Here is a 56,803-nt window from a genome sequence, read left to right on the forward strand (position 1 = left end):
ACGGCTTTGTTCCAGCCATTCAGGATGGTCTGAAAACCACTCTAATAATTGTGCTTGTGTCGGCACGAATGCCGCTGAATGTTCAGGCTTCGGGCGTTCAGGATCGCTTAACTTGAAGCCGTCCCCGATTGATCTCGCCACTTCATACGCAAAGGCATCTTCTTGCTTCACATATCGGCATTCATGGCTTGCCATCAATTTGAGGCCGAACGTCAAGCAGAATTCAGTAAATGCTTCTTCAGTCCCCTGCACACTTCCTCCAGGCCGTTCGATGCTGGCGAATAAGCGCTCGCCGAATAACCCTGACAGCATGCCGAGCGCTGCGCTGCGGTCTGTCAGCACCCACGCAGTATTATCGGGAATTACGCATAATAAACCTTCCTGATAAGCTGCCAGCCATTTTTGCGGGATGGCTTCCACGTCCCGAGTCGATAATGCACTCGTCAGTTTCAGTAACATATGGTAGCCGGTGTTGTTCTGCGCATATAGCACCACAGGAAGTGCGGCACCGTCGAAGTCGACGGGCACGGAAAGGCCGAGCACCCCGTGGATGCCGGCCTTTTTGCAAGCGTCCCAAAATGGCAGGACGCCGTATAATTTGGAATTGACTAAGGCTGCCGCGCTGGCGCCTTGTTCGGTGAGAACTGCAAACAGTTCCTCGAGGCGAATCGTGCTTTTAAGCGGATCAGCCGCCGTCACGATATGCGGGTAGGCCATTTCAACACCTTCTTTCCTCATGCCTTCGCGCAAATTTCCTCCAGGCGCCGAATGACCCGGTCAGCTTCGTCCCAGGAATAAGCGACTGCACCGGACGCCATCGGGTGCCCTCCGCCCCCGAATTCTTTTGCTAACGTATTGATGACTGGCCCTTTTGAACGCAGCCGGACACGAATTTCATTATCTTCTTCTATTAAAATAACCCAGGCTTTGATGCCTTTGACGTTGCCAAGCGAACCGACCAGCAATGAGGTGTCCGTTGCAGTCACATCGAATTTCGCCAAAATGTCCTGCGTGATTTTGACAAAGGCAGCACCATTTTCATCTATTTGGAAATTTTGGTACATATATCCTTGTAAATGAAGCAATTTACGATCCATCTCGTACATTCCGTTATGGAGTTCGTTGCGGTCAAAATCATATTTGATCAATTCGCCCGCCACGTCGAAGGTTTTTTGCGTCGTGCTTGGAAACAGGAAGCGCCCTGTATCGCCGATGATGCCTGCATAGAGCAGCCTTGCCCCTTTATCGGGCATGATCCAGTTTTCATCCGCTTGCCCACATGCAAACAATTCGTAAATCATTTCAGAAGAAGAGCTGGCTTTAGTATCGACATAACAAATATCCCCGTAATTATCATCATTCGGGTGATGGTCGATTTTCACCAACTTCGCTCCTTTTAGATAGCGCTGATCATCGATGCGGTCTGTATTGGCCGTGTCTGTAACGATGACCAAAGCCCCTTCAAAATCTGCGTCTTCAACCGTATCGGGAAAATCAAGGAAATCCATTGTGTAATCGTGTTCTCCTGCCGCAAGAACGCGCTTGTTTGGGTAGTTGTGGCTTAATATGTATTTCAAGCCGATTTGGGAACCGTATGCATCGGGGTCAGGTCGTACATGGCGGTGAATGATGATGGTATCGAATTGTTTAATTGTGTCGATGATTTGACTATACATTGCTTCAATCCTCCAGTGGACAGGGAAATCCATTCGCATTTTCTGATCATCCCCATTACAATGGAGATAGATTTGCATAACAGGAGGTTCCCCATGCTCATATTCATATTTTTGATTATTGTTTCTGCTGTATTCTATCTTTACTATAAAACGAAACAGATTCGAACGCGTCTGCCGGTACGAAAAAATTGGTATGCAAGCCGCGCCCAAATTGCGCTCGGCAGTTTTATCGCCTTTTTCGGCATCAACCAGCTGTTCATCTTCCAAACCGTTGTCACCTATATCATCGCCGGTATCTTTATTGTTCTTGGCTTGGCGCTGATCGTCCACAATTTCAAGGCCAACCGCCATTACCAAGCGTTTCTTGACGAAGAAACCCGCCTAAATCCATAAAACAGCCCCTCCCTTGCGGAGAGGTTGTTTTTTTGATTGGCACAAGCCAGGGACTGCTATCTTATTAAAACAGCGCTCTTCAGCGGTCGAGTAATTGGAAAGTCAGCATCGCTTTGCCAATCACTTGCTGTTCGTTCAGCACTTCGACATCAACTTTTGCTGATTTGCGGCTGATGTCCAGAATTGTCGGCCGGATGATCAATGCCGCGTCCAGCTGCACAGGTTTCAGGAAATAAACGGTCATGTTTTCCAGCACGCTGTCTTTGCGGTTTTTTGTCTTGAGTGCCGTTGCCGCCGCTTCCGTCAGCACCATTGTATAAGCTCCGTACGACAGCGAGCCGTACGCGTTGGTCATTTGGGGCGTGACGCGAAATTCCAGGCTGAGCTTGTCTTCTTGCACTTGGTTCAATTGGCTCTTGATAATGTCGTCGATCGTCTCGCCTTGTTGGGGCTGGCGCTGGGCCGTTTGGATTGCTTTCAGTACATCCTGCCGGCTGATGATGCCCATCAAATGATGGTGGTCGTCAGTGATCGGCAGTAAATCGATTCCTTCCCAGATCATCCGGTGCCCTGCTGCCGCAACGCTCGTCTGCAACGACACAGTAATCGGGTCCTTGGTCATCACTTTATCAATCAATTCTGTATCTGACGCGCCGATGACGTCTCGTGAAGTAACGATCCCGACCAGCCTGCCGCTGCTGTCGACGACTGGAAAACCGCCATGAGTAGTTTCATTGTTCAGTTCATTGTAGCGGCTGATCGGATCTTTAACGTGAAGAAAATGAGTGTTTTCCAGCGGGATCAAGATGTCTTCAATGAGCAGAATCTCTTTTTTGATCAATTGGTCATAAATCGCCCGGTTGATCATCGTCGCTACCGTAAAGGTATCGTAGCTAGTAGAGATGACCGGCAATTCCAGTTCATCAGCCAGCTTTTTCACTTGGTCAGAAGCGTCAAAGCCCCCTGTCACAAGAACCGCTGCCCCTGCCTGCAAAGCATATTCATGGGCTTTGTAACGGTTCCCGACAATGAGCAGATTGCCTGCCTCCGTATAGCGCATCATGTCTTCGAGCTGCATCGCCCCGATGACGAATTTGTTCAATGATTTATGAAGCCCGGCACGCCCGCCGAGCACTTGGCCGTCTACGACTTTGACGATTTCCGCGTACGTCAGCCGTTCGATATTCTCTTTCTTCTTGCGCTCGATGCGGATGGTGCCAACCCGTTCGATCGTCGAAACCAGCCGCTTGTTTTCCGCTTCTTTAATAGCCCGGTAAGCGGTGCCTTCTGATACTTGAAGCTCTTTGGCAATCCGGCGAACGGAGATTTTCTCCCCCACAGCCAAAGTCTCGATATAGTCCAAAATCTGTTCGTGTTTCGTCGCCATTGTTTCACCAATCTTTCTGCTATCCTCTACCCCTTAGTTTATCATAATCCGAATGGAAGTCGACAATCCGGCAGCAGCCTTTGAAAAGCAAGGCTTGGCTCTCGGTAATAAAAAAAAACAGGCAAGGGAATGAATGTCTCCCCTTGCCTGCTTGCTATCGTATTTTATAAGTCGATGCTGTCTCCAGGCTCCATGATCCGGACTTCCGCCTGCTTGACTGCTTGCTTGAATTGTTCTGGGTCCTGCTTGATCGGCGGGAAGGTGTTGTAATGGATCGGCACCGCCGTCTTCGGATTGATCAGTTCCACGGCATAAGCCGCATCTTCCGGGCCCATGGTGAAGAAATCGCCGATCGGGAAGAACGCCAAGTCGATCGAATGGCGTTTGCCAATTATCTCCATGTCCCCGAACACTTCCGTATCCCCAGCATGATACACCGTCTTCCCTTCCGCTTCGAACAGAATACCGGCCGGCATGCCGCCGTAGATGACTTCCCCGTCTTCTGTCGTATAGGAGGAGCTATGGAACGCTTTCGTGAATTTCACTTTGCCGAATTCGAACTCTTTGGCGCCGCCGAGGTTCATTCCGACTGCCTCCAAGCCTTGCCCGCTCAGGTAATTCGCCAGCTCCACAGGCGCCACAACGACTGCACCGCTTGATTTTGCGATGTCTACCGTATCGCCGACATGGTCGTTATGCGCATGCGTCAACAGAATCGCATCCGGTTTTTCTTCGCTTGCTGTCAGGTCCGTCAATTCGTTTCCGGTGATAAACGGATCGATGAGGATCGTTTTGCCTTCGGTTTGAATTTTGACAACCGAATGGCCGTGATATGAGATTTTCATGATATCCCTCCAATAGAGTTTTGGCTCATGGCTTTCTGCTGTTTTATACCCTGATTTTTGATATGCTACACATGAAGGGGAGGAATACATATGAACAAATTGACTAACTTGCAAAGTTTTTTGAAACAGCAGCAACTCGATGCGGCGCTCATTACCGACCCGCACAATGTTTTCTATTTAACCGGCTTTAACAGCGACCCGAAAGAGCGCTTGCTCGCCGTCATGGTGTTTGCTGAGGCAGAACCGTTCCTCATCTGTCCGGCCATGGAAGCGCCTGATGCAAAAGCTGCCGGGTGGACGGGTGAAATTGCGGGACATGCCGATACGCAAGACGCGATGCAAGTATTGTACGAAACAGCAGCCAACCGCAATCAGCCGATAGAGCGCATTGCTATCGAGAAAGCGCATATGATCGTCGAGCGCTACGATGCGATCAACCATTATTTCCAGTCGCCCGAAATCCATTCGATCGATGCCCAGATGAACGTCATGCGCGTCATCAAAGATGAAGCAGAACTCGACATCCTGCGCCATGCCGCCTCGCTTGCGGATTACGCGATCGAAGTAGCAGCCGACGTGATGCAAGAAGGGATGACCGAAATCGAATTGATGACCGAAATCGAAACGGCATTGAAAAAACGCGGCATCACCCATATGTCGTTTGACACCACCGTCCTGACAGGCCCGAAAGCCGCTTCTCCACATGGCAAAACAGGGCAACGCCAAATTGAACGCGGCGATCTCGTGCTAATGGACCTTGGCGTCATTTATGAGGGTTATTGCTCGGATATCACCCGCACATTGGCGTTCGGCGAACCGAGCGAACAAGCGAAAGAAGTATACGATATCGTCAAGCGCTCAGAACAAGCAGCACTTGATGCGGTGCGACCTGGCGTTACAGCGGCGGAACTTGACGGGATTGCCCGCAAGACCATCGAAGACGCAGGCTACGGGGAATATTTCACGCACCGCCTTGGCCACGGCCTTGGGATTTCTGTCCATGAATTCCCGTCGATCCATGGAGGCAACGATATGCCGCTAGAGGCGGGCATGGTATTTACGATCGAACCCGGCATTTATGTCACGGATCAAGTCGGCGTGCGCATTGAAGACGATATGGTCGTCACAGAAGACGGCTACGAAGTGCTGACCAAATATCCGAAAGAATTGACCATCATCAACCGATAAAAAAAGAGCTGTTCCGAAAATCCGTATGGGGGATTTTCCAGGAACAGCTCTTTTCCATTATTATTGAAGCAATTCGTCGACTGATTTGTATTGGAGGCCTTGATCGTCAGCGACGGCTTTATACGTGACATGGCCATCCATCGTATTGACGCCTTTTTTCAATGCTTCGTTATCGAGGACTGCTTGCTTGAGCCCTTTATTGGCGATTTGCACTGCGTAAGGGACCGTTACATTCGTCAAGCCGATCGTCGATGTGCGCGGAACGGCACCCGGCATATTCGCAACGGCATAATGAACGACGTCATGTTTTACATAAGTCGGTGCATCGTGAGTCGTGATGCGGTCGCTTGTCTCGAAGATGCCGCCTTGGTCGATGGCAATATCCACTACGACAGAACCTGGCTTCATCGATTTGATCATGTCTTCAGTGATCAATTTAGGTGCTTTCGCTCCCGGAATCAATACCGCTCCGATGACCAGATCCGAATTTTTAACCGATTGCGCGATGTTAAGTGGATTAGAAACCAATGTTTGCACATCTTTGCCGAACAAGTCGTCCAGTTGGCGCAAGCGTTCAGGGTTCAAGTCAAGGATCGTTACATCAGCGCCCATCCCGATCGCCACTTTCGCAGCGTTGGTTCCAGCTACGCCACCGCCGACAATCGTCACTTTACCGCGCGAAACGCCAGGGATGCCACCAAGCAGGATGCCGCCGCCACCGTGAATTTTCTCAAGGAACTGGGCACCGATTTGCGTGGACATGCGGCCAGCCACTTCGCTCATCGGCGTAAGGAGCGGCAATGAATTATTTGAAAGTTGGACCGTTTCATAAGCCACGCCTGTCACTTTCGATTCAAGCAAAGCATTCGTCAATGCCACTTCCGGCGCCAAATGCAAGTAAGTGAAGAGCACTTGGCCTTCACGGAAATGCTTGTATTCGCTAGCTACCGGCTCTTTCACTTTCATGACCATATCCTGCGCCCACGCTTGGTCAGCATCAGCGACGATGACAGCACCAGCTGCTTCATAATCAAAATCCGTAAAGCCCGATCCAAGCCCCGCACCGGATTGGATGAAAACTTCGTGGCCGAAAAGTGCCAAGTTTACTACTCCTGCCGGTGTCATAGCCACACGATTTTCATTGTTCTTAACTTCTGTAGGTACCCCGATACGCATTACAAAACCCTCCATTATATTGTGTCTGAAATAATAAAATGAACCAAACTATCAGCATTTGAAACCACATCCATTCTAACAGATTTTATTTGATATTGCTCCATTAATTTGTGTTATCAAGAGATAATTTTTTAACCGTCAAAAGAGCAAAGGAAAGCGCTTGCATAATGATGTAAAGATATATCCATATAGCGAAAGAAAATAACTTGGTAAATAAATCGATAAATCTACCTCTTTTAGGAAGGAACAATTTGCCCATGCCTCGAAAGTTACAGTATAGACAAAGGAGGAATGTACAGATGACATTAAAGTATAATCAAATCATGGTAGCTGTCGACGGATCGAAAGAAGCGGAATGGGCTTTCAAAAAGTCTATCGGTATCGCCACACGCAACCATGCGACGTTGAACTTGGTAAACGTAATCGATACCCGGTCGTTTGCCGCAATTGAAGCTTATGACCGTTCGATTGCTGACCGCGCCCAGAAATTCGCCGAAGACTTACTTGGGGATTATAAAAAGGAAGCCGAAGCTGGCGGTGTTGAAAAAGTCAATATCGTGGTCGATTACGGTTCACCTAAAACGATGATTCCCCGCGAACTGGCTGAGAGAGTTGAAGCCGATTTGATCATTTGTGGAGCTACCGGCTTGAATGCTGTCGAGCGCTTCCTCATCGGCAGTGTATCAGAACATATCGTCCGCTCTTCAAAATGCGACGTACTTGTCGTCCGTACAGATGAAGCACAAAGCGATGCGCCAGAAGATTACTATTCAGAAGAACGTTCAGGCAAACCTGAATGATAAACAAGAAAGCACGCGGCATCTAAGCCGCGTGCTTTCTTGTTTGTGACCAAATAATCAGTCCTTCACTTTAATAACGATTTTACCTCTTGCATGATGGGATTCGCTTAATTCATGCGCTTCGCGCACACCTTCTTCTGTCAATGGATAGATGTGGCCGACTTCCGGCTTAACTTCACCACTGACGAATAAATCGCCTAATTTCTTTAGTTGCTGGCCATCTGGCTCAAGCCAGAAACTACTCACTGTAATGCCCAATTTCTCAGCCTTCTCTTCATCTGGCTGTCCGGCAATACTAACGAGCCGCCCGCCGCGCTTCAGTACACCGTAGCTTTTTTCCAAGGTCTCTCCACCCATTGTATCCAACACGAAATTAAAATCTTCAAGGACATCCGAGAAATCCTCTTCGCGATAGTCGATGACGTGGTTTGCACCTAGAGAAGTAACCAATTCATCATTTTTATCACTCGCTGTCGTTGCTACATGGCAACCGATGCTATTGGCGATCTGGATAGCCATGCTTCCAACGCCGCCTGCCCCTGCGTGAACAAGCACTTTATCGCCTTTCTTGATATGCCCAATCTCCACCAGACATTGCCATGCAGTTAGCCCAGTCAATGGAATCGCCGCGCCTTCCTCGAAACTCATGCTTTCCGGCATGCGCGCCAACAGATTTTCATCAACGGGGACAAATTCTGCATACGTTCCTTGACGCGTGGTATCCGGGCGCGCAAAAACCCGGTCGCCTGGATGATAATGCCTGACCTCATCGCCTACTTCTTTGACGACTCCGGCAACATCCCATCCGAGAATGATCGGGAATTCCCATGGCAGCATTTCTTTCAAATAGCCTTCTCTCAGCTTCCAATCAATCGGGTTGACTGAAGTTGCGTGAACTTCCACCAACACTTGATGCGCTGAAATGGCTGGCGTTTCCACTTCACGTTCTTTCAATTGCTCTTTTCCTCCGTACTGGTCGATGACTATAGCTTTCATTTGCAGCCACTCCTCCCTTTTACCACCTGTATACCCTGACTCCATTTTACTACACCTAAAAAAGCACAGGAACCTGCCTAATTATGCTATTATGGTAACTGTTTCATAAAAGAGGTTCGCAAACTCCCTCTCTAAAAAACTAAGGAGCTGCATTTAAATGAAAAATGAAAAAGCAGTCGTTGTTTTTAGCGGCGGGCAAGATAGCACTACTTGCTTATTTTGGGCGCTGGAACAATTCAGCGAAGTGCTCGCCGTCACTTTCGATTACGGTCAGCGCCATGCGCAAGAAATCGATCATGCCAAACGCATCGCAGAGACGCTGGGTGTTTCGCTTCAGGTCCTTGACATGGGGCTCATCAACCAATTATCCGCCAATGCCTTGACACGCGATTCGATTGAAGTGGAAGAGCAAAAGGATGGCCTTCCTTCCACTTTCGTTCCAGGACGCAATCTATTGTTCCTGTCTTTTGCGGCAATTTACGCCGATGCATTTGGCGCGCGCCACCTCGTGACCGGTGTCAGCGAGACGGATTTCAGTGGCTACCCGGATTGCCGGGATACCTTCATCCGTTCGCTCAATGTCACGCTCAACTTATCAATGGACAAGCAATTCGTCATCCATACGCCGCTCATGTGGCTCGATAAGGCAGGCGTCTGGGAATTGTCCGACGAGCTTGGCGCATTCGATTTCGTCCAGACCGAAACCTTGACCTGCTACCACGGCATTCCAGCGGTAGGCTGCGGGACATGCCCGTCCTGCGTGCTGCGAAACGAAGGCTTGAAGACGTATCTGGCCCAAAAGGCAGGTGCAGAAGCTTGATGCAGCAATTCTATCCAGCTGTCCCGCATCCATATTGCTTTGAATTGAATAAAGATATGCATTTTTCCGCCGCACATTACATTCCTGCAGATGAAGCAGGCAAATGCGCCAAAATGCATGGCCATACCTACCATTTAAATATCACGATTGCCGGCGACCAATTAAATGGAACTGGCTTTCTCGTCGACTTTAAACATTTAAAAGACTTGATCCACAAACGCTACGACCATAGCGTATTGAATGACCATCCGGAATTCGCCGACACATTCCCGACGACCGAACAGCTTGCACAACAAATACACAAGCTAATCCAGGACATGCTGGATCTTTCGAATAACCAGCCGGCTTGTGTACAAGTCATCGTCAGGGAAACACCGACCAGCTATGTCGTCTACCGGCCGAAAAAGGTGTCTTCATGAAGATCCCTGTAATGGAAGTCTTCGGTCCCACAATCCAAGGCGAAGGCATGGTCATGGGACAGAAGACGATGTTTGTCCGGACCGCTGGCTGTGATTATTCCTGTTCATGGTGCGATTCCAAATTTACTTGGGATGGCACGGGAAAAAGTACTGCGATGACCGCAGATGACATTGTCCTACAGCTCGAGGAGCTCGGAAAAGACGCCTTTTCACATGTCACCATTTCAGGAGGCAACCCGGCACTTCACAAAGGCATCACGGAACTGGTCGCCTTATGCCAAGAAAAAGGCTGGCGCACAGCTGTTGAAACGCAAGGCAGCATCTGGCAAGACTGGCTATCGGAGATTGATGAAGTCACCGTCTCTCCGAAACCCCCGAGCTCGGGCATGATTTTGGACTACTCTAAGCTGGATGCCATGCTCGGCAAGCTATCATCAGCTCAAGCCAGCTTGAAAGTCGTCGTTTTTGACGAAGCCGATTTCTTTTTCGCGGAACAGTTGCACCTGCGTTATCCGTTATTCCCATTCTTTTTGCAAGTCGGCAATGACGATACCCAGACGACAGAAGACGAAAAGCTGGTTCAACATTTGCTCGGGCGGTATCAATGGCTGATCGACAGGCATTTGGTTTCCGCCCCCCTTAACGACGCAAAAGTGCTGCCGCAACTCCATACACTGTTATGGGGCAATAAGCGCGGCGTATAAATAGCATCAAAAAACCGGCCATCCTCCAATAATTAAGGGGGGCCGGTTTTTACTTTAGTGTGAGCCACACTCAAGGAATCAGGCTTTTTTCACAAACTGCGATTTCAGCTGCATCGCGCCGAAGCCATCGATCTTGCAATCGATATTATGGTCTCCGTCAACGAGCCGGATGCTTTTGACTTTCGTGCCGATTTTCAAAGTATTGGAACTGCCTTTCACTTTCAAATCCTTAATGACTGTGACAGCGTCCCCGTCCTGCAAAACATTTCCGACGGCATCGCGCACCGCTTCCTCTTGCAGTTGTTCAGCCGGGTTCCATTCATGTGCACATTCCGGACAGACCACCATTCCTGCATCTTCATACGTATACTCACAACCGCATTTCGGGCAATTCGGCAACTCCATCATCTATCTACTCATCTCCTATAATTCACGATGCTTTATTAGGCATCGACAGATGTTCTTAGTATACCAAATCACCGCAAGGCGCAAGGGACAATTTTCATTTGACTACAAGTACAGGGCATTCTGCATGATTGACAACTTTATGGCTAACGCTGCCAAGCATCACTTCACGGATCGGCGACAACCCGCGACTGCCGATGACAACAAGATCATATGCCCTTTCCTTGGTCATCTTAACGATGGCCGGGCCTGGTATACCATGCAACACTTCAATTTGGTGAAATACTTTTTCCCTGTCGAGCATTTCAACAACTGGCTGAATTTTTTTCTTTCTGGCCAAATCGAATTCCATCGCTGATGCGTCGTGAATCACTTCATTCTCATCTTCCTTATAATCCGATACATAGACGACCGTCACTTCCGACCCGTCGGCCAAACTAGCGATCTTCACTGCTTCTTTAGCTGCACGAATGGAATTTTCCGAACCGTCAACGGCCAATAAGATGTTCTGATACATACTCCCACTCCTTTCAAGCTAATCGTTCTCTTGCCTCTTTACGCTATTCGCCGTTTGCTTGAAAGTTCCTGCCTTTTTCCAGAAACGGAAAAACCGGCCCTATCCGAATAGGGCCGGCTGATTTCATGATTTGTTTTCTTTGAACCATCCATTGACTTGCGTGAAGAATTTCGCCATCGTTTCTGGCTTCGACATATTCGGGACGCGTGCAAGGAGCACTTCTTTTGGTGCTTTCAAGCCGTCCTGTTTCTTCTGTAAAACCAAAATGGCCTTGGCATGCTGGGCATTTTTGAAGATGTTCTCCGGCAGCTCCATCACGGCTTGGATATGCGCCTGTTGTTTGAGGAAACTGTGCAATTGCCCGGCAAGCGGCGACTCGAAAATGTTCCGTGGAATGACAAAGAACAAATAGCCACCTTCTTTTGTATGCTTCAAGGACTGCTCGATGAACAGGTGATGGGCATAGGACATGCCTTCTTCCGCTTTCAACTCATAATTCGAGGCAGTTGCTTCGTCCGGATAATAACCGACCGGCAAATCAGAAACGACGCAATCGACTGGATCGATCAACAACGGCTGCAAGGCATCCTGCAGATAAAACGTCACTGGCTGCTCGATCAAATTGCCGATATTCGAAGCCAGGCGGATCAACAAATCATCCAGTTCGACAGCTGTCCCGCTCATGCGGCCGTCTAAATAATTCATCACCGTAAATAGCAAATTGCCTGTGCCCGCAGCCGGGTCCAGGACAGTCGCCTGTTGTTCCTTGACGAATAGCTCCACCAGATAACCAATCAATAAGCCGAGAGCATCCGGCGTCATTTGATGATGGGGCTGAACATGCTCTTTCATGCCTTTCAAAATTGACAGCTGCAGCGCTTTTCGCATATCTTCTTTTGTTGCGCCTTCTGCGATAATCAATTGCCCGTCCAGCCAGCGCTCCGTCGTCGTGAGTAAACTTTCTAAATAGGAACTGTCTTCCTGTTTTTGGATTGACACAGTTTCATTGTCAATCGCCGTAAAAATACTTTCCATAGATGAATTCATAAATCTCCGTCCTCAATAAGGAAACCCACTCGGCTAGAGTGGGTTTCTTGGTATTAGTTTGTCAGTTTCTTAACTGCTTCGAGTGCTTTGTCGTAATCAGGGTGATCGGTGCCTTCTGACACATATTCCACGTATGCCACTTTGCCGTCTTTATCGACTACAAAAATGGAACGTGCCAACAAGCGCAGTTCTTGCATCGTCAAGCCGTAAGCTTCACCAAACGACAAGTCGCGGTGATCGGACAATGTTGTAATTGAATCTACACCGTTGATTTCTGTCCAGCGCTTCTGCGCGAATGGCAAGTCACAGGAAACCGTAAGTACTTCGACGTCTTCTCCGAGTGATGCCGCTTCTTCGCTAAAGCGTTTCGTCTGATCAGAACATACTCCTGTATCAAGCGATGGCACGACACTAACCAATAGCACTTTGCCTTTGAAATCCTCCAAAGACTTCGGTTCCAGGCTGTTCGATAGCGCCGTGAAATCCGGTGCCTGATCGCCCACTTTCACTTCATTGCCTGGCAATGTTACAGGGTTTTGCTTGAATGTGATTTGTACCAAATTGCAACGCCTCCCTTTCAGATTACCTTCATCATACTAAATGCTTTCACTCTCTTGCAACTGAGACCCTTCCAGCCGTTTCCTCGCCATCTGCTGTTTCCGGTAGGATTCCTCGTGAACCACTGTCGTATCCGCAATAAAATCATGCACGCCTTGCTTCAATGGCGTAAAGCCGACAATCCAGTATAAAGGCAAGATCGTCACCGATATGAAGCGGCCGATCCATTCGCGGAACAGTAAAGTAGACCAGGATAAACGCTCTGTTTTCAATGAAACCACGCGCAGGCCGAAAATCATCTTGCCGACCGTTTGCGCGAAAAACTTGGTCATCAAGACAAAATAGCCGTAAAAGACAATTGCTGTCAAGATCGCATAAGGGGCGTACCATGCCGTCTCAGCCGTCTCCCACCCAAAGAGCGCAAACAGTGGGCGGATTAAAATAGAAGAAACTGCTGAAATGACCAAGATATCCATCAAATACGCCCAAAAGCGCATCCAGAAACCAGCCGGCTTGCGTTCATAAAAAAGGATTCTATCGTTTTCCGGCCGGACCGGCGGAGTTGCAGCCGCTCGCTCCGCCGCATCATTATTGACGTGATCAGTCATGCTTCTCCACCTCCTTAATTTTCACCGTATAGATACATCATGCGCGGGCCACTATTTTGGGACAGCATATCCGAGATGAACTTCGTTTCCATATCCATGCCGAAGAATGATCCAGCCTTCATTGCGAACAAGGAAGACCAATCATCACCGGCACCGTATTCGAAAACTTGACCATCCGCTAGATCGAAATCGTCGCGCATCGCCTGGATGACATCTTCTGCAAAACCAAAATCATCCGCCAGGTTCGCTTCAACTGCTTGGCGTCCATTCATGATGCGCCCGTCCGCGTATTCCTTCACTTCCGCTTCGGTCATATCGCGTCCTTCTTCGATGACATCAACGAATTCTTCATAAGAACTATCAAGCATCTCTTGTAAAAGGGCACGTTCATCATCAGTCATTTCACGTGTCGGGCTCAAGATGTCTTTGTATGGGCCTGATTTGATGGTGACAAAATCTACGCCGTAGCGCTCTGCCAACTCACCATAATTGACGCTTTGCATGATTACGCCGATCGAACCTGTCAAAGTTTCTTCGCTGACGAAAATCTTTTCAGCCGGAGCGGCAATATAATAACCGCCTGATGCAGCCATTGCACCCATCGAAACATACAACGGCTTTCCGGTTTCCTCTTGGATTTCCTTAATCTTATCGTGGATCTGAGCAGACTCAACGACCCCTCCACCAGGGGAGTTGACTTGCAAGACAACACCTTTGACGCTGCTGTCTTCCTTAACTGCTTGCAATTGCTCCATGAACAAATCATGGTTATAGCCAGCAGCGGCAAACAAGGAAGAATCCCCTGTGTCTTGAATCGCTCCGTCGACATTCAATACGGCAATCCGATTGGACGCATCGCCGGATTCCACCACTTGTTCATTTAAAGCTGTCTGTTCCATTCCTGTCCAATCGTCAAAGCCTGAAGTGAAATCCGACTGCAGCACTGAAAAGGCCGAGTTAATGACCAGTGATATCCCCAGCAATGCGGCAGCAGCCACTAAAGCAATCCATCGTTTTGTGTTCATCATGTTTCAGTTCCCTCCTTAAGTATTCCTTTTAACTATACGCAATAGCATTCAAAATGTTTCATTTTCCGCTAAATTCAGCCCTAACTAAATGGCGATTTTTTCTTGTCCGCCTCGCCTCAACGATTTTCGAGCCGGTGAACAAGATCAAGGCACTCCAGATGAACGAAAAGGAAATGACAGATATCAAGCCAAATTTCTCACCGTAAAGGAAGACGCCGATCAACAGCATCAGGCTTGGGGCAATATATTGAAGGAAGCCGATCATGTACAGTGGAATCAACGGTGCACCCATGGCGAATAATAACAGCGGCACCGCCGTCAGAAATCCACTGAGGACGACGAGCAGATCGGTCGACACCCCGCTATGCAGAAATGCTGCGCGGTCGATTGAAAACAAATAGACGTAGTAAGCGGTCGCAAACGGCAGCACAAACATCGTCTCAATCGCGAGTCCCCTAAGTGCGTTTAATCGGATGGTCTTTTTGATCAATCCGTAAAATGCAAAGCTAAATGCCATGCCGAGAGCCAGCCAAGGCAGCGTCCCATAGGAAATCGTGATGACCGAGACGCCGATTGCGGCAAGAACGAACGCAATTTTAACTGCAGGCGACAGTTTCTCCTTTAAAAAGAACGAACCGAGCAGTACCGAAATCAACGGATTGATGTAATAACCGAGGCTCGTTTCAACGATTCGGTCGTTGGTCACAGCATAAATATAAAAAAACCAGTTGGCGGAGATGAGGAAGGAAGCAAGCATAAGAAGAAAGAAGGTTTTCTTCGACTTCCATAAAGACTTTATATCATCCATAAAGCGCTTGCCGCCCCCTGTCAGCACAATAAAGCCAAGCGTCAGCCAAAACGCCCAAAAAATACGCCCCGCCAATAACTCATCAGCGGGCACATGGTCGACTTGCTTCCAGAATATCGGGAGAAATCCCCAAATCGTATAAGTTAAAATCGTCAGCAATGTTCCTTTTTTTTCTTCAGTCATCTTCGCATCGCGCACCATTCTTAAAATATTTTTATTCACGAAATAATAGACCCATTATATGCCTGGCCTATTGGAAAGTAAATACAGCAAAAGCCCCCGATACATACGGAGGCTTTTGGCTAAAATATTATTTTTTTGCGTTTTCGGCTTGCCGCAGTTCGACGCGGCGAATCTTGCCGGATGCGGTTTTCGGCAACTCGCTGCGGAACTCGACCGCGCGCGGATATTTATAGGGCGCGGTCAATTCCTTTACATGGTTTTGGAGTTCCGCAATAAGCTCTTCTCCGCCTTCACGCCCTTCAGTCAAGACGACGAATGCTTTTACGATCGTCCCGCGGATTTCGTCTGGCGAACCAACGACGGCACATTCTTGCACGGCAGGATGCTTGACGAGTGCATCTTCCACTTCGAACGGCCCGATTGTGTAGCCTGAGGAAATGATAATGTCATCGCCGCGGCCTTCAAACCAGAAAAATCCGTCTTCGTCTTTTGACGCTTTGTCGCCCGTCACATAATAATCACCGCGGAACTGCATTTGCGTCCGCTCGGCGTCTTTGAAATATTCCTTGAACAGAGCCGGCGTCTCGATGTGCACAGCGATGTCCCCGACTTCTCCAACTCTACAAGGCTCGCCATTGTCGTCGATGATTTCCACCCGGTTGCCTGGCGTCGGTTTACCCATCGAGCCTGTACGCCCATCTGTACCTTTCATCGTGCCGACAAGTAAAGTGTTTTCAGTCTGCCCATAGCCGTCGCGCACGTCCAAATCGAAATGCTTGCGGAACACATCGATCACTTCGGCATTCAAGGGCTCACCGGCCGACACGGCACTGTGAAGCACGCTTAAATCGTATTTTGCCAAATCTTGCTGTTTCGCCATCAGGCGGTATTCTGTCGGCGTGCAGCACAGCACATTGATTTTCCGCTGTTCCAGCAACTCCAAATATAGTGCAGGGTCGAATTTGCCGTTGTAGACAAATGCCGTCGCTCCGCTCCCGAGCGTGGCGAGAAACGGGCTCCAAATCCATTTTTGCCAGCCCGGGCTCGCCGTTGCCCAAACTAAATCGCCTTTTTTTGCACCAAGCCAATGCTCTGCTGAAGTGCGCAAATGCGCGTAAGCCCAGCCGTGGCTGTGGACGACGCCTTTTGGGTTGCCGGTTGTCCCCGACGTATAGGACAGAAACGCCATATCGTTATTCTTGGTTGGTGCCGCATCGTAACGATCAGAGGCCGAAGCCATTTCGTTCGTCAACGAAATCCATGAATCCGATCCTTGGCCGATGACGAAATTCGTCAGCCCCTCCATTTCTGCGACTCCCTCGAATTGGCTCAGAAATGGTTCATACGCGATGACCGCTTTGGCTTCGCTATGGTTCAGGCGGTAAGAAATGTCTTTCGCCCGCAGCATTTCCGAACTTGGAATGACCACGAGTCCTGCTTTCAATGCCCCTGTGTACATTACATAGGCTTCGATGAGGCGAGGCACCATGACCAATACCACATCGCCTTTTTTCAGCCCTGCCGCTTCGAAACTGTTCGCTGCACGGTTCGCCTGTTGGATTAATTCATCATATGTAAGTTCTTTCTTTTCCCCTTTGTCGTTTTCCCAAATGATCGCTTTGCGCCCATCTCCTGTTGCAAAACGTTCGAATTCCTCCACCAAATTATAGTTTTCAGGTGCCAACAATTGTTCGCGTTTCATTCCAATCTCCCCTTTGCCAATGAACTGATATTATTCTTATATTATTATACAATAAATATTTAATTATTCAAAATAATTATTTAAAACAATCAAACCTTAAATCTTAAGGATTTTCTAGCTCCCCCCCTTTGACTTCATTCATTTCCTTCCAAAACCAATATCAATATTTCAAGTGATTGTTCTAATAGAATAACGAATTAATGTCACAACAAAAGCCCAACCAAGAACAGAAAGCTTGTTCTTGGCTGGGCTTTTCGAATGCATAGGATTACAGCAAGTCTTCGAAACTTTGTTGTTTATTTCTTGGGAATTCGATGATCTCGCGTTCTGCTACAGCTCGATCGATCATTTCGTCGAACGATACAAAGCTCTCGTAATGCTCCACTTTATCCGTTTTCGGTTTCGTTTTCGGGTTGGCCGGCGTGAAGATTGTGCAGCAATCCTCAAATGGCCGAATGGAAATATCGTATGTGCCGATTGCTTGCGCCGTTTCAATGATTTCAAGTTTGTCCTGCGCAATCAACGGGCGCAAAATTGGCGTCGTCGTCACGGCGTTGATCGCCTGAAGGCTTTCGAGCGTCTGGCTGGCGACTTGGCCGAGGCTTTCACCGGTGATAATCGCTTTCGCATCGGTTTTTGCGCGCACAGCATCTGCTATGCGCATCATCATGCGGCGGGTAGATGTCATGGTGATATTATCCGGTACTTGTTTATGGACTTCTTGCTGGATTTCGGTGAACGGAATGATGTGTAAGGTGACTGGGGAGCCGAAGCCGCTCAATTTCTCCGCGAGATCGAGCACTTTCTCTTTAGCGCGCTCGGTCGTAAACGGCGGGCTGAAGAAATGAATCAGTTCAAGCCGTACGCCCCGCTTAAGCATTTGATATCCAGCTACCGGGCTGTCAATGCCGCCTGACAGCATCAAGAGAGCCCTGCCGCCAGCGCCAATCGGTAAGCCGGCTGCGCCTTGGATCGTTTCAGCCATCATATAAGCGGCGTCTTGGCGGATTTCGACATTCAAGTCGATGTCGGGGTTTTTCATCGCGACTGACAGTTCGGGCGTGTTGCCGAGTACATAACCGCCGATTGTGCGCATGATCTCCGGTTTTTCGTAAGGAAATTCCTTGTTTGGCCGTTTAACGGAAACTTTAAAGCTCTTGTCCGCTGTGTCCATCTTACTGACAATCGACAAAGCGGTATGCTTCATATCATCCAATTCCAGGCTGGTCTGTGTTACAGGGCTGAACGACTGGATACCGAATACATATGACAGGCGAGACAAAATATCTTCCATGCCTTGTTCATCGTCGCAGAACAGGAACATCCGGTCACGTTCTGCTTTGATGCGCAATGTCGGCGTGCCTGCGAATAAAGTTTGGATATTATTGCGGAGCCGTGAGATGAATGCTTTTCGATTGCGGCCTTTTGTCGATAGCTCGCCGTAGCGGATAAGAATTTGGTTGGTTTTCATGATTGTTCGACTCCTTTGATCGATTGATGCGCTTTATGGAAACGTTTCTTCAGTTTGATAATGTCTTCGTAGGTGGTCATGGCGCCAAAGCTGATGCGGATCGTGCCGTCTTGGTATTCGCGAGGCAAGCCGATCGCTTCGATAACATGGCTTGCTTGCTTATTCTTGGAAGAACACGCGCTCGAGGTGGAGACAATGATGCCTTCCTGCTGCAAGGCGCCAACCAGAGTCTCCCCACGCGCACCTTTTATGGCGACCGCTAGAATATGCGGCGCAGCGCGGGTCGGACTGACAATGTACAAATCTTTATAGTGTAAGAAAAAAGAACGCAATTCCGCATTCCATTCTAGGTGATTGGGGTTTGGTGTGGCAAGGCGCAATGCTTTTGCGAGTGCCGCAGCGTTAGGAACCGAGACAGTCCCGCTGCGGAGTCCGCCTTCTTGGCCGCCACCGAACAGGATCGGTTCGAGTTCCGCTTTATTCACTGCCAGCAGCCCGCTGTTTTTCAAGCCATGCAGCTTATGGGCAGATATCGTCAACAGATCCGGCTTCTCTTCTTGACGCAAAGGCAACTTGCCGGCACCTTGCACAGCATCAACATGGAAGAGCGCACGGTGATTTTTAAGCATGCTTCGAACTTCTGCCAGTGGATGTATTGTGCCGACTTCGTTATTGACTTGCATCAGGCTGACGAGAATCGTATCTTCGCGAAGCGTCTGGCGAAACTCTTCAAGATCAATCGCTCCCGTCTTGTCTACTGACAATAAGCTGATTTCATATCCTTCTTGTGCCAGTTGCTTCAACGGTTCGAGAACCGATGGATGTTCAGTTTTACACGAGATGATGTGACGCCCTTTTCCTTTATTGGCATAGGCAGCTCCGCGTATTGCCAAATTATTTGCTTCTGTGCCGCCTGACGTGAAAATGATCCGCTCATAACCGAGCAGCCCCTTGATCTGGCTGCGTGCCGATTCCAGCAAATCTTCCGCTTCATTTCCCAACCGGTGAAGCGAAGCCGGATTCGCGAAATAGCGGCTGCTTGCCTTCACATAAGTTTCGAGCACTTGTGGGTCGGGTTCGGTTGTTGCGCTATTGTCCAAATAAATCATTGCAATCCCTCCGAAAAGAAAACCACCAGCTCGTCTGCTGGTGGTTTCGTTATTTTCTTAGTCCTTATCTTTTACGAGCACTTCAATACGTTTCATCGAACCGGGTTCGAAATTCTCAACAGCTGTCGCCGCTTCTTCAAGCGCTTTCGTATAGCGCATTTGGCGGAACGATTCTTCCGCTTCCAAAAGATGGGCATGAAGCTGTGGATTCGTCTTCCGGTAACGGTTTCCATACTGGATGATGCGTTCCACAAGCAAGACATTTTCGACCATTTCTTTCGCTTTGATCTCCACATCCGTAATACTGGTTTCTGCCTGTTCCATATAATTATCGACAAGCTTCATATTCAGCGGCACTTCGCGGAGCGCGCGCATGGCGACAAACAAATGCTCTTCCGCTTCTTCGAGGCGGACATCCATATCTTCCGGAATGCCGGGGATATTCGCTTTATGCAGCATGCGATCGGTTTCCTGAAGGCGGCGTCTCAGTTCTTCTACATGAATGCGAGCTTTGTTTTCTTCGACGCGCAGGTTTTTCAATGCGTCGGTAAAGTCCATCTGTGTGGAATCGACGATGGTTAAATCTTCGCGGATATGCATCAGTTCGTCCTGGAGGCTTGAGTAGGCCGATTGGTCTTCTTCCAGTCGATTCGCCAATAGTTCGAAACGCTTCGCAAGCTGCTCGACTTTCTCGAGGCAGGTTTTCGGAATTGCCGCTTCCTGATCCGTAATTTTGTAGCTATGCTGGACGTAGCGGCTTTCTTCTTCCAGCTCCTGGGTGTCGCGGGCGACCACTTGCAGGTGGCGTTCCGTATCCATCAAGTGCTGGTCGATATAATGTTTTGCCGCCACTTCTTTTTCAAGCAGGTCATACATGGCATCGATGCGGTCTTTAATTTCGTCGACACGGTCCTTGCTATCGGTTACTTCCAAAGTTTCTAGCTGTTTTTTCAAGACAGCCAGCTCTTGTTCGATTTCTTCGATCTTTTCTGTCAACCCAAGGTGGTTGAGATAATACGACTGCTCTTCCATTTCTTGTTTACCTTGGCGTAGTTGCGTTAAATCCTGTGGGATCTTGTCATCGATTTCCGTCAGCATCATTGGGATATCGTCCACCAGCATGAAGGCTTCCATGCTGTCAGCCGATAAATTTATGACCGTCTCACGTGCTCTTAAGTAATTGCCTTCACCTGTCAGCTGATCGTATTCCTCAAAGCGCTGGACAAATGATTCTAGGCGTTTTTCGAGAGGCTCAGCGGCTGCGCCATATGAGGCCTTATGCGCGAGCAGGTTTTTGCGGGCGCGTACGTATTTTTCCTGGATCAGATCCATTTCACTGCGGTTCTTCTCTTCACTGCCGATCAACTCGTCCAGCTCCGCGAAAATGACTGCGATTTGCTGGTCAGCGTCGTCTATTTTCACTTCAGCTTGTTTTTCAAGCTTGGAGGCCTTCGGGAAGTTAAAGCGCTTGATCGATTCTTCTGCATCATAAAGTGTTGCGTCTATTTTGGGGATGTCGACATCCATGATTTCGTCCCATTTATTGCGCCAGCGCTCGAACATTTCCTCTGTCTGGCCATTCAAGTTCAATTGTTTCACTTTAGTAAGTTCTTCCATAATTGGTTTCTCTTTTAGTTGCAGTTTCAGTTGTTCCAGACGCTCGATTTCCGCATTGTGTTTTTTTCGAAACACCATGCCAATAATAAGCAGCGCCAATAGAATGATGACCGCAATGATGATATACTCCATCATAAGTCATTTAGCCCCCTGTTCCAAATACATTACCGGTTACATAAGTATGTTTAATGATTCTTTTATTTTAACATGTATTCTACTCTTTTGTTTGCCAAATTAGAAGAAAACAGGGAATAATTTTATCAAATTGAAAAGATGGTGAACTTTATGAATAAACGAGATGGCCATATCCATACACCGTTCTGTCCGCACGGTACTAACGATTCGTTCCGTTCCTATATCAAAAAAGCAGAAAAAAATGGATTTTTGGATATTAGTTTTACCGAACACGCCCCTTTACCAGAAGGCTTTACGGATACCACACCCGATCAAGACAGCGGCATGGAAATGGACGAATTGCCTGCCTATTTCGAGGCGCTCGATCAGGCGAAAGCTCACGTGACAGGCATGCGGATCCGCAACGGCCTGGAAGTGGATTTTATCCAAGGTTTCGAAAGGCAGACAGCCCAACTGCTCGAACAAGCAGGGCCAAAACTGGACGACGCCATTCTGTCGGTCCATTTTCTGCGCTATCAAGACCGCTGGATCTGCTCTGACTTCAGTGCGGAAGTGTTTATGGACCTTGCAAAAGATATGGGTTCTGTACAAGCCGTTTACGACCTGTATTATGATACGGTCGAAGCTTCCATATTGGCAGACCTCGGGCCCCATAAACCGAAGCGTATCGGCCATCCGACTTTATGCCATAAATTCCAGCATGTCCATCAGGAACAAATCGATGACGATGCGCGCATCCGTAAAATCCTCAGAATGATAAAAGAACATGGCTATGAACTGGATGTCAATTCCGCGGGGCTGTCAAAACCAGGCTGCCTGGAATTCTATCCGCCGGAGCCTTATATCTCATATGCACGTACACTAGGCATACCGCTCGTCTTCGGGTCCGATGCCCATAGTGCTGAAGGCTTGCACAAATACGCAGATCGCTTTTATACTGAACACTATTAAATAGAAACTTTTAGAAATGAGATGATTCCATGTTTGCTACATCCACTTACAGCGGCACACGCGAAGAGCAATACAACCTGCTCAATAAACAATTGGACGCCCTTCTTGCAGGCGAACCGAACCGCATCGCCAATTTGTCGAATGCTTCTGCATTGCTTGGCCAATTCCTTGACCGCATCAATTGGGTCGGATTTTATTTGATGGAAGACGGCGAGCTTGTACTCGGCCCATTCCAGGGAATGCCGGCTTGTGTCCGCATCCCGTTCGGAAAAGGGGTATGCGGCACGGCCATCGACAAAAATGAAACGATGCTCATCGATGATGTCCACGCCTTCCCTGGCCATATCGCCTGCGATGCTGCATCCCGCTCAGAGATTGTCATCCCTCTATTCAAAGACGGTGAAGCATATGGCGTACTCGACATCGACAGCCCGGAACTTGCCCGTTTTACTGAAGAAGACCGCATCGGGCTTGAAAAATTTGCAGAAACCTTATTGAAGCACATCTAAACGCACGAAAGATCCCGGCAGACAGTCTGCCGGGATCTTTTTTAGATTTCCTGCAAATTGGATTTGATTTGAGCGAAAGCTTGCTCCAGATCGGCCATTAAATCCTCGACGTTCTCAAGCCCGACCGACAAGCGCACAAGTGAATCGCTGATGCCCATCCGCTCCCGCTCTTCCGGAGGCACGACCGCGTGGGTCATCGTTGCCGGATGCTGGATCAAGGTTTCGGCATCCCCGAGGCTTACGGCAATCTTAATGAGCGACAAGGCATTCAAAAATTCCTGCGCCTGTTTTTCCCCGCCTTCTAGCTCGAATGAAATCAATCCGCCGCCGCGGCGCATCTGGTCTTTGGCAATCGATACTTGCGGGTGATTAGCATCGAATGGATACAAAATACGTTTGACTGCCTGTTCGCCATGTAGAAACGCGACTATCTTTTCCGCATTATCGATGTGGCGGTCCATCCGTACATGCAAAGTCTTCAATCCACGGATCAACAGCCAGGCATCGAATGGCGACATGATGCCCCCGAAATCTTTCTGGACGGTCATGCGGATCAACTGCATCTCTTCTGCATCCGCTCCGACTAGCACGCCGCCGACGACATCGCCGTGGCCGTTCAAATACTTGGTCGCGCTATGGAGCACAAAATCCGCACCGAACTCGAGTGGATTCTGCAAATACGGCGAACTGAACGTATTATCGACGACGACCCGCAAGCCATGCTTTTTGGCGGCGGCTTCAACCGCACGTAAATTGACGAGTTCCATTGTCGGGTTGATCGGCGTTTCGACGTAAATGACTTTCGTCTCCGGCCGGATCGCCTGTTCAATTTGTTCTTCAGTCGTCATCGCAATGAGCGAGTGCGTAATGCCGTACTTTTCTTCCATGATTTCCAATAAGCCGAATGTGCAGCCGTAAATCCCACGCGAACACAGCACGTGGTCACCGGCTTTCGTCAAATGGACAAGGATCGCACTGACTGCAGCCATCCCCGACCCAAATGCCAGCGCGCTTTCTCCGCCTTCGATCTCTGCCATACGCTGTTCTAAAACACGCACCGTCGGATTTCCGAGACGCGAATAGATATTTCCGTCTTGTTGCCCAGCAAAACGGGCTTCTCCTTGTTCGGCATTTGCGAACGCATACGTAGACGTCTGATAAAGCGGCGTAGCCAAACTTTCATGATGCACAGAACTGTCATAGCCCTCATGGATCACGGCCGTTTCAAACTTGTTCTTTCGTTTCATTATTCATACACCCCTCGCTAAAAAATAGAAAGCGCTTACATTTATAACTATCTTCATTTTACTCTGAGGACATAAAAAAAGAAAGTGCCATTTCTGCACTTGTTGTCTATTATTCATTGACTGACACAGTTACTTTCGGTTATACTAGCCTTTGTGTAAAATAATCGCAGCAGTTGTATGTGCGGGTTTGCCCATTTTGTTCCTCTGCGGAGGTGTATCGCGTAACTCTTGGCTGCTGAGCGAAGGTACATGAAAACAAAATGGCTTGCAGCATGAATACATCTGGTTTTTATTTTACTCTAAAAACCAAATTAGAGGAGGAGACTCATTATGTCTCGTTATACAGGTCCAGCATGGAAACTGTCACGTCGCCTTGGAATTTCTTTGAGCGGCACAGGTAAAGAACTCGAAAAACGCCCTTACGCACCAGGTCAACACGGTGCTAACCAACGCCGTAAAGTTTCTGAATACGGCTTGCAATTGCAAGAAAAACAAAAACTACGCTTCATGTACGGAGTTAACGAACGCCAGTTCAAAACGATGTTCAACAAAGCTGGTAAAATGGAAGGCAAACACGGCGAGAACTTCATGATCTTGCTTGAAACACGCCTTGACAACGTTGTTTATCGCCTCGGCCTTGCGCGCACTCGCCGCCAAGCTCGCCAATTGGTAAACCACGGCCACATCCTTGTTGATGGCAAACGCGTAGACATCCCGTCTTACGGCGTGAAACCAGGACAAACAATCGCTTTCCGCGAAAAGTCCAACAACCTTGATGTAGTCAACGAAGCGATCGAAGTGAACAGCTTCGTTCCAGAATACGTTTCAATCGACGCTGACAAAAAAGAAGGCACATTCGTCCGTTTCCCAGAGCGCAGCGAATTGTCTGCTGAAATCAACGAACAATTGATCGTTGAGTTCTACTCACGTTAATCGATTGATGAAAACCCTCCAGGTTCGCCTGGAGGGTTTTTTCTATGGCAATTAATCCATGACCAGCCTTTGTATCCTTCAAATTGAAAGATGGCAGGTTTCGTCGATTCATCCTGCCAGCTATGCTACACTGTAGCCATATAAAGGAGGCGTCTTTATGCGCATCGTATCCATTTGCCCAAGCAATACCGAATTGCTCGCTTTTTTGAATGCCGATCATTTGCTGGTCGGTGTCGATGATTATTCCGACTGGCCGAAGAGCATCGAAGGGCTACCTCGCCTCGGACCGGATCTATCCATCCGCATGGATGAAGTCGAAGCTTTGCAGCCGGATCTCGTACTGGCATCGCTTAGCGTGCCCGGTATGGAAAAAAATATTGAAGAGCTCGATAAACGCAAGATTCCCCATCTCATTCTGGACCCTCAATCGCTGACGGACATCCGCGATGATCTCGAACAGGTAGCTAAAGCCATCCATTTTGACGCTTCAGCAGTTCTGGCAGAATATGACGAGGCTATCGCCGAACTTAAAAAACGTGGGGATAGCGCAACTTCCTCCCCTTCCCTGTACTGGGAATGGTGGCCAAAACCAGTCTTCACTCCAGGCGGCATCAATTGGCTCAGTGAAATCAGCCGGATAGTTGGCGCCCGCAATTGTTTCGAAGACGAAGAAACCGCAAATATCCAAACAGATTGGGACGCAGTAAAAGATCGCGACCCGGACTTTATCTTGCTCGCTTGGGTCGGTATCATGACCTCGAAAGTGAAGCCGGAACTGGTGTTGAAAAGGCCGGACTGGCAATCGATGAAAGCGATCGAACAGATCCATGTCATGGAAGAGGCTTTATTCTGTCGTCCGTCGCCGAGGCTGATCGAAGGAGCCATCAAGCTTGGCAAGCTTGTCCATCCACAGGCTTTCGAGGATTTCCGCCTTCCTTCATTCATTAAGGAAAAGCAATCACATGTATAGCTTCAAACCACAAAACCCCCGTGGCGCATAGAAAGCGCCTCGGGGGTTTTATGTACCGAAAATTATAGCTTGTCGCGGCCTGAACCGGCATCACCGCGAATATTTGTTGATCGCTGCGTTCCAATCAATGGGTCTTCATTCTTTGTAAGCGTATCCGTATCGTTGCGGTCGGGTTGCTGTGCTTCATCGTCTTCCACTAGCACAAGAATATGCCCTTCATTAAACTGCTCTTCGTAGCTTTTCGCTTCATCTTCCGGCACGCCAAGGCCAATTAAAGCACCAGCAATCCCACCGACGCCCGCTCCCGCTGCTGCACCTGCAAGACCAGCTGCAATTGGCCCTGCTGCCACAATTGGCCCGATGCCAGGAATCGCTAGCGCCCCAAGGCCGGCCAAGATACCGCCGATTCCACCGAGTGCTCCGCCTGTAGCTGCGCCAGCCGCTGCTCCTTCACCAGCCTGCGTACCGGTTTCTTCCGTGATGCGTTCTACGTCGCCTTTATCTTTACTAAGCACCGAAATATCCTCATTCCGGTAGCCCTGCCGCTGTAAATCTTCTATAACTTCTACTGCTTCCATTTCAGTACCATATGCTCCGACCACTCGTGACATATTCTTCGTCCTCCTTTTAATGGTTCAGAATCCTGTTCATGTGTCTAATGATTGTCTTTCCCCGTCGAGTGGGCGTTAAACCTTCTCCCGGACGCAACAAGCCGCCTGCATATGCAAGCGGCTTGTGTGTTTAGACGAAATGGACCATATGGTATTTCTTCTTACCGCGACGGACAATCGCGAACTCGTCATCCAAACGGTCTTTTTCATCAACCACGTATTCCAGGTCGCGGATTTTCTCGCCGTTAATCGAAATCGCGCCGTTCGTGATATCTTCACGCGCTTGGCGTTTTGAAGGAGACACTTTGCCGTCAACGATCAAATCAACGATCGGCTTCGCTTGTTTCGCCATCTCGACTGAAGGTACGTCTTTGAAAGCCGCCTTCATTTCGTCAGCGCTCAAGCTTTTCAGGTCGCCGCTGAACAATGCTTTCGTGATGCGCTGTGCATCCGCGAGCGCTTCTTCTCCGTGGATAAGCTTAGTCATTTCTTCCGCAAGGACGGTTTGCGCTTTTCTAAGATGCGCTTCCGTTTCAACGCTTTTTTCAAGTGCTTCAATTTCCTGTCTTTCGAGGAAGGTGAAAATCTTCAAGTATTTAACGACATCTGCGTCCGCCGTGTTGATCCAGAACTGGTAAAACTCGTAAGGGGTAGTCTTTTTCGCATCGAGCCAAACTGCGCCGCCCGCTGTCTTGCCAAATTTTGTGCCATCCGCTTTCGTCACGAGCGGAATTGTGATGCCGAACGCTTTCGCTTCTTCTTCGTGCGTCTTGCGGATCACTTCAAGGCCTGAGGTGATATTACCCCATTGGTCTGACCCGCCGATCTGTACGCGGCAATTGTATTCATTGTAGAGATGGTTGAAGTCGATTGCCTGGATCAAGGTATAGGAAAACTCGGTAAATGAAATGCCGCCTTCGAGACGCGATGCCACCGAATCTTTCGCCAGCATGTAATTGACGGAAATCAATTTACCGAAATCGCGCAGGAACTCGATGACGCTCATGCCGACAATCCAGTCACGGTTATTGACCATTTTCGCCCCGTTCTCCGTCTGAAAATCAAAAATCTGTTCCATTTGTTTTTTAATAGAATCGACATTGCGGTCAATCTGTTCTGTCGACTGCAATTGGCGTTCTTCGTTGCGTCCAGATGGATCCCCGATCATACCGGTTGCCCCGCCCACTAAAAGGATCGGACGATGGCCGTGCAATTGAAAACGGCGCAAAGTCAAAAGCGGCACGATATGGCCGATGTGCATGCTGTCGGCCGTCGGGTCAACTCCGCAATACAATGAAATCTTTTCCTGCTCCAGCACTTCCGCCATTCCTTCTTCGTCTGTTTGCTGGTACAGAAGCCCGCGCCAGTTTAAATCGTCGATCAATGTATTCGTCATGTAAATTTCCTCCTTTGTTCTGCTTCGCCTGATTGCCGGGACACAAAAAAGCCCCTGCATGCAATTCATGCAGGGACGCATATGCGCGGTACCACCCAGCTTGGAGGACGCATCCTCCCACTCGAATGTGCCAGACGGGGCACTTCCGCAAACTCCAGACCTGTAATTCGAAGCATGCACTTTGGCCGGTTCACACCTTCCACCGGCTCTCTGGTTTCAAAATTGCATGCCCTACTGCGGGCCTTTCTGCGTTTGATTATGAAGATTCTATACTGTAGTCTACTTGAATCCTAAAGATTGTCAATATCTTTCGTTTCAATTATCGGATTATGCTATAATGGAAAAGATTTTTAGGAGGGGGATAATGTGCAAGATAAATTAAGAAGATGGTTATTGAAGGCAGAGGCAACAACCGATAGATGGACTTCCCATAAGTGGTTTAAGCGATTTAAAATCACCACGGGAGTCATTTGGAATTTGGCAATCATTCTAGCTATTATACTGGTGGCAGGCGGCGTGTTTGCCGCATCGGCAGGAGCTGGCTATTTCGCTTCCCTAGTGGATGAAGAACAGTTGCGAACCGAAGATGAAATGCTGTCAGACATCTATAGCTATGAAGAAACTTCCCAATTGTACTTTGCCGACAATACGTATCTCGGCAAATTGCAGACCGACCTGGACCGTGAAGAAACGACTTTGGAAAACGTCTCCGATACTGCCATAGATGCAGTACTGGCTACTGAAGATGAGTATTTCTTTGAACACGAAGGAATTGTCCCAAAAGCAATCATGCGTGGATTATTCCAGGATGTTTCCAATTCAGACAGCCAATCCGGCGGCTCAACTTTGACACAGCAATTAATCAAAAACCAAATTTTGACAAACGAAGTCTCTTACGAACGTAAAGCAAAAGAAATTCTTTTGGCCATGCGTCTCGAGAAATTCATGAACAAAGAAGACATCATGGAAGCTTATTTGAACATCATTCCATATGGCCGAAATTCAGCTGGCACAAATATTGCAGGAATCGAGACGGCGGCTAAAGGGATCTTCAATGTCCCAGCCAGCGAATTGAACTTGCCGCAAGCGGCATTCATCGCCGGGATCCCGAAAGCACCGTTTAGTTATACTCCTTATACGAATACTGGAGCAATAAAGGAAGAAGAAGGATTAGCACCGGGCTTGAACCGGATGAAGACGGTCCTCTACCGGATGCTTGAAACGGGCTATATTACAGAAGCTGAATATGAAGAAGCATTAACGTACGACATCGTAGCGGATTTTCGTGAAGGCGAAACCCGTTCATACGAGGACCATCCTTTTGTAACGGCAGAATTAGAGAAACGTGCCACCCGCATTATTATGGATGTCTTAGCGGAACAAAACGGTGTAGACCCTGAAAATCTCGATCAAGACCAAAACTTATATGAGGAATATGCGATTTTAGCGGACCGTGCTGTCCGGTCGAACGGCTACCGCATCCATTCCAGTATCAATAAAGAATTATACGAAGCACAAGAAGAAACGCAGAAAGCCTATCAAGGATATGGCACGACCCTATCCGAAGATTATATCGATGAAGACGGCGAAACCCAAACCCGCCAATTGCCTGTGCAAGTCGGCAGCGTCACCTTGGAAAACGATACGGGCCGGATCTTGAGCTTTGTCGGCGGGCGTGACCATGAAATCGAGAACTTGAACCACGCAACGCAGGCCTATCGCTCGATTGGATCGACCGTTAAGCCATTGCTTGTCTACGGCCCTGCACTGGAAAATGGTTTAATCGGCGCCGGCAGCCCGGTGGTTGATGTCAAGTTCACCATGAATGATAATGGCGATTCTTATGAACCGACAAACTTCATACCGACAAGCGAACAAGGCATCATGCCGGCACGCGATGCTCTTGCGCAATCGCAGAACCTTCCCGCTTTACGCTTGTTTGCGCAAATGCGCGATGATATGCCAATCCAATACTTGATCGATAATGGCTTTTCGCGCGTAGACGAAGGTGATGGCGTCGTTTCCTCAGCACTTGGAGGCGGCATCGAAGGCTCCGTTGAGGAAGTCGCGAACGCCTATGCGGCTCTTGCCAATGGCGGCAAGCATATGGAAACGACGATGATTGATAAAATCGAAGATGCGGATGGCAATGTCATTTATGAACACGAAGCCGAAGCGAAAGATGTTTTCACGCCTCAAGCTTCTTATGTATTGACTGATATGCTGCGCGACGTCTTCAAGACAGACCGCGGAACAGCCAACCGTGCAAACGGCATGCTGAAGTTCAACGCGGACTTTGCCGGCAAGACCGGAACGACACAAGAGACACGCGACGTTTGGCTCGTCGGCTATAACCCGAACATCACGATGGGCGTGTGGCTCGGCTACGATAAAGAGAAATACTCTCTGGATAATTTCAAAAACCAGAACTTGCAGCCATCTGTCCGTGTTAATCAATTATGGGCTAACTTAATGAATGCAACGTATGACGTGGTACCTGACGCCATCGGCTCCGGCGATAAATTCCAGGAACCTGAAGGCGTTGTCTCCCGCTCATTCTGTGGCATCTCCGGATTCGCTCCGAACGATGCTTGCACGAAAGCCGGCTTAGTCCGTTCCGATTTATTCATCGCTGATATCATGACGCCAAAAGATGGCGATGACAGCTTAAGCAGCGGGTCGTACACGACGATCAACGGCAAACGCTATGCTGCCCTATCAAATACGCCAAGTGAATTTGTTTCAGGCGGCGGCCTAGGCGTTTCAGAAGAATACGTCGACCGCATGCTCGCTCCATTTGGTGGAGATGCTGGTAAACTATTCCCTGGCAGTTCACGCTTCAGCAACGTAGTTTCCAGCGCTAAGTTTGATGCAGACAGTGCGGCCCCTGCCCCTGTCGGCACATCGATCAATGGACGCACGATCACTTGGAGCGATTCCGCTTCGAACGATGTCGTTGGCTATCGCGTATTCCGCAGTGGGAGTAGAGTGGCTTCTGTTTCTGAATCGAGCAGCAACTTCTATCGCGCACCTGGTCCAGGAACGTATACAGTTGTCGCAGTTGACATTACAGGGCGTCAATCGTCAGCGTCCAATGGCGTAACGATTCAGGCGCCAAAACCGGAACCAGCTCCAGAACCAACACCAACACCAGAACCAGAAGCTGCTCCTGCACCGGAACCGGAAAGAGAAGAAACTCCGGCGCCAGCGCAAGAAACAGAAAGACAGGAACCGGATGCTGAGCCTGAAGAAGCACCGGCTGAGGAACAACCGGCCGAAGAAACTCCAGCTCCAGAAGAACCGGAAGAAGAACCGGAAGAAGTGGAAGAAGCACCACCTGAAGAACCGGAACAACCTGAAGAGCCGTCAGAACCGGACACGGAAGCTCCGGATAGTGAAGAAGACGCAGCATAAAAAAAGCCCCTCTGCATTTAGCAGAAGGGCTTTTTTTAATCTTCCATTGTGGACAGATCACCAGTTGGCAGATCCAATTCCCACGCTTTCAGTACGCGGCGCATGATTTTGCCGCTTCGCGTTTTAGGAAGCTTGTCCTTAAATTCGATTTCGCGCGGTGCTGCATGGGCAGCCAGTTCTTTCTTGACAAACTGCCGGATCTCCTCGATTAGTTCATCGGTTGGCTCGTAGCCTTCAACAAGCGCGACGAACGCTTTGATAATTTCCCCGCGCACCGGATCAGGTTTTCCGATGACACCCGCTTCAGCAACAGCCGGATGCTCGAGCAGTTTGCTTTCGACTTCAAATGGCCCGACACGCTCGCCTGACGTCATGATGACATCGTCCACTCGTCCCTGGAACCAGAAATATCCATCCTCATCCATATACGCCGAGTCGCCGGACACATACCACTCGTCATTTAAGAAATAGGAATCGTATTTTTGCGGGTTATTCCAAATCTGGCGCATCATGGATGGCCAACCTTTTTTAATCGCCAGGTTGCCCATTTGATTGGCCGGCAATTCCTTGCCTTGATCATCTACGATCGCCGCTTGAAGGCCCGGAATCGGTTTGCCCATCGAACCTGGCTTGATCGCCATGGAAGGATAATTGCAAATGACTTGCGCACCCGTTTCCGTCATCCACCATGTATCGTGGATGCGTTTATCGAAAACTTGCGCACCCCATTTGACGACCTCTGGGTTAAGAGGTTCTCCGACCGATAAAACATGCCGCAATGTCGACAAATCGTATTCTTTTACTAAAGCGTCTCCTGCGCCCATCAACATACGGAACGCTGTCGGGGCGCTGTACCAAACAGTGACGCCGAAATCTTCGATCGCTTGATACCAGGCGTCCGGAGAAAAGCGTCCACCTAAAATAACTGTCGTGACACCATTCAACCATGGGGAGAATACGCCGTAAGCCGTACCTGTCACCCAGCCTGGGTCAGCAGTGCACCAATAGATATCTTGCTCCTGGAAGTCAAGAACCCATTTCCCTGTCTGATACTGTTGCACCATGGCATATTGCGCGTGCAGGACGCCTTTCGGTTTTCCTGTAGACCCGGAAGTATAATGAAGCACTAATCCGTCTTCTTTTTCGAGCCATTCGACATCGAATTGATCCGAGCAGGAGTCGAGATGCTTGAGCACATCGACTTGGCCATTGCTTTCTTCGGCTCCTTCCGCTCCTACGAGGAAGATCGTCTTCAAATTCGGAAGGCGGTCTTTAGGGATGCGCGGCAGCAATTCCGGTGTCGTGATGATCGATTTTGCGTCGCTGTCATCCAGACGGTCGTAGATAGCCCCTTCCATGAAGGCTTCAAATAACGGCCCGACAATCAAGCCCATCTTCAATGCACCAAACATGAGGAAATACAGTTCAGGGGAACGCGGCATGAAGATGAAGATACGGTCTCCTTTCTCCAAGTCGGAATGCGATTTCAACAGATTCGCCGCGCGGTTCGTCATGCGTTTCATCTCATAGAATGTATAGGTTTCATGACGATGCTGGTCTTTATAATAAAGAGCGACTTTGTTTTTGCGATCCGATTCAGCGTGGCGGTCAATCGCCTCGTGGGCCATATTGATTTTACCGGTTTGGGACCAGCTGAACTCTTTTTCAACTTCGGACCAATCGAAACTCGCCGACTGCTCTTCGTAATTATGTAAATAATGCTTCCCTGGTTTTGCTGGTAACGCTTCCACTTTCACATAAATCACCCTTTCCCTGTGTTTCTCTATATTCTACATCAACCTGGAAGTGAAATGCTAATAATTTTAATTCTTTAGAAAATACGGTGTATTTATCCAAGCAACTTTCTTTTCCTTCCGCCCTTCATGTATAATGAAGCTAATTGCAACCACAGGCGGTGAAATGATGGAACATAAGAAGACGTATAATGCGATGGAATTAAAAACGAAACACGGGCCACTCATCATCGAAGGGCCGGTCCCATCCAAGGAATTAAAAGAGCTTGATTTCCATGAAGACTTGGTGGCTTTCCGCCCACCGGAACAGCAGCATAAAGCTGTCACAGAAATTGCGGACTTGCCGGAAGGGCGCATTTTGATTGCGCGCCACCAGAACATGATCGTTGGGTATGTTACATACCTCTACCCAGACCCGCTTGAGCGCTGGTCTGAAGGGAAAATGGAAAATTTGATCGAACTCGGCGCAATCGAAGTCATTCCTAAATACCGAGGCACCGGCGTCGGCAAAGCATTGCTCCAAGTATCGATGATGGATGATGCTTTCAACGATTTCATTGTTATCACGACCGAATACTATTGGCATTGGGATTTAAAAGGAACTGGGCTGAATGTCTGGGAATACCGCAAGATCATGGAAAAGATGATGCAAGCGGGCGGTCTCGAATATTTCGCTACAGATGATCCCGAAATCAGCTCGCATCCTGCTAACACCTTGATGGCGCGCATCGGTTCTCGTGTCGACACAGAATCGATCCAAAAGTTCGACCAGCTGCGTTTCATGAACCGCTATATGTACTGATTATTAAAGGGGTGCTTGTATGCTAGTAGAAGAAATCATGAAGAAAGATGTTTTTACGCTGCGCTCAGACCAGACCGTTCAAGACGTGCTGAATCTGTTCGAAGAAAAACGGATCCGCCATGCTCCCATCGTCGATGACGGGAAAGTGGTCGGCATCGTCACCGACCGTGACTTGAAAGATGCGATGCCTTCCATGTTCACGGTATCCCCGAAAGGCGAACCGTATAAAAAGAAAGTATCGGAGATCATGACCAAAAATCCGATGATCGCCCATCCTCTCGATTTTGTCGAAGAGATCGCCTTGCTGTTTTATGAACAAAAGATTGGCTGCCTGCCAGTCGTCAGCCAAAATGAACTTGTTGGCTTTCTCACGGAAACCGACTTGTTGTATACCTATATCGAATTGACCGGCGCACATCAGCCCGGCTCTCAAATCGAAATCAAAGTTCCCAACCGTTCAGGCGCACTCTATGAAGTGAGCAAGGTGTTCTACAATCACAAAGTCAATGTATTGAGCGTCCTTGTCTACCCTGACCGCGAAGATAATTCCAATAAGATCCTGGCATTCCGCATCAAAACGATGAACCCCATTTCCATTATTGAAGATCTGCGCAAAGAAGGTTTCGATGTCCTATGGCCGAATCTCATGCAAGAATGAAAAAACACGCTGTCTTTATCTATTCAGAAGATCAATTGGGGTATAAATTTTCTGAAACGCATCCGTTCAACCAAAAACGGCTCATTTTAACGATTGATTTGCTCCGGGAAATGGAAGCCCTTCCAGAGGATTTGATTGTGCCAGCACGGACTGCAACAGATGAAGAACTCTTGCTCGCGCATGACCAGCGCTATATAGACATCGTGAAAAAAGCGAGCCGCGGCGAAGTCACGCCAGAAGCCGGAGAAGGTTACGGCATCGGGACAGAAGATACACCGATCTTCGAGAATATGCACGAAGCGAGTGCCCGTTTGGTCGGCGGCACGTTGACAGCAGTTGATCAAGTGATGGAAGGCAAAGCGGAACATGCCCTGAATCTTGGCGGCGGCTTGCATCACGGCTTTCGTGGAAAAGCTTCTGGTTTTTGTATTTATAATGATAGCTCTGTTGCCATCCATTATTTAAAAGAGAAATACGGCGCACGCGTATTGTACATCGATACGGACGCGCATCATGGTGACGGCGTGCAATGGTGCTTCTATGACGATCCAGAGGTGTGCACAGTATCGATCCATGAAACAGGCCGCTATCTCTTCCCTGGTACCGGCAATATCAACGAACGCGGAAGCGGCCAAGGCTATGGCACTTCGTTCAATTTCCCGATCGATGCTTTCACGGAGGACGAATCATTTCTGGACATTTACCGGACAGCCATGCGTGAAATCGTCGAACATTTCAAGCCAGATGTTATTTTAAGCCAAAATGGCGCCGATGCGCATTATTTGGATCCCTTGACCCATCTGAGCAGCACGATGGAAATTTACCGCGAAATCCCGAAGATTGCCCATGAATTGGCGCATGAGTTTTGCGATGGCAAGTGGATTGCGGTCGGAGGCGGCGGCTATGATATCTGGCGGGTCGTACCGCGTGCCTGGTCGTTGTTATGGATGGAAATGAGCAGCAATCCGTTGCCACACGGGAAGCTGCCTGAAACATGGCTCAAACGCTGGCAGCCCGATTCCCCTGTACCCTTGATCGATACATGGGAAGATCCAGAGAATATGTATAAGCCGATTCCCCGAAAAGAGGAAATCACCGAAAAAAACCAGCAAATGCTCGATAAAGCATTATATATGATTCGCAACCAGTAAATCACGAGTTATGTAGTCGGAATATTCCGCAGCTTGAATAAAAAACCGCCCTTGCTTGAGGATTGGATTCAATCCCGTCGCAAGGGCGGTTTTCTATTGACCAACGACATAATAAGGGCTACTCATGTCTAGTCGACTGGCGTTCTTCAAGGCGATAAGGCAACACGACTTGGTTTTCTTCAATTTCTTCGTTATTCATGTATTTTGTCAACAAGCGCATCGACACCGCCCCGATATCATAAAGCGGCAGTGCCACAGCCGTCAACATCGGTCTAGCCATACGAGCGAGCTTAGAGTTTTCATAAGTGATCACTTCCACATCTTCTGGAATCTTTTTACCGAGCGCTTCCACTGCATGGATGACGCCGATCGACATTTCATCATTGCTGACAAAATACGCTGTCGGTTCAATGGATTCCAACGTACTAACGGCTTCAAGGCCCTCTTCATATGTGTTATTGCATTCGACGACAAGGCGCTCGTCATAATCGAGCCCTGCCTCCTGCAATGCATCTTGATAGGCTTTTAGCTTATGTTCACGGTTAATTTCAGAAGACAAGGGCCCTGAAATATAAGCGATCTTCTTATGGCCGCCATCGATGAATTTTTGCACAGCTTCATAGGCCGCCGCGTAATAATCGATATTCACAGTAGCAATCGATGCTGTATCATCGAGTGACCCTGCCAATACGATCGGTGTCGGGGAACGTTCCATCTCCTTGCGCAATTCATCGGAAATCACATCGCTCATGAAGACGATTCCATCCACTTGCTTACCGAGCATCGTTTCAAGCAATTGAAGCTCTTTGTTCGGGTTTTGGTCAGAGTTTGACAGGATGATATTGTAGCGATACATTGTCGCGATATCTTCGATGCCCCGTGCCAATTCAGAATACGTGCTATTTGATATATCCGGTAAAATGACGCCGACCGTCGTTGTTTTCTTGCTCGCCAACCCGCGAGCTACGGCATTCGGACGATAGCCGAGTTCTTCGATTACTTTCATTACTTTTTTTCTTGTGGCCGGTTTTACATTCTGGTTGCCATTCACTACTCGGGAAACAGTAGCCATGGAAACATTTGCCTCACGTGCCACATCATAAATCGTAACGGTCATTTTGCGCCCTCCTGTTCCATTCTTTCATTCAATAATACGATAACCGCTTTATGAATATCAACTCTTATTATGTAGTGCAGCAGTACTTACCTGAAAAGTTCATGAAACTGTCCTCTTTAAGCCCTTATTCCATAATATTTTCCCGCTGTTTGCCTTTTAAAACACAAAAAAGCCGGAACGAGTCCGGCTTTTACTCATACTTTCAATTCATACTGCTTCATGAATTTCATCAATGAATCGTAGTATTCATCAAATTGCGGCAAACTCATTTGCTGCTGAGCGTCAGAAAGTGCGACTGCAGGATCTGGGTGGACCTCTGCCATTACGCCGTCAGCTCCGATTGCGATTGCTGCTTTAGCAGCAGGCAGTAGCAAATCGCGGCGTCCTGTAGAATGCGTAACATCTACGAATACCGGCAAATGCGTTTCTTGTTTCAAGATCGGCACCGCTGAAATATCAAGCGTGTTGCGCGTTGCTTTTTCGTATGTGCGGATGCCTCGCTCGCAAAGGATGATCTGGTCATTTCCGTTGGCGATAATATATTCAGCTGCTTTGATGAACTCATCTACAGTGGCAGACATGCCACGCTTCAAGAGCACTGGTTTGTTGATCTGGCCAACTGCTTTCAATAATTCGAAGTTCTGCATATTGCGTGCGCCAACTTGGACAACGTCTACGTAATCAAGCGCCTCTTCCAAATGGTGAGGTGTAACGATTTCAGAAACAACGCCCAGCTTGTATTGATCAGCTGCTTTTTTAAGCATCTTCAATCCTTCTAAGCCTAGGCCTTGGAAATCATATGGTGATGTGCGGGGTTTGTATGCGCCGCCACGGATCAATTTCAAGCCTTTATCGCTAATGGCCTGTGCTACTTGGTCAACTTGTTCTTGTGACTCAACTGCACAAGGGCCGAAGATGAAAGATGGTGCGCCTTCGCCGATGTTTTCGCCATTGACGGAAACAATTGTGTCTTCCGCTTTCTTCTTACGAGAAACAAGCAATGCTTTGCGGCTGTCTTCTTCTTGCATATCAAGTGCCGATTTGAAGATTTCTTTGAAGATGTGTTCGACCGTCTTTTGATCAAGCGGTCCACCGTTATTGTCTTTCAGTAAGTTAAGCATGTGACGCTCGCGTAAAGGATCGTACTTTGTAGCGCCTTGCTTTTCCTTGATTTTCCCGATCTCTTGGATCACGGAAGCTCTCTCGTTGATAAGAGAAAGAATTTGCAGGTTTACTGCATCCACTTGTTCTCTAAGCTGTTCCAATTCTGTCTGACTCATTCTCCACTTCCCCTTTCAAGAGTGACGCTATAATAGCTGTCATATTAACACGATATGACCATTATAAGCAAACTATTCAGCAAAGTCACGAGATTTGTTTAGCGATTCAACGCGCTAAAGCGTTTTCACGACAGTTAGTAAAGGAAGAATGCCCTCGTAGCGGGCGTACAGCCATCTTAGAAAATATTTTTTCCATAGAAAAACGGATGGAAGAAATCCATCCGCATTTCCTGTTTATACATTTGGTCTAGGCGATGAATTCCTCCATTGCTTTGCTTTTGATTTTGTTATGGCTTGCATGCCAGTCAACTTGCTCGCTAGCAAAATGGAAGAGTTGAGGAGACTCATGGCGAACCCCAGTGATTTCTTCAACTGATGTCGAAAGTTCTTTATCTTCCTGAACAACCAGATAAAGGAATAGCTGATGGGGATGCAATGATGCATACTCTGAATATTCTTTCCATGCGCCTGCTGAGATCGGGCAAGTGCTGCTATGTTTGAGCAGCCAATAATGCTGTTCGTTGCCTACCGCTTGCTTAAGCTCATCCAAGTTTCTCACATGTATAAAGTTTTCCATTTCAACCGCTCCCAAAATTAATTCTTTTTGTTCTGATTGCTTTGTGAATTCGAAGACCCTTTTGCATTTGAAGATCCTTGCGAATTTGAGGATCCTTGTGAATTTGAAGATCCTTTGGCAGATGAAGATCCTTGTGAAGATGTAGAGCCTTTAGCGCTTGAGGAAGATTTTGTATCAGCCGAACCTTGCAGGCTTGCAGAGGCATTAGTACCTGCTGATGTCTTCGAGTCGTTATGGCTTGATTTGTTTTCTTCCTTCACTTCTTCAACCGCTTCTTTTAAAGCATTGGCTGTAGATGTGAACGCATCGTTTCCAGCTTTGTCGCCATTATCGACTTTGTTTTGAACTGTTTCCAGCAATTCTACGCTTTCCTCCCCTTCAGATGAAGCAGTGCCGTCATCCATCGGTGAATTGCTGCCTTTCATATTCTTTACTTTATCGACCACTTTTGTCGACTGGTCTTTCAATTGCTGTGTAAAGCCAGGACCTTCATTTGAATCGCTTGAGTCTTTCGATTGTTGCGCTTTTTCTTTGATGGTATTCGCCTGCGTCTTCAAGTCAGCTTGCAATTCCTTGCCTGCTTTAGGCGCGAAGAACAATGCTGCCGCCGCTCCGACAAGACCGCCGACGATCATGCCTGTTAGGAAGCCAGATCCGCCATTCGACTCTTCGTAATCGTAAAGATCGTCATAGCGGCTTGATGACCCATATGATTGAGGCACATATTGGCTTTGTTCGTATTGCCCACCTTGGTCGCTATACTTACCGCCTTGCGTATAATACTCGCCATTGTATTGGGATTCATTATAATCAGGTTTTGAATACGTATTTTTGTTTTTTCCCATTGTCCATTCCTCCATTATGTTAGTGATGTGATGGTATTAATACTGGTCGCTGCTGCCTGGCAATTTCTTCTGGCCAGGCACTGGCGTGTATTGCTCTGTACTGCGTGTTTGGTACACTTTGCGCTCTTTCCATTTATCTGCAATGCCCATCGCAACATTGCTCCATTGGACCACTTGAGCAATTTTGTCTTCGTTCTGCTCGACTTGCACGCCGACGCGTGAAGTAATGTGGCGAACTGTTGAGTTCAGGTCTGTTACTGAGTTTCCGACGCCTTTAACTGCATCGACGACACCGTTCAATTTTTCTGATTTGACCGTGATGTCTTCGGCAAGTTCGTTCGTTTTATGCAATAAGTTCGTCGTTTCCAACGTGACTCCCTGCAATTGATTCTCCAGCCCTGAAACAGTGCCGGAAACCTCTTTTAATGTGTTCTTGAGTGAATTCAAGGTCATCGCCAGCGCTATGCATAGAATTAAAAATCCAACAGCGGCAACAATCGCGGCAATGTAAAGCAAGATTGACCAATCCATTCTGTTTCCTCCTTCGGTTTAGTTAAATTTTGTATACCTATTTTCTACCCTGCCCTATACGGGTTTAAACACGCCTCTAAATTATTATTCGGCAAAAGCTTTTAAATGCCTGCACGTATTACCTAATATTTTTCTTAGCGCCGTCTTTTTTATTCCTAAAAAAGAAAAAAAGCCTAACCTTATGTGGAGGTTAGGCTTTTTTGGGCATTGTCAAGACTTCTTCATATGCTTGCTGGAATTTCGTTACATCTCCAGCTCCCATGAAAAGGTATACTGCATTATTGTGGATAGCCAGATTTTCAATGTCTTCCAATTGCAGGATCTGGCTGCCTTCGATTTTTTCTTGAAGGTCCCGGATCGTCAAAGTTCCCGCTTCTTCTCTTGCTGAACCGAAGATATCGCATAAATAGACATGATTTGCTTCCTGAAGGCAATCAGCAAATTCCTGGAGGAAGGTCTGTGTGCGGCTGAATGTATGCGGCTGGAAAATCGCAATCAATTCGCGATCTGGATACTTCTGGCTTGCCGATTGCAAAGTAGCACGGATTTCTGTCGGATGGTGAGCATAATCATCGATCAATATGCGACCGTCGATAACCGTCTCCGTAAAGCGGCGTTTGACGCCTTCATAACTCAAAAATTGCGTTTGGATGATGTCCGCCGGAATGCTTTCATATTGGCATAATGAGATAACAGCAAGTGCATTCTGTACGGCATGGTCCCCGAACATCGGGATCGTGAACGTATGGAAGAATTCATTGCGGATGACTACATCAAACGTTGTGCCTTCTGTCGTTTTTACGATATTGCGCGCCTGGAAATCATTTTCCTCGCCAAAACCGTAATAAACGACCGGTACCGGTGCTTGGATTTGCTGCAGGTATTCGTCATCCCCGCAAGCGATGATGCATTTTTTTACTTGCTGCGCCATTTCCTGGAACGCCTTGAAGACATCGTCAACGCTGCCGAAATAATCGGGATGGTCGAAATCGATATTGGTCATGATCGCATAATCTGGGTGATATGCCAAGAAATGGCGGCGATATTCGCATGCTTCCGCTACGAAGAAATGGGAATCTTCCTGGCCCGATCCCGTCCCGTCACCAATCAGGTAAGAAACCGGTTTGTAGCCGTTCAACACATGTGCCATAAGCCCGGTTGTCGATGTTTTCCCGTGTGCGCCAGTGATGGCGACCGAAACGTATTGCTTCATCAAATCACCAAGGAATTGATGGTACCGGATGATGGTTGCACCGCTTTCACGGGCTTTGACCAGCTCTGGATGCTCGTCGTTAAATGCATTTCCGGCGATGATTGTCATATCCTGCGAAATGTTTTCGGGATCGAAAGGCAAAATCGTGATGCCTCTGTCTCGCAGCCGCTCTTCCGTGAAGAAATGTTGCGCGATGTCAGAGCCTTGTACCGACTCGCCCATATCATGCATGATTTGGGCCAGCGCACTCATGCCAGAACCTTTAATGCCCGTAAAATGTAATACTGTCATAAATGAACCTCCTGTGGGAGTGGAAAATTAGTCTAGTCAAACCGCCGATGCGGAATCAATAGCTGGGTAGTTTTTCACAATGCTCCGATTATACCACAAAGTACAGAGGCACTGAAATAATCAATAATTCCTGTAATTCTGGCGGCTTCTAGGTTCAACGGAACACTTCTTCGATATCACTTTCCGTAATTAGCACCGTTCTCGCTTTGCTGCCGTTCTGCTCGGAGATGAACCCGTACTCTTCGATCAGGTCCATCAAACGCGCGGCCCGGTTATAGCCGATATGGAATTTCCGCTGCAACAATGAAGTCGAGGCGCTTCCTTGTGACATGATAAACCGGCAGGCTTCCTCGAACAAATCATCCTGTTCAGCAGGTGACTGGCTGCGCTGGATCAATTCCTCTTCTTTAAAAATATAATCGGGCTCTCCTTGCGCACGGACATGGGCAATGACTTTTTCGATTTCGTCATCTGTCACGAAAGTTCCTTGCAAGCGGTTCGGTGCAGCCATGCCATTCCCCAAATATAGCATGTCCCCTCGCCCAAGCAAACGCTCTGCACCTTGGGTATCTAAGATCGTCCGGCTGTCCACTTGCGACGAGACAGAAAAGGCGATGCGCGTCGGAATGTTGGATTTGATCAAGCCTGTGATGACGTCCACAGATGGGCGTTGGGTAGCAATTACCAAATGGATTCCGCAGGCGCGTGCTTTTTGAGCGATGCGGCAAATGGAATCTTCCACATCCGAAGGCGACATCATCATCAAATCGGCCAATTCATCGATGACGATCAGGATATACGGCAGATGTTGTGCCGGCTGTCCTTTGTCATTGACCATTTTGTTGTAACGATCCAAATCGCGGACCCCAGTATGGGCGAAAAGCTGATAACGGCGTTCCATTTCTTCCACTGCCCATTTCAAGGAAGCAGTCGCTGCCTTGACATCTGTAATTACTGGGCTGACCAAATGCGGAATATGGTTATAAGGAGCCAGTTCGACCATTTTCGGGTCGATCAACAGCATTTTTAAATCGCGCGGCGAAGATTGATACAGCAGGCTGACAAGCAGTGAATTGATGCATACGCTTTTTCCGGATCCTGTAGCACCCGCGATCAAACCGTGCGGCATCTTGCGCAAATCAAGCGTAACTGGATTCCCGGCCAGGTCGAGCCCGAGCGCTGCTTCAAGCGGTGAATCCGATGCTTTGAAGTTCGGGCTTCCGATGACTTCCGATAAGCTCACTGCGCGGCTTTGGCGGTTCGGAATTTCGATGCCAATCGAGCTTTTTCCAGGGATAGGGGCTTGAATGCGGATATCCCGCGCCGCAAGCGCCAACTTCAGATCATCGGCCAAATTGCGGATTTTGCTCACTTTGATTCCTTGCGCCACACGCAGTTCAAAACGGGTGACGGCTGGCCCTTGCACTGTGCCGACAATTTCCGCCTTGATCTGGAAGTGGGACAAAGCTTCAATCAGGCGATGGCCCTGTTCTTCCATCCATGTTTCATCTTTCAAGTCATTTTCAGGCTCTAGCAGATACTCATGGCCAGGCAATTGATACCCGGTATAGCTTTTTTCATCATCATTTACAGGTTCAACTGCGGTTTCCTCTATTAATGCCGTTTTTTTTTCCGCTATCGGAGCTTGCTGCTGTTTCGGCAAACGTTCTTTATCCGATTTCAACATCAACACATTGAATGGCACTGTTCGTTCTTTTTTGCCTTTATCCTGTGTTTTCGCCTGCGGCAATACCGGTTTCGGCTCCGGGCTATGTATATGGTCTTCACGCTCGGATTCCGGCTTTGCAGTTTGTGCCGTTTCTGCATGTGTTTCCGATTCCGTTACAGGCGGTTCAACAATTGCCGTTGGGCCGCCTTTGCCTGTGCCTTCCTCGAAGACTTCACCATTTTCTTCAGCGTTGCCAGCATCCGCCAACTCATTCGAAGGCTGTTCTTGATTGGCTGTGCGGTAAACCGTCACTTCCGCTTGCTCAGGTTCTTGTTCAGGGGTTTTTTCAGGTTCTTGGTCAACTTTTTGGTTTTTCGGCAATAAATCCTGAAGGCTGCGGTCTGCCCATTCATAATGCGGTTCAGGCTTTTTTTCCACTTGCTGGTCTTCTTCCACCAATGCATTCTCATGTGGTTTTTCACTGTCAGATGCCTTTTCGGGAGCCTGTTCTTTTTGTTTTACAGGCTTATACACCGTTGTTTCCATAGTGGAATTCGGTTTTTTCGCCTGTGGCAGCCGATCATCGCTCTTCTTGTACAATTCTTGCAGGCTGCGCTGCGACCAATCGTTTTTGCGTTCAAGTTCTGCTTTCTTTTTCGCTTCCTGTTCCAATAGTTCATCGATTGGCGTTGGACGGTCTGTAAATCCGTGCACCGGAGATGCTACACGCGTCGGCTGGAAGCGCCGCGTCGTGTTGCCTGGAAGATCGAGGCCTTGCGGTTCAGCTGTTTTCGGCACATGTGGGCGTTTTTTCTTATTGCGCCCCGCATTCGGTTTCGGCAATTTGCCGCTCGGTTCCAAGGCATCGAGTTCATATGCTTTTTCTTCCGTTTCTTTTAAAGGTGCTTCACTACGCGGCTTTTCTTCCCGACGTTCAGGTTTGCGGTTTTCAACAGGCAAGCCTTTCGCTTCTTCATCAGAAATAAGCGGAAACCGGAACGGGGCCGGTTTGCTGTCTTGTGGTTTCGTCTGGGAATGCTGTATTTCCTCACTGTGCACGAACGGCTTTTCTTCTGTTTCCGTGTCTTCTGTGAACATTTTATTCCACATATTTTTCATCCAGCTCATCGTTACACCTTCATTTCAAATGGAGATCCTGTTTGCGCATCTTCCGGCAATACCAAAATTCCTTTTTCCGCCGGCGCATCCGGCAAGTCCAATTCTTTCGCTGAGCAAATCATTCCGCTAGAAGCGACGCCGCGCAGTTCTGCATCACGAATAACCATACCAGAAGGCATGACCGCACCGACTTTAGCAACGACCACTTTTTGGCCTGCTTCGACATTCGGCGCACCGCAAACAATCTGCAAAGTTTCTTCGCCGACTGCCACTTGGCACACATTCAATTTGTCGGCATTCGGATGCTTGTCTTTCAACGCTACATAGCCGACAACGAATTTTGGTGTTAAATCAACTTCCAGCGTATGGGAGACACCGTTTTTCTCCAATGCGTTTTGAAGCGCCGTCATGAGTGCTTCCGTCACTTCTACAGGCTGACCTTCCGGCAAGTCTGCATAATCGCTTGCTTGGAACAAGTTGAAACCGGCGATTTCCTGCTGGCCATTTTTGATCAAAGTCACATCCCCAAATTGTTCCGTATGGATTTTTTCCGGCTTGTCTAATGTCAATTGGACAAGCAGCACATCGCCGACACCTTGTTTATTATAGAATGCATTCATTTTTTATCGTTCTCCTTCTCGGGTCTGTTTTTCGCTAAGATGAATATCGGTTCAAGCGCCTCGTTTTCATAGACGAACGATAAGGATGTAATCGGCACTTTGCCGTTCGTGAAGAAATGCATTGCCATCTGGGCAAGCACGTCGTATCCGGTCTCGTTGCGGATATCGCCGATGATCAAGACGTCCTGATGGGGGACTGAGACGGTCATGTCCCCTTGTACTTTGTTTTTCATGTCTTTCAAAAACGTTTCATTCAAGATGCGTGTGGCATCATAACCATCATTTTCATTCAGGAAGTAAAAAACATTTCCTGCTACATGGTCTTCTTTGACAGTAGTTTTTAACTTCTTCACTTGGAATTTGGCAATTTCCTGTACTTGATCGGCTGTCAGCGCTAGGCTTTCCAACACTTTGTCATCAATCAGTCGGTAAGTCGTCCCTGCATCGAGTGCATAATAAACACGCGTTTCTGCTGTATGGGGCGAAGTCAGGAAGCGATGGCCTTCACGCGATTCTTCCGGAAACGAAGTCGAACGGATAACCGGGTAAATATGCTGCTCGCCCGGCAATTCCCCAGCTGACTCGCGTTCCATCGCTTGGAAGGTCTCGGAAATGGTATAAGTGATTTCTTCGATAGCTGAATCACCTTTCGTTTCAAAACGGTTGATTACTTGCGGCAAGGAAATGGTCATGCCTTTCCCCAGCTTTTTATGCCTAACATTTGCGATATCTTTTTGGCGGTCCAATGTCCAGTTCAACTGGTCATTTGCAACCCGCTCTTTCAGTATAGTAAATAACTCGGCGGATTTCATTCCTATTTTCCTCCTTTTCACAAACAAACGGTTCATCCTGCATACAGGAGAACCGTTTTCCCTTTTATTTCGACAGGTTGGAGATAAACGATTCAATTTCCTCCTGCGTCTTGCGGTCGCGGCTGACGAAGCGCCCTTGCTCCTCGCCTCCACGGAATCCAAGAAAGCTCGGGATTCCATAAATATCTTTTTCGATGCACAAATCGATGAATTCGTCCCGGTCGACTGAGACAAAAGTATAGTCGCTGAATTTCTCTTCAATGTCAGGCATGATGGGATCGATCACCCGGCAATCCGGGCACCATCCAGCTGTAAACATGAAGATGACATTCTCTGAGTTTGCTAATTGCGTAAATTGCTCGACTGACTGCAATTTTTCCATATTGTTCACTCCTCTTGTGCCGCTTCGATGGAACGGACGGTTTCCATCATCCATTCCATATGGTTTCGAAGCGCGGCTTGCTCTGTAATCGTTGAAAGTTTCGCGCCTCCGGAACTGACCACCAATTCGTAGCGGTCTTCTGCAATCGTCCGGACCGTGACGAACCCGAACCGGCCATGTTGGCTGAATTTCTCATCCGCAAGCCAGGTTGCTTCCGGATTGGCTTTTTGCAAATCATAGAAGAACGTGCTGTCCGGTGCTTCGTTTGGGTTGAGGAACAACGCAAACGCTTGGCTGCCGCGGGTGATCAATACATTATGATCATCTGAAGGCTGCTGCACTTCATAGGCCCCGGGAACATAGAGTTCCGTTTCGCCGGCCGTTTCATTCGGTTCCGGCGCTTCCTCTTCAAATGCCGCCCTGGCGCTTGAAACGCCTTCCACCAGATCGTCCTCAGGACTGACACAGCCAGCGAGAACCAGGACTGACGAAAACAACATCATTTGTAAACCCATTCGAAGCACAGCATTTCCCCCTCTTTTTCTCCATCGGCTTCCCGTTTCCTGAATAAAGCAGCAAAACAGGCATGATTGAATAAGCTTTTCTTTTCTAGCTACATTTTAAAGATGTTTGTGGGCACATGCAACTTAATCGCTGTTTGCTTGCCATTGCCCGAACAATAAGACAACGATTTGAGAAAATAGCTCAACCCGGTTCAACTTGCCGGCTGTCAAAATTCCGATCGCTCCTTTATGGTGGCGGATGCCTGTTTCCTGTGCATAGCGGTCCATTACAGGGCCGAGTTCTTCGCCAGCACGCAATAGCATGGCAATTTCCGCAGGCAACGGCACTTGCGCCCCGCCTGCCACGTAAACGTCTCCATCGGACGTAACCAGGGCTCCCCAATTGCATAGATACATCGTCCCGTCGAGTTCGAAGACGCCCCCTTCCAATCCAATTGCAGCGTCACAATCAGCCAGCACATGATGTGCTCGATTAATCGCCCCGGCTCTGGTTTCTTCAATGGAAAATGGCTGTGCCGAAACTCCTGATTGTGCTTCTTGCTGGTTGATCTCTGCCTGGATGCCTAATTTCTCAAGAGCTGACGCGACTGCCCCGGTTTTAGCTGGATTGGTTGATGCTACACATAATTTCATCTGTTTCTCTCCTTTGCTTCATGTAAAATTTTTATCCGCAGCCAGACAAAAAGCGGCCCGGGGGCCGCTTTTCATCAGACGTTTTGTTTGATTGTGTCAATCGTCGACTGGTCTGTTGCCTTCACCAATTTCACGAGCAGCTCTTTGGCCGCTGCGTAATCGTCTGTATGGATGACCGAGGCGGAAGTATGGATATAGCGCGAGCAGATGCCAATGACAGAACTTGGGATCCCTTCATTGGCGATATGGACTTTCCCAGCATCCGTCCCGCCTTGCGAGACAAAGTATTGGTAAGGGATGTTATGTGTTTCAGCAGTATCGAGAATGAATTCGCGCATGCCGCGGTGTGTGACCATCGTGCGGTCGAGGATGCGCAACAGCGCTCCTTTTCCTAGCTGGCCGAATTCGTTCTTATCCCCTGTCGCATCGTTTGCCGGGCTTGCATCCAGCGCATAAAAGATATCCGGCTGGATCAAATTGGCGGCTGTCTGCGCACCGCGAAGTCCCACTTCTTCCATGACCGTCGCCCCGGAGAACAATTGGTTCGGCAAAGACTCGCCTTGCAATTCTTTTAGCAATTCAATCGACAATCCGCAGCCATAACGGTTGTCCCAAGCTTTTGCCATGATTTTCTTGTCATTGGCCATCGGCGTGAATGGGCTGAATGGAACGATTTGCTGGCCAGGGCGAACGCCCATCGACAGTGCATCTTCTTTATCGTCTGCACCGATATCGATCAGCATGTTTTTAATGTCCATCGGCTTTTGGCGCGTTGCCTCGTCCAATAGATGCGGCGGGATCGACCCGACGACGCCCGGAATGATGCGGTCTCCAGCTACAACGTCCACACGCATTGCCAGCATGACCTGGTTCCACCAGCCGCCGAGTGGTTGAAAGCGCAGCATGCCATTGTCAGTGATTTGCGTGACCATGAAGCCGACTTCGTCCATATGACCAGCAACCATGACGCGCGGCCCATCGTGTGAGCCTTTTTTGACGCCAAATATACTTCCGAGATTGTCCTGGATCAGTTCATCCGAATATTTTTCAAGCTCACTGCGCATAAACTTGCGCACCGCGGATTCATTGCCGGGTGCTCCTGGAAGCTCGGTCAAAGTTTTAAACATCGTTCTTGTATCTTGGTTCATTTAAATTCCCCCTCGATAAAATATGTATGTGCATCCTTTACCAGTTTAGAGCTTTTTTCTTGTGAATGCCAGTTCAGGTAGTTCGATTGACGAAATATTTTGAGTGCTTACAGTTCATTGCGTGTATTTTTCCGCTTTATGGTACAATTTAGCCAGAATGCAAAGGAGGGGTTTTCATGAAAAATCGTGATTTGCTCATTGGATTTGCTGCGGGTGCAGCAACAGCTTATATCGCAAAGGAAGTTCTCGAAAACAAACAGACGCTTTACCCGGCCGATGATGTGTTGAAGAAAGTTAAACAGTCTTTCAAAGAGGAAGGCCCGATCGACGGCTCGTGGATCTTTATGAAAACCGAGCCTTACAATCAGCACGCCGTCAAGACGGAAGTGTATAAAGGCGGCATCACGCGGCATCGCGACGATGAACTCGAGCAATATGAGTTTCTGGCCGATGCCTACACCGGAGCTGTCTTGGAAGTCACCAAATCCTAAAAGAACACGTTAAAACGCCCTGCGGAAATATCCGCAGGGCGTTTTGCTTTCTTCTTATTCAAACACTTTTTCTTTGCGTTCGAGCGCGTCGACCACTTCTTTTCCGTCCTCGTTCCATTTGATGAGTCGGTAAAAGGCATCGTGATAGAAGCTGAAATAGAAATTGCCCGGCAGCGCTTCTTTCATCAGCTTGTCTTTTGCATAGATCGAGTCCATCGGATAATCATCGAATGCCAATACCCACAGCGGATTTTGATGGGCATGGGTCGGCATAATGTCTCCCATATGGAGAATCGTCTCGCCGTTCTGTTCAAACTTGATGACGCTATGGCCGTTCGAATGGCCACCGGTGTGGATCATGGTGATGGCGTCGAACACGGTCACTTTGTCGGTAAAGGTTTCGACCTGTCCGGTAATTGGCTCCCAATTTTCTTTCCAATACGTATTGCGTGAGCGGATGTTCGGGTTTTGCATTTCCTCCCATTCCACAGCCGATACGTAAATTTTTGCGTTCGGAAACGCAGACACGTATCTCTCGCCTTGCTTTTTCGTCAAGCCGGCCGCGTGATCGCCGTGGAGATGCGTCATCAACACCGTATCAATATCTTCCGCAGACAAGCCGAGCTCTTTCAGCTGCTCTTCCACAAGTGATTCCGAGGAAACGCCCAGATTGCGCTTTTGGCGATCGGTCAATTTGCCATTGCCAAGCCCGCTGTCAACAAGGATATTATGGCCATCGAACTGCACCAAAATCGGATGTGTCGGCAATTCAATCTGGTTCTGTCCATTTGCAGGATAGCGTTTTGACCACACTACTTTCGGGACGACGCCGAACATCGTGCCTCCATCGAGCCAAGTCGTTCCCCCATCAAGCCAAGTTAACAACATGTCGTGAAATTGAAATTTCTGCATACAAACTCCCCCTTATGAGTTGATGTTACGCTTGGAATTTCGCCTCCAGCCGGTAGATCGGCTGCCCTTTTTTCAAAAACTTCTCTTCATATTCCGTCATGATATTCCACTCCGGTTCATTGGCATGAAGATCCAGCGATACATCCTTCAATAACATACCATATTCGGAAATGCTCGTGAGCGAATATTCAAAAAGCCCGCGGTTATCGGTCTTGAAATGAATTTCGCCGCCTTCAGGCAACACACGTTCATACAATTTCAAAAAACTCTCATGCGTCAAACGCCGTTTCGCGTGGCGCGTCTTCGGCCAAGGATCCGAAAAGTTCAAGTAAACGCGATCGATTTCGCTTGCTTCGAAAAATGTTTCAAGTTCCTGCGCGTTCACTTGCAAGAGACGGAGGTTCGGGATGCCGCCTTCCGGCTCTAACGCCCCTTGAAGTGCCGTCACGATCACGCTTTCGAACAGTTCAATTCCGATGTAATTAATATCCGGATTGGCTTGTGCCATGCCCGTAATAAAACGGCCTTTCCCGCTTCCGGCCTCGATGTGGATCGGGCGGTCATTGCCGAACTCTTCGTGCCATTTGCCTTTTAGCGCTTCCGGATTCGGAATGACGATTTCCGGATGGGCTTCAATCAACTCTGCCGCCCATGGTTTATATCTTGCTCTCATGTATAGACATCCTCTTTCTGCTTATAATTTTGCTTGTTGCCATTGTTTAGCTGAAACACAAAACTCGAGTGGTTCTTGCGCATCTGCCATTCCCGCGTCGTCCCCGTCCACATGACGCGGTACTGGGCAATCCACGGCGAGCGAAAAATGCTTGCCGCTGAACTGCACGACTTCCGAAAATTTCGTATGGCTTCCGCTAAATACCGTACCAAATACGGCCAGTAGTTTCAATCTCGGCAAACGGTGGACGACCGTCAATTCGAGCAGGCCATCGTGGACAGACGAATTAGGTGAAATCTTCATACCGCCGCCAAAATACGGCTGATTGCTGACAGTAGCGAGCCACACATCCTCATAATGATAAACTGCGCCATTCAATTCGACCGTCAGGCAGAACTTCTTGAATGCAAACAAGGTCGTGACGACGAAAATCAAATACGCCAATTTGCCGAGCCTGAATTTATTCAGCCACAGCTTCGTTCTCGAACGATTGACAGCATGCGCCACGGCGGCGTCAAAGCCAAGGCCGGAACTGCTGGTAAACAGCTGCTCCGGTTGAACGCCCACTTGCCCGATATCGGTCAGCTGGCCTTTCGGGCTTGCCAAAAAACGGCTGATTTCCTGTGTAGAGGAAAAACAACCAAATGTACGCGCGAAATCATTGCCCGACCCGGCAGGAACCGAAGCGATGAATAGATGCTTCGAGCCGGCCGCAGCTGCTGCAATTTCACGCATCGTCCCGTCTCCGCCAAAGCCGATCACCAAAGTCTTCCGTTCCCTCTCTTTCAATTGTTCGACCAATTGAAATGCATGCCCTGGAGAGCGGGTAACGAATTGCTCGAAAGGAAAATCGATCGTTTCGGAAAACTTGGGCCATTTCCTAAGTGCCGCCCCGTTGCCGGCTGTTGGGTTGATGATAAAGACAATCTCCATATTTCCCCCCTAACGCTTAAGCGTCGCCTTTCAATCGATAAGTTTGGATTTCTTTGTATCGCGGGGTTTCCCGTGGATGAATTTCGAATAAGGAGAATGAATCAACCTCAAATTCCAGCTCTTCCAGCTGCCAGTTCCCTGCCAATTCGCCGCCTTTCCAGCGGCTGGCGAGTGTAATATGCGGAACAAAAGGTTTCGGGTCAGTGGACAGTTGCAATGGCCACAGCTGTTGCTCTACAGCCTGTTGAAGTTCCATCAATCCAGGGCTGTCAGCCAACGCAGCATAGACAATGCGTGGAGTTTCAGGATTGCCGAAAGTCTTCACGCCGTCGAGCCGCAAGCGAAACGGCGCTTGATCAATTTGCCGGAGACGTTCAACAATCTCTCCCAATTCGCCATAGCGGTCTTCGCCAATAAAGACCAAGGTAATGTGCATGTCTCCAGGAGGCGTTAAACGCTTATGAGTAGACAGCTCCCAGGAATCTCTCGCTTGCCCGATTTTTTCTGCTATTTTTTGCGGAATCCGAATTCCGATAAAATAATGCGTGCTCATAATCATCACCTCACTTTATTATAACTGACGGGCGCAAAAAAAGGACCGGCTCTTTGCCGGTCCCGGGATTGCATAATAAGTGCAGGAATCAGGAAATAACGCCCAATTTAATCCGCGCTTCAAAAGCTTTTTGCAGTTTGCGCGTCAATTCGCCAGGCTTGCCATCCGCAATTTTCTGACCGGAAATCTCAGTGACCGGCATGACTTCAGAAGTCGTGGATGACAGGAAAAATTCATCCATTTCAAGCGCTTGCTGCTTCGTGAACGCCGTTTCCATCACTTCAATGCCCATTTCGCCGCATAGTTCGAAGATGACGCGTCGCGTGATGCCGTTCAAGATCAAGTTGGTCGCTGGATGGGTATAGAGAACACCGTCTTTGATGCCGTACATATTCGATGATGAACCTTCCGTTACCGTATCGCCGCGGTGAAGAATCGCTTCGAAATAACCTTCTTCATAAGCCTGTTGTTTAGCCATCACATTGCCGAGCAAGTTCAAGCTCTTGATGTCGCAGCGCAACCAGCGCATGTCTTCAATCAAGACCGCTTTCACGCCTTCTTTCAGGAATGTCACAGGGCGCTCGACCGATTTCGTGTAACCGACCACCACCGGCTCTGCATTTTCCGGGAATTGATGATTTCGAGGAGCCGCTCCGCGGGTAATTTGAACATACACTTGGCCGTTGTCGATTTGATTCAATTCAACCAAATCGTAGAGCATCTTATGGAACACGTCTTTTGTGTAAGGAACCGTAATGCGGATTTTCTCTGCACTGGCATAGAAACGGTCGATATGTTCCGTTGCCGTGAACAAATCCCCTTCATACACGCGGATGACTTCATAAATGCCGTCGCCGAACTGATACCCGCGGTCTTCTTTTGAAATCTCCAAATCCTGTTCTTTTACAATCTCGCCGTTAGACAAAATCCATTTCATTGCCATTCCTTCTTCCCTGTAATTATTTGCAAGCCAGTTGATAAATGGCTTCTGCATATATCGCTGTTGCTTTTACCAAATTGTCAATATCAACGAATTCATCGGCTTGATGCGCGACATCGAGTTCTCCCGGAAACAACATCCCGAAAGCGACGCCTTTATCAAGCACGCGTGCATAAGTGCCGCCACCGATCGCCAATAAGTCTGCCGGCTCGCCGGTTTGCTTCTCGTAAGCCTGCTGCAGTGTTTGAATAAACGGATCGGCTGCATCGACATGATGCGGCTTTGAATTGGATACTATATCCACTTTAATGCCTTCTATTTGATGTCCTGCCATCAATTCATCAAATGGGCAGCTGACGGAATAGCGCATGCTGACGCGTACATCGGCACGCTCTCCCGCCTTGAACCGCATGATGCCGGTATTGAATGTCGTGTCACCGGACGCATCATCCGAAAACGAGAGTCCGAGCTTTCGTCCTCTGGAATCGCCGCTGAAATAATCGGTGATAAAGCGGACGAACTCAGAACCGTCTCCCGTAACTTTATCTTGCAAAAATTTCGCGAGCAAAATGCCGGCATTGACGCCTGCATCGGGTTCCATGGCATGGGCCGATTTGCCGTATACGGTCAATACAGTCCCGTCAGCATTCGGCGTACAGTCGCCTGTCACCTTTTCCTTTTCGCAAAATTCCCGGAAAGCCGTATCCATCTCGCCGATTTCCAGTGCTAGGCTTGCCACCGCACGGTCCGGCACCATATTGGTCCGTTCCCCTGAAGTGAATTCCAGCAATTCGCCGGTTTTTGCAGCACCCAGCGTGTACTGGATGTCCGCGATGCCTTTTTCCGCATTGATGATCGGAAAATCCGCATCCGGCGCAAATCCGATATCCGGCATTTCCTCTGTCTGGAAATAACGTTCCACGCAGCGGAAGCCGCTTTCTTCATCAGTCCCAATGATCAACCTTACTCGGCGCTTGAACTCGAATCCTGCATCCTTGACCATTTTCAGCGCCAGCCATGCAGCGATGGTCGGGCCTTTATCATCAATGGCTCCACGCCCATATAATTTCCCGTCAACGATTTCGCCGCCGAACGGGTCTTTTGTCCAACCGTCTCCAGCCGGCACGACATCCACGTGGCCAAGAATTCCGAGAAGTTCATCACCTTCTCCAGTCTCCAGATGACCTGCCACGTTATCGACATTTTTCACCTTAAACCCTGCACGCTCTCCTTTTTCCAAAAACCAATCGAGCGCTTCTCGCACTTCTTTTCCGTAAGGAGCGCCAGGATTTCCGTCTTCGTTTAATACGCTCGGAATTGCGATCAACTCCTGCAATTCACTGAGCAATTCTTCTTTACGCCGCTCTGCTTCCTGCTGCCAATCCATGCCTCACACTCCTTTTTGTTATGGCTATTGTACACTTTTTTCAAATAATTTAAAGAACAGCCGGTTATTTTCTGCAGATATTTTCTATTTCATTCATATTAAGTTCCAGTAAAGAAAACCCAAAATCATGGAATCTGAGACGTTTTTCCGATATAATCAAATTGTCAGACAAGTCAAATTGACGGATTTTCTATAAAAAGGAGCTGTCTACCGCTATTATTCCTTAATCGCTGTATACACCACACTCACGCGTCCGCTAGTCTTTGCCATTGGTATTAAAGATGAAGGAGTGGTTCTTAACTTATGAAACCCACAACTGACCGCATGCTCATTCGAATCAAAGACATGTACAAGTACATTCTCGAGAACGGGACTGTGACCACACAGGATCTGGTCGATGAATTCGGCATCACTCCTCGCACCATTCAAAGGGATTTGAATGTGTTGGCCTTTAACGAACTGATAAAAAGCCCAGTTCGGGGCAAATGGACAACGACGGAGAAAAAAGTCAAAATGACGTCCTGAAAACAAAGAAAATGACCGCTAAGGCGGTCATTTTCTTTGTTTTAATTTAGTTAATTCATCTTCCGTCAATTCACGGTATTCCCCTAGCTCAAGCGCTTCGTCCAATTGGAGCATGCCCATCGACAAACGCTTCAAATACACCACTTGCTTATTCACGCTTTCAAACATGCGCTTGACCTGGTGGAATTTGCCTTCCGTGATAGTCAATTCGATTTCGGATTCATCTCCGCTGCGTAAAATGTGCAGCTGCGCAGGCTTTGTTTCGTAACCATCATCAAGCGTAACACCTTGTTTGAATGCTTCTATGTCTTCATCAGTTACGGGGCTGTCGATTTTTGCGTAATAGGTTTTATCGACATGCTTTTTCGGCGACAGCAACTCGTGAGCCAATTTGCCGTCGTTTGTGATCAGCAGCAGCCCTTCCGTATCTTTATCGAGGCGCCCGACCGGAAACGGCTCGAATCGCTGCTCATCTTCCGTCAGTAAATCGATGACGGTTTCATCGAAGCGGTCTTCTGTCGCTGAAATGACGCCTTGCGGTTTGTTCATCATTAAATAGATAAACTCCCGGTAGACGACCGGTTCACCGGCGACCGATACGTCATCCGCTTTCTCATCAACGTGAAACTTCGGATCGCGCACCGTTTCGCCGTTCACTTCCACCGCTTTCGATTTCAGTAAAATCTTAACTTCTTTTCTTGAGCCGAATCCTGAATTCGACAATAATTTATCGATTCTCATATCATTTCCTCCTAGAAGCCGAAGCGTCTTGTAATGCGCGTAATTCTCGCGCCGAGCAGCTTCTGGGCAAGCCCTGTCTTCAAGCTGAGGTATCCGTAAACAATAGCGCCGACCCCGCCGACTAAGATGATGCGGATCATCGACAATAATTTATTGTCCATGCCGATAATATAATCGAGACCGTTCATTGCAAAATACACAGCGAACGCCATGACGGCATTCAAGATGAGAATGAGCAAAATGCGGCGGAACACCATTTTCGAGCGGTAATTCATTACCTTTGAAATGACGATCATGTTCATCGTGATCGCGACGACATAGCCGATGATCGTTGCAGCGATCGCGCCGTCCGTCTCGAACCACATGATCAGCGGCGTATTCAGCAATGCTTTAAGCCCGAGACCGATCAACAAGTTGATGATGATCCATTTCTGTTTATTGATCCCCTGTAAGATGGAAGCTGTCACAGGGAATGCGGCAAAAAGGATCGCAACCGGTAAATAATGCGCCAAAATCTCCGAACCAATCTCACTCACTTGATAAAAGACATGATAAAGCTCATCCGACAGCATCGTCATGCCGATGACTGCAGGCAAGGTCAAGAACAAGATCAGCTGGAATGACTGGTCCAATGTTTTCGTTACTTGCAGATGTTCGTTGCGCGTGAAATGCTTCGTGATGAGCGGAATGAGCGCCATCGAGAAGCCCGTCGCAAGCATTACTGGAATCATGACCAGCTTATGGGCAGTCAAATTCAAGATTCCAAGAAGGTCCGTCTCCATGATATTATTGCCGGCTGCCATTGCCCGGTTGAAGGTCATCAAATCGACGAATTGGAACAAGGGATTGGCGATGCCAAGAAAAATGACCGGTACGGCGTATAGCAGGATTTCACGGTA

The 56,803-nt window shown here is 48.3% G+C and carries 58 protein-coding genes and 1 riboswitch (2 of these 59 cut by a window edge); of the genes, 16 read left to right on the forward strand and 42 right to left on the reverse strand.

All coding sequences use genetic code 11. From position 1 onward, the window contains the following. Together dnaE and KTG14_RS06095 are read right to left on the reverse strand one after the other, a co-directional pair. Positions 1-717 carry the beginning of a DNA polymerase III subunit alpha gene (gene dnaE, locus KTG14_RS06090; protein WP_216970088.1) on the reverse strand. Its footprint begins 2,337 nt before the window's first position, so the window shows 717 of its 3,054 coding nt (coding positions 1-717); its start codon is at positions 715-717; the stop codon falls past the left edge of the window. Positions 718-734: 17 nt separating this feature from the next. Continuing rightward, positions 735-1,676, reverse strand: a complete 942-nt coding sequence (locus tag KTG14_RS06095; protein WP_216970089.1) for a DHH family phosphoesterase — start codon at positions 1,674-1,676, stop codon at positions 735-737. 93 nt (positions 1,677-1,769) lie between these two features. On the opposite strand from KTG14_RS06095, the gene KTG14_RS06100 reads away from it, so the two are divergent. Further along, positions 1,770-2,069 carry a YtpI family protein gene (locus tag KTG14_RS06100; RefSeq protein ID WP_216970090.1) on the forward strand — a complete coding sequence of 100 codons (300 nt, stop codon included), beginning with the start codon at positions 1,770-1,772 and terminating at the stop codon, positions 2,067-2,069. A 79-nt stretch (positions 2,070-2,148) separates the two neighbouring features. Here KTG14_RS06100 and KTG14_RS06105 read toward each other — a convergent pair whose 3' ends face one another. Both KTG14_RS06105 and KTG14_RS06110 read right to left on the reverse strand, forming a co-directional pair. Beyond that, positions 2,149-3,456, reverse strand: a complete 1,308-nt coding sequence (locus KTG14_RS06105; protein WP_216970091.1) for a DRTGG domain-containing protein — start codon at positions 3,454-3,456, stop codon at positions 2,149-2,151. A 164-nt stretch (positions 3,457-3,620) separates the two neighbouring features. Next, a complete protein-coding gene (locus KTG14_RS06110; protein WP_216970092.1) occupies positions 3,621-4,301 on the reverse strand; it encodes a metal-dependent hydrolase in 681 nt (226 codons plus the stop codon). Positions 4,302-4,391: 90 nt separating this feature from the next. Between KTG14_RS06110 and KTG14_RS06115 the strand changes: the two genes are divergently transcribed. Next, positions 4,392-5,489: a M24 family metallopeptidase gene (locus KTG14_RS06115; protein WP_216970093.1), complete on the forward strand. Its 1,098-nt coding sequence runs from the start codon at positions 4,392-4,394 to the stop codon at positions 5,487-5,489. Between the two features lie 60 nt (positions 5,490-5,549). Here the strand turns inward: KTG14_RS06115 and ald are convergent, their stop codons facing one another. Beyond that, positions 5,550-6,665 (reverse strand): alanine dehydrogenase, encoded by a 1,116-nt coding sequence (gene ald, locus KTG14_RS06120; protein WP_216970094.1) that lies wholly within the window; start codon positions 6,663-6,665, stop codon positions 5,550-5,552. 299 nt (positions 6,666-6,964) lie between these two features. On the opposite strand from ald, the gene KTG14_RS06125 reads away from it, so the two are divergent. Further along, positions 6,965-7,465 carry a universal stress protein gene (locus KTG14_RS06125; protein ID WP_216970095.1) on the forward strand — a complete coding sequence of 167 codons (501 nt, stop codon included), beginning with the start codon at positions 6,965-6,967 and terminating at the stop codon, positions 7,463-7,465. Between the two features lie 57 nt (positions 7,466-7,522). On the opposite strand, the gene KTG14_RS06130 is transcribed toward KTG14_RS06125, so the two are convergent. Further along, positions 7,523-8,461, reverse strand: a complete 939-nt coding sequence (locus KTG14_RS06130; protein WP_216970096.1) for an NADP-dependent oxidoreductase — start codon at positions 8,459-8,461, stop codon at positions 7,523-7,525. 105 nt (positions 8,462-8,566) lie between these two features. Next, positions 8,567-8,610: riboswitch (PreQ1 riboswitch) on the forward strand. 8 nt (positions 8,611-8,618) lie between these two features. Here KTG14_RS06130 and queC point away from each other — a divergent pair. From queC to queE, 3 genes are read left to right on the forward strand one after another with little or no spacing between them, the layout of a single operon-like run. Beyond that, a complete protein-coding gene (gene queC, locus KTG14_RS06135; RefSeq protein ID WP_216970097.1) occupies positions 8,619-9,281 on the forward strand; it encodes a 7-cyano-7-deazaguanine synthase QueC in 663 nt (220 codons plus the stop codon). Further along, positions 9,278-9,700, forward strand: a complete 423-nt coding sequence (gene queD, locus KTG14_RS06140; RefSeq protein ID WP_216970098.1) for a 6-carboxytetrahydropterin synthase QueD — start codon at positions 9,278-9,280, stop codon at positions 9,698-9,700. The genes queC and queD overlap by 4 nt, the downstream gene beginning before the upstream one ends. Then, positions 9,697-10,404 carry a 7-carboxy-7-deazaguanine synthase QueE gene (gene queE, locus KTG14_RS06145; RefSeq protein WP_216970099.1) on the forward strand — a complete coding sequence of 236 codons (708 nt, stop codon included), beginning with the start codon at positions 9,697-9,699 and terminating at the stop codon, positions 10,402-10,404. Before queD ends, queE begins: the two co-directional genes overlap by 4 nt. A 78-nt stretch (positions 10,405-10,482) precedes the next feature. Here the strand turns inward: queE and KTG14_RS06150 are convergent, their stop codons facing one another. The 11 genes from KTG14_RS06150 to ezrA form a co-directional block, all read right to left on the reverse strand. After that, on the reverse strand, positions 10,483-10,812 hold the full coding sequence (locus KTG14_RS06150) for a zinc ribbon domain-containing protein YjdM (RefSeq protein WP_254178007.1): 330 nt from the start codon (positions 10,810-10,812) through the stop codon (positions 10,483-10,485). Between the two features lie 94 nt (positions 10,813-10,906). After that, complete coding sequence (locus tag KTG14_RS06155) at positions 10,907-11,326, reverse strand: universal stress protein (RefSeq protein WP_216970100.1); 420 nt, start codon at positions 11,324-11,326, stop codon at positions 10,907-10,909. A 123-nt stretch (positions 11,327-11,449) separates the two neighbouring features. Further along, positions 11,450-12,373: a class I SAM-dependent methyltransferase gene (locus KTG14_RS06160; protein ID WP_216970101.1), complete on the reverse strand. Its 924-nt coding sequence runs from the start codon at positions 12,371-12,373 to the stop codon at positions 11,450-11,452. Between the two features lie 53 nt (positions 12,374-12,426). Beyond that, complete coding sequence (gene tpx / locus KTG14_RS06165; protein WP_216970102.1) at positions 12,427-12,933, reverse strand: thiol peroxidase; 507 nt, start codon at positions 12,931-12,933, stop codon at positions 12,427-12,429. A 36-nt stretch (positions 12,934-12,969) separates the two neighbouring features. Then, complete coding sequence (locus tag KTG14_RS06170) at positions 12,970-13,539, reverse strand: RDD family protein (RefSeq protein ID WP_216970103.1); 570 nt, start codon at positions 13,537-13,539, stop codon at positions 12,970-12,972. 14 nt (positions 13,540-13,553) lie between these two features. Continuing rightward, a complete protein-coding gene (gene sppA / locus KTG14_RS06175) occupies positions 13,554-14,564 on the reverse strand; it encodes a signal peptide peptidase SppA (protein ID WP_216970170.1) in 1,011 nt (336 codons plus the stop codon). A 61-nt stretch (positions 14,565-14,625) separates the two neighbouring features. Beyond that, positions 14,626-15,558, reverse strand: coding sequence for an EamA family transporter RarD (rarD, locus tag KTG14_RS06180; protein ID WP_216970171.1), 933 nt, complete (start codon positions 15,556-15,558; stop codon positions 14,626-14,628). 127 nt (positions 15,559-15,685) lie between these two features. Continuing rightward, positions 15,686-17,260, reverse strand: a complete 1,575-nt coding sequence (mbcS, locus tag KTG14_RS06185) for an acyl-CoA synthetase MbcS (protein ID WP_216970104.1) — start codon at positions 17,258-17,260, stop codon at positions 15,686-15,688. Positions 17,261-17,528: 268 nt separating this feature from the next. Further along, complete coding sequence (gene thiI, locus KTG14_RS06190) at positions 17,529-18,731, reverse strand: tRNA uracil 4-sulfurtransferase ThiI (RefSeq protein ID WP_216970105.1); 1,203 nt, start codon at positions 18,729-18,731, stop codon at positions 17,529-17,531. Beyond that, positions 18,728-19,840 carry a cysteine desulfurase family protein gene (locus KTG14_RS06195; RefSeq protein ID WP_216970106.1) on the reverse strand — a complete coding sequence of 371 codons (1,113 nt, stop codon included), beginning with the start codon at positions 19,838-19,840 and terminating at the stop codon, positions 18,728-18,730. The genes thiI and KTG14_RS06195 overlap by 4 nt, the downstream gene beginning before the upstream one ends. A 57-nt stretch (positions 19,841-19,897) precedes the next feature. Then, entirely contained in the window at positions 19,898-21,592 is a 1,695-nt protein-coding gene (ezrA, locus tag KTG14_RS06200) for a septation ring formation regulator EzrA (protein WP_216970107.1), read from the reverse strand. 150 nt (positions 21,593-21,742) lie between these two features. On the opposite strand from ezrA, the gene hisJ reads away from it, so the two are divergent. Both hisJ and KTG14_RS06210 read left to right on the forward strand, forming a co-directional pair. After that, complete coding sequence (hisJ, locus tag KTG14_RS06205) at positions 21,743-22,543, forward strand: histidinol-phosphatase HisJ (protein WP_216970108.1); 801 nt, start codon at positions 21,743-21,745, stop codon at positions 22,541-22,543. 29 nt (positions 22,544-22,572) lie between these two features. Continuing rightward, complete coding sequence (locus KTG14_RS06210) at positions 22,573-23,052, forward strand: GAF domain-containing protein (RefSeq protein WP_216970109.1); 480 nt, start codon at positions 22,573-22,575, stop codon at positions 23,050-23,052. A 41-nt stretch (positions 23,053-23,093) separates the two neighbouring features. On the opposite strand, the gene megL is transcribed toward KTG14_RS06210, so the two are convergent. Beyond that, positions 23,094-24,299: a methionine gamma-lyase gene (gene megL, locus KTG14_RS06215; protein WP_216970110.1), complete on the reverse strand. Its 1,206-nt coding sequence runs from the start codon at positions 24,297-24,299 to the stop codon at positions 23,094-23,096. Between the two features lie 330 nt (positions 24,300-24,629). Between megL and rpsD the strand changes: the two genes are divergently transcribed. Both rpsD and KTG14_RS06225 read left to right on the forward strand, forming a co-directional pair. Then, entirely contained in the window at positions 24,630-25,232 is a 603-nt protein-coding gene (rpsD, locus tag KTG14_RS06220; RefSeq protein ID WP_216970111.1) for a 30S ribosomal protein S4, read from the forward strand. Between the two features lie 157 nt (positions 25,233-25,389). Further along, positions 25,390-26,202 (forward strand): cobalamin-binding protein, encoded by an 813-nt coding sequence (locus KTG14_RS06225; protein WP_216970112.1) that lies wholly within the window; start codon positions 25,390-25,392, stop codon positions 26,200-26,202. A 62-nt stretch (positions 26,203-26,264) separates the two neighbouring features. Here the strand turns inward: KTG14_RS06225 and KTG14_RS06230 are convergent, their stop codons facing one another. Next, positions 26,265-26,813: a general stress protein gene (locus KTG14_RS06230; RefSeq protein WP_216970113.1), complete on the reverse strand. Its 549-nt coding sequence runs from the start codon at positions 26,811-26,813 to the stop codon at positions 26,265-26,267. A 130-nt stretch (positions 26,814-26,943) separates the two neighbouring features. Beyond that, entirely contained in the window at positions 26,944-28,209 is a 1,266-nt protein-coding gene (gene tyrS / locus KTG14_RS06235; RefSeq protein ID WP_216970114.1) for a tyrosine--tRNA ligase, read from the reverse strand. Positions 28,210-28,575: 366 nt separating this feature from the next. Between tyrS and KTG14_RS06240 the strand changes: the two genes are divergently transcribed. Next, the gene (locus KTG14_RS06240) at positions 28,576-31,623 is read left to right on the forward strand and encodes a transglycosylase domain-containing protein (protein WP_216970115.1); all 3,048 of its coding nucleotides are present in this window, start codon (positions 28,576-28,578) and stop codon (positions 31,621-31,623) included. Positions 31,624-31,658: 35 nt separating this feature from the next. On the opposite strand, the gene acsA is transcribed toward KTG14_RS06240, so the two are convergent. Then, on the reverse strand, positions 31,659-33,380 hold the full coding sequence (gene acsA, locus KTG14_RS06245; protein ID WP_216970116.1) for an acetate--CoA ligase: 1,722 nt from the start codon (positions 33,378-33,380) through the stop codon (positions 31,659-31,661). A gap of 166 nt (positions 33,381-33,546) precedes the next feature. On the opposite strand from acsA, the gene KTG14_RS06250 reads away from it, so the two are divergent. The 3 genes from KTG14_RS06250 to KTG14_RS06260 are packed head-to-tail and all read left to right on the forward strand — an operon-like array spanning position 33,547 to position 35,988. Beyond that, the gene (locus tag KTG14_RS06250) at positions 33,547-34,179 is read left to right on the forward strand and encodes a GNAT family N-acetyltransferase (protein WP_216970117.1); all 633 of its coding nucleotides are present in this window, start codon (positions 33,547-33,549) and stop codon (positions 34,177-34,179) included. A gap of 19 nt (positions 34,180-34,198) precedes the next feature. After that, positions 34,199-34,837 (forward strand): acetoin utilization AcuB family protein, encoded by a 639-nt coding sequence (locus KTG14_RS06255; protein WP_216970118.1) that lies wholly within the window; start codon positions 34,199-34,201, stop codon positions 34,835-34,837. Further along, entirely contained in the window at positions 34,813-35,988 is a 1,176-nt protein-coding gene (locus KTG14_RS06260; RefSeq protein WP_254178008.1) for an acetoin utilization protein AcuC, read from the forward strand. Before KTG14_RS06255 ends, KTG14_RS06260 begins: the two co-directional genes overlap by 25 nt. Positions 35,989-36,106: 118 nt before the next feature. Here the strand turns inward: KTG14_RS06260 and ccpA are convergent, their stop codons facing one another. The 13 genes from ccpA to KTG14_RS06325 form a co-directional block, all read right to left on the reverse strand. Next, positions 36,107-37,105 (reverse strand): catabolite control protein A, encoded by a 999-nt coding sequence (gene ccpA, locus KTG14_RS06265; protein ID WP_216970119.1) that lies wholly within the window; start codon positions 37,103-37,105, stop codon positions 36,107-36,109. Between the two features lie 194 nt (positions 37,106-37,299). After that, a complete protein-coding gene (locus tag KTG14_RS06270) occupies positions 37,300-38,385 on the reverse strand; it encodes a bifunctional 3-deoxy-7-phosphoheptulonate synthase/chorismate mutase (protein ID WP_216970120.1) in 1,086 nt (361 codons plus the stop codon). 247 nt (positions 38,386-38,632) lie between these two features. Next, positions 38,633-38,962 (reverse strand): bacillithiol system redox-active protein YtxJ, encoded by a 330-nt coding sequence (gene ytxJ / locus KTG14_RS06275; protein WP_216970121.1) that lies wholly within the window; start codon positions 38,960-38,962, stop codon positions 38,633-38,635. A gap of 17 nt (positions 38,963-38,979) precedes the next feature. Beyond that, positions 38,980-39,807 carry a YtxH domain-containing protein gene (locus KTG14_RS06280; protein WP_216970122.1) on the reverse strand — a complete coding sequence of 276 codons (828 nt, stop codon included), beginning with the start codon at positions 39,805-39,807 and terminating at the stop codon, positions 38,980-38,982. 36 nt (positions 39,808-39,843) lie between these two features. After that, a complete protein-coding gene (locus tag KTG14_RS06285; protein WP_216970123.1) occupies positions 39,844-40,338 on the reverse strand; it encodes a DUF948 domain-containing protein in 495 nt (164 codons plus the stop codon). A 190-nt stretch (positions 40,339-40,528) separates the two neighbouring features. Further along, positions 40,529-41,842 carry a UDP-N-acetylmuramate--L-alanine ligase gene (murC, locus tag KTG14_RS06290; RefSeq protein WP_216970124.1) on the reverse strand — a complete coding sequence of 438 codons (1,314 nt, stop codon included), beginning with the start codon at positions 41,840-41,842 and terminating at the stop codon, positions 40,529-40,531. Between the two features lie 154 nt (positions 41,843-41,996). After that, positions 41,997-44,639, reverse strand: coding sequence for a DNA translocase FtsK (locus KTG14_RS06295; protein WP_216970125.1), 2,643 nt, complete (start codon positions 44,637-44,639; stop codon positions 41,997-41,999). 2 nt (positions 44,640-44,641) lie between these two features. Beyond that, on the reverse strand, positions 44,642-45,250 hold the full coding sequence (gene ytpR, locus KTG14_RS06300) for a YtpR family tRNA-binding protein (protein WP_216970126.1): 609 nt from the start codon (positions 45,248-45,250) through the stop codon (positions 44,642-44,644). Further along, on the reverse strand, positions 45,247-46,062 hold the full coding sequence (locus tag KTG14_RS06305) for a DUF1444 family protein (RefSeq protein WP_211653815.1): 816 nt from the start codon (positions 46,060-46,062) through the stop codon (positions 45,247-45,249). The genes ytpR and KTG14_RS06305 overlap by 4 nt, the downstream gene beginning before the upstream one ends. A gap of 64 nt (positions 46,063-46,126) precedes the next feature. After that, complete coding sequence (locus KTG14_RS06310) at positions 46,127-46,444, reverse strand: thioredoxin family protein (RefSeq protein WP_211653814.1); 318 nt, start codon at positions 46,442-46,444, stop codon at positions 46,127-46,129. A 5-nt stretch (positions 46,445-46,449) separates the two neighbouring features. Next, positions 46,450-46,959 carry a hypothetical protein gene (locus KTG14_RS06315; RefSeq protein ID WP_216970173.1) on the reverse strand — a complete coding sequence of 170 codons (510 nt, stop codon included), beginning with the start codon at positions 46,957-46,959 and terminating at the stop codon, positions 46,450-46,452. 132 nt (positions 46,960-47,091) lie between these two features. After that, positions 47,092-47,601, reverse strand: a complete 510-nt coding sequence (locus KTG14_RS06320; protein WP_216970127.1) for a DUF84 family protein — start codon at positions 47,599-47,601, stop codon at positions 47,092-47,094. 74 nt (positions 47,602-47,675) lie between these two features. Next, on the reverse strand, positions 47,676-48,749 hold the full coding sequence (locus tag KTG14_RS06325) for a M42 family metallopeptidase (RefSeq protein WP_216970128.1): 1,074 nt from the start codon (positions 48,747-48,749) through the stop codon (positions 47,676-47,678). Positions 48,750-48,925: 176 nt separating this feature from the next. Between KTG14_RS06325 and KTG14_RS06330 the strand changes: the two genes are divergently transcribed. Continuing rightward, the gene (locus KTG14_RS06330; protein ID WP_216970129.1) at positions 48,926-49,240 is read left to right on the forward strand and encodes a PepSY domain-containing protein; all 315 of its coding nucleotides are present in this window, start codon (positions 48,926-48,928) and stop codon (positions 49,238-49,240) included. 54 nt (positions 49,241-49,294) lie between these two features. Here the strand turns inward: KTG14_RS06330 and KTG14_RS06335 are convergent, their stop codons facing one another. The 6 genes from KTG14_RS06335 to pepV all read right to left on the reverse strand — a co-directional run bounded on the left by KTG14_RS06335 (position 49,295) and on the right by pepV (position 54,638). After that, positions 49,295-50,152 (reverse strand): YtnP family quorum-quenching lactonase, encoded by an 858-nt coding sequence (locus KTG14_RS06335; protein ID WP_216970130.1) that lies wholly within the window; start codon positions 50,150-50,152, stop codon positions 49,295-49,297. Between the two features lie 25 nt (positions 50,153-50,177). Continuing rightward, entirely contained in the window at positions 50,178-50,825 is a 648-nt protein-coding gene (gene trmB / locus KTG14_RS06340) for a tRNA (guanosine(46)-N7)-methyltransferase TrmB (RefSeq protein ID WP_216970131.1), read from the reverse strand. 21 nt (positions 50,826-50,846) lie between these two features. After that, the gene (locus KTG14_RS06345) at positions 50,847-51,758 is read right to left on the reverse strand and encodes a diacylglycerol/lipid kinase family protein (protein ID WP_216970132.1); all 912 of its coding nucleotides are present in this window, start codon (positions 51,756-51,758) and stop codon (positions 50,847-50,849) included. Between the two features lie 16 nt (positions 51,759-51,774). Then, positions 51,775-52,311, reverse strand: a complete 537-nt coding sequence (thpR, locus tag KTG14_RS06350; RefSeq protein WP_216970133.1) for an RNA 2',3'-cyclic phosphodiesterase — start codon at positions 52,309-52,311, stop codon at positions 51,775-51,777. Positions 52,312-52,399: 88 nt separating this feature from the next. Further along, positions 52,400-53,248: a D-amino-acid transaminase gene (gene dat, locus KTG14_RS06355; protein WP_216970134.1), complete on the reverse strand. Its 849-nt coding sequence runs from the start codon at positions 53,246-53,248 to the stop codon at positions 52,400-52,402. Between the two features lie 22 nt (positions 53,249-53,270). Then, the gene (gene pepV / locus KTG14_RS06360) at positions 53,271-54,638 is read right to left on the reverse strand and encodes a dipeptidase PepV (RefSeq protein ID WP_216970135.1); all 1,368 of its coding nucleotides are present in this window, start codon (positions 54,636-54,638) and stop codon (positions 53,271-53,273) included. Between the two features lie 303 nt (positions 54,639-54,941). On the opposite strand from pepV, the gene KTG14_RS06365 reads away from it, so the two are divergent. Next, the gene (locus KTG14_RS06365) at positions 54,942-55,163 is read left to right on the forward strand and encodes a DeoR family transcriptional regulator (RefSeq protein WP_058381140.1); all 222 of its coding nucleotides are present in this window, start codon (positions 54,942-54,944) and stop codon (positions 55,161-55,163) included. A gap of 27 nt (positions 55,164-55,190) precedes the next feature. Here the strand turns inward: KTG14_RS06365 and KTG14_RS06370 are convergent, their stop codons facing one another. Further along, positions 55,191-55,904, reverse strand: coding sequence for a pseudouridine synthase (locus KTG14_RS06370; RefSeq protein WP_216970136.1), 714 nt, complete (start codon positions 55,902-55,904; stop codon positions 55,191-55,193). Between the two features lie 11 nt (positions 55,905-55,915). After that, a protein-coding gene (locus tag KTG14_RS06375; protein ID WP_216970137.1) for a putative polysaccharide biosynthesis protein crosses the window boundary here: on the reverse strand, positions 55,916-56,803 show its 3' portion. The gene runs 717 nt beyond the window's last position; the window shows 888 of its 1,605 coding nt (coding positions 718-1,605); the start codon falls outside the window, past its right edge — the gene reads right to left on this strand; the stop codon is at positions 55,916-55,918.

Source organism: Planococcus sp. CP5-4_YE (assembly GCF_019042655.1).
GTDB lineage: Bacteria > Bacillota > Bacilli > Bacillales_A > Planococcaceae > Planococcus.

What these genes read in the sequence shown, in the direction of transcription:
- KTG14_RS06095 (WP_216970089.1), bottom strand. Translation starts at nt 1,676, where the DNA reads ATGTATAGTCAAATCATCGACACAATTAAACAATTCGATACCATCATC.
- KTG14_RS06100 (WP_216970090.1), top strand. Translation starts at nt 1,770, where the DNA reads ATGCTCATATTCATATTTTTGATTATTGTTTCTGCTGTATTCTATCTT.
- KTG14_RS06105 (WP_216970091.1), bottom strand. Translation starts at nt 3,456, where the DNA reads ATGGCGACGAAACACGAACAGATTTTGGACTATATCGAGACTTTGGCT.
- KTG14_RS06110 (WP_216970092.1), bottom strand. Translation starts at nt 4,301, where the DNA reads ATGAAAATCTCATATCACGGCCATTCGGTTGTCAAAATTCAAACCGAA.
- KTG14_RS06115 (WP_216970093.1), top strand. Translation starts at nt 4,392, where the DNA reads ATGAACAAATTGACTAACTTGCAAAGTTTTTTGAAACAGCAGCAACTC.
- ald (WP_216970094.1), bottom strand. Translation starts at nt 6,665, where the DNA reads ATGCGTATCGGGGTACCTACAGAAGTTAAGAACAATGAAAATCGTGTG.
- KTG14_RS06125 (WP_216970095.1), top strand. Translation starts at nt 6,965, where the DNA reads ATGACATTAAAGTATAATCAAATCATGGTAGCTGTCGACGGATCGAAA.
- KTG14_RS06130 (WP_216970096.1), bottom strand. Translation starts at nt 8,461, where the DNA reads ATGAAAGCTATAGTCATCGACCAGTACGGAGGAAAAGAGCAATTGAAA.
- queC (WP_216970097.1), top strand. Translation starts at nt 8,619, where the DNA reads ATGAAAAATGAAAAAGCAGTCGTTGTTTTTAGCGGCGGGCAAGATAGC.
- queE (WP_216970099.1), top strand. Translation starts at nt 9,697, where the DNA reads ATGAAGATCCCTGTAATGGAAGTCTTCGGTCCCACAATCCAAGGCGAA.
- KTG14_RS06150 (WP_254178007.1), bottom strand. Translation starts at nt 10,812, where the DNA reads ATGATGGAGTTGCCGAATTGCCCGAAATGCGGTTGTGAGTATACGTAT.
- KTG14_RS06155 (WP_216970100.1), bottom strand. Translation starts at nt 11,326, where the DNA reads ATGTATCAGAACATCTTATTGGCCGTTGACGGTTCGGAAAATTCCATT.
- KTG14_RS06160 (WP_216970101.1), bottom strand. Translation starts at nt 12,373, where the DNA reads ATGAATTCATCTATGGAAAGTATTTTTACGGCGATTGACAATGAAACT.
- KTG14_RS06170 (WP_216970103.1), bottom strand. Translation starts at nt 13,539, where the DNA reads ATGACTGATCACGTCAATAATGATGCGGCGGAGCGAGCGGCTGCAACT.
- sppA (WP_216970170.1), bottom strand. Translation starts at nt 14,564, where the DNA reads ATGAACACAAAACGATGGATTGCTTTAGTGGCTGCTGCCGCATTGCTG.
- rarD (WP_216970171.1), bottom strand. Translation starts at nt 15,558, where the DNA reads ATGACTGAAGAAAAAAAAGGAACATTGCTGACGATTTTAACTTATACG.
- mbcS (WP_216970104.1), bottom strand. Translation starts at nt 17,260, where the DNA reads ATGAAACGCGAACAATTGTTGGCACCTGAAAACTATAATTTGGTGGAG.
- thiI (WP_216970105.1), bottom strand. Translation starts at nt 18,731, where the DNA reads ATGAAAACCAACCAAATTCTTATCCGCTACGGCGAGCTATCGACAAAA.
- KTG14_RS06195 (WP_216970106.1), bottom strand. Translation starts at nt 19,840, where the DNA reads ATGATTTATTTGGACAATAGCGCAACAACCGAACCCGACCCACAAGTG.
- ezrA (WP_216970107.1), bottom strand. Translation starts at nt 21,592, where the DNA reads ATGATGGAGTATATCATCATTGCGGTCATCATTCTATTGGCGCTGCTT.
- hisJ (WP_216970108.1), top strand. Translation starts at nt 21,743, where the DNA reads ATGAATAAACGAGATGGCCATATCCATACACCGTTCTGTCCGCACGGT.
- KTG14_RS06210 (WP_216970109.1), top strand. Translation starts at nt 22,573, where the DNA reads ATGTTTGCTACATCCACTTACAGCGGCACACGCGAAGAGCAATACAAC.
- megL (WP_216970110.1), bottom strand. Translation starts at nt 24,299, where the DNA reads ATGAAACGAAAGAACAAGTTTGAAACGGCCGTGATCCATGAGGGCTAT.
- rpsD (WP_216970111.1), top strand. Translation starts at nt 24,630, where the DNA reads ATGTCTCGTTATACAGGTCCAGCATGGAAACTGTCACGTCGCCTTGGA.
- KTG14_RS06225 (WP_216970112.1), top strand. Translation starts at nt 25,390, where the DNA reads ATGCGCATCGTATCCATTTGCCCAAGCAATACCGAATTGCTCGCTTTT.
- KTG14_RS06230 (WP_216970113.1), bottom strand. Translation starts at nt 26,813, where the DNA reads ATGTCACGAGTGGTCGGAGCATATGGTACTGAAATGGAAGCAGTAGAA.
- tyrS (WP_216970114.1), bottom strand. Translation starts at nt 28,209, where the DNA reads ATGACGAATACATTGATCGACGATTTAAACTGGCGCGGGCTTCTGTAC.
- KTG14_RS06250 (WP_216970117.1), top strand. Translation starts at nt 33,547, where the DNA reads ATGGAACATAAGAAGACGTATAATGCGATGGAATTAAAAACGAAACAC.
- KTG14_RS06255 (WP_216970118.1), top strand. Translation starts at nt 34,199, where the DNA reads ATGCTAGTAGAAGAAATCATGAAGAAAGATGTTTTTACGCTGCGCTCA.
- KTG14_RS06260 (WP_254178008.1), top strand. Translation starts at nt 34,813, where the DNA reads ATGGCCGAATCTCATGCAAGAATGAAAAAACACGCTGTCTTTATCTAT.
- ccpA (WP_216970119.1), bottom strand. Translation starts at nt 37,105, where the DNA reads ATGACCGTTACGATTTATGATGTGGCACGTGAGGCAAATGTTTCCATG.
- KTG14_RS06270 (WP_216970120.1), bottom strand. Translation starts at nt 38,385, where the DNA reads ATGAGTCAGACAGAATTGGAACAGCTTAGAGAACAAGTGGATGCAGTA.
- ytxJ (WP_216970121.1), bottom strand. Translation starts at nt 38,962, where the DNA reads ATGGAAAACTTTATACATGTGAGAAACTTGGATGAGCTTAAGCAAGCG.
- KTG14_RS06280 (WP_216970122.1), bottom strand. Translation starts at nt 39,807, where the DNA reads ATGGGAAAAAACAAAAATACGTATTCAAAACCTGATTATAATGAATCC.
- KTG14_RS06285 (WP_216970123.1), bottom strand. Translation starts at nt 40,338, where the DNA reads ATGGATTGGTCAATCTTGCTTTACATTGCCGCGATTGTTGCCGCTGTT.
- murC (WP_216970124.1), bottom strand. Translation starts at nt 41,842, where the DNA reads ATGACAGTATTACATTTTACGGGCATTAAAGGTTCTGGCATGAGTGCG.
- KTG14_RS06295 (WP_216970125.1), bottom strand. Translation starts at nt 44,639, where the DNA reads ATGAGCTGGATGAAAAATATGTGGAATAAAATGTTCACAGAAGACACG.
- ytpR (WP_216970126.1), bottom strand. Translation starts at nt 45,250, where the DNA reads ATGAATGCATTCTATAATAAACAAGGTGTCGGCGATGTGCTGCTTGTC.
- KTG14_RS06305 (WP_211653815.1), bottom strand. Translation starts at nt 46,062, where the DNA reads ATGAAATCCGCCGAGTTATTTACTATACTGAAAGAGCGGGTTGCAAAT.
- KTG14_RS06310 (WP_211653814.1), bottom strand. Translation starts at nt 46,444, where the DNA reads ATGGAAAAATTGCAGTCAGTCGAGCAATTTACGCAATTAGCAAACTCA.
- KTG14_RS06315 (WP_216970173.1), bottom strand. Translation starts at nt 46,959, where the DNA reads ATGGGTTTACAAATGATGTTGTTTTCGTCAGTCCTGGTTCTCGCTGGC.
- KTG14_RS06320 (WP_216970127.1), bottom strand. Translation starts at nt 47,601, where the DNA reads ATGAAATTATGTGTAGCATCAACCAATCCAGCTAAAACCGGGGCAGTC.
- KTG14_RS06325 (WP_216970128.1), bottom strand. Translation starts at nt 48,749, where the DNA reads ATGAACCAAGATACAAGAACGATGTTTAAAACTTTGACCGAGCTTCCA.
- KTG14_RS06330 (WP_216970129.1), top strand. Translation starts at nt 48,926, where the DNA reads ATGAAAAATCGTGATTTGCTCATTGGATTTGCTGCGGGTGCAGCAACA.
- KTG14_RS06335 (WP_216970130.1), bottom strand. Translation starts at nt 50,152, where the DNA reads ATGCAGAAATTTCAATTTCACGACATGTTGTTAACTTGGCTTGATGGG.
- trmB (WP_216970131.1), bottom strand. Translation starts at nt 50,825, where the DNA reads ATGAGAGCAAGATATAAACCATGGGCGGCAGAGTTGATTGAAGCCCAT.
- KTG14_RS06345 (WP_216970132.1), bottom strand. Translation starts at nt 51,758, where the DNA reads ATGGAGATTGTCTTTATCATCAACCCAACAGCCGGCAACGGGGCGGCA.
- thpR (WP_216970133.1), bottom strand. Translation starts at nt 52,311, where the DNA reads ATGAGCACGCATTATTTTATCGGAATTCGGATTCCGCAAAAAATAGCA.
- dat (WP_216970134.1), bottom strand. Translation starts at nt 53,248, where the DNA reads ATGAAATGGATTTTGTCTAACGGCGAGATTGTAAAAGAACAGGATTTG.
- pepV (WP_216970135.1), bottom strand. Translation starts at nt 54,638, where the DNA reads ATGGATTGGCAGCAGGAAGCAGAGCGGCGTAAAGAAGAATTGCTCAGT.
- KTG14_RS06365 (WP_058381140.1), top strand. Translation starts at nt 54,942, where the DNA reads ATGAAACCCACAACTGACCGCATGCTCATTCGAATCAAAGACATGTAC.
- KTG14_RS06370 (WP_216970136.1), bottom strand. Translation starts at nt 55,904, where the DNA reads ATGAGAATCGATAAATTATTGTCGAATTCAGGATTCGGCTCAAGAAAA.